Genomic DNA, 48,029 nt, shown 5'->3' with positions numbered 1-48,029 from the left:
GGGCCGCCGCCCCCCCCCCCCCCCCCGCGCCGGGCGCCCCCCCCCCCCCCCCCCCCCCCCCCCCCCGCCCCCCCCCCCCCCCCCCCCCCCCCCCCCCCCCCCCCCCCCCCCGGGGCGATCAGCCCTCGACGCCCACGTCGCAGGCGCCGATGCCCTGCAGGAAGCCGGCCCGGAAGGAGCGGACCAGCTCGAAGCCGGAGGCGTCGGTGTTCGGGAAGACGGCGTCGTCGACGCCGTAGGCGAGCAGGAAGATGACCGCCTCGTCGACGTCACCGGGGCTGATCTGCACGCCCTCCAGCCGGGCGCTGAACACCTGCGCCTCCCACCAGCCGGTCAGGCAGGTCGCGGACAGGGTGGCCGCGCCGTCGTCGGTGGACAGCCCGGCCTGGCCGCGGACGGCCAGCGAGTACGGCAGCGAGATGGCGGTGGCCACCGCGAAGTCGCCGACCTCGCCGTGCGCGGGCTCGGTGAGCTCCTGCTCGTCGAAGTACACGGTCTGCTCGTCGGCGCAGTAGCCGAGGTCGCGATCGCCGGCCACGCAGCCGGGCGCGGTGCCGTCGAAGCCGGTGATGCTGGGCTCCTGGAACTCGGTGCCGAAGGCCTGGGGGAAGACCTCGACCCAGAACGGCGGCAGGCTCACGCCGATCAGCTCCAGCGTGGTCGGGTACGCCGAGTTGCCCTGGTTGGCCTGGTCCTCCTGGGAGAACTCGGCCGCCGTGAACACCCGGCCCGGCTCGAAGTTGTCACGGCAGGCGGCCACGCCGCCGTCGTAGCCCTCGATGATCGCCGACACCCGGTCGAAGTAGGAGCCGTGGGCGCCGTCGCGGCTGGGGTCGCTGCCGACGGCGTCGGCGGTGATCAGGTAGCCGCGGATGATCTCGTCGAGCTCGGGCAGCCGGACCGACGTGTGGTCGGAGTTGCCCTCCACCGCCCACGCGGTCCAGGCGCCGGCGAAGCAGTCGGCCTGCGTCTCGATGTTGATCGACTCACCCTCGAGGCCGTTGATCCGCCACTGGATGGCGTGCCCGAACTCGTGGGCCATGACGAAGGGGACCAGGGCCCGGCCGTACTGCTCGGCCAGCTCGGTGAGGAAGTTCTTGTCGTAGGTGATCGCGTCGTCGTTCGGCGATCCCGAACCGGCGCAGAAGAACGCGCCGGTGCCGGCGACCTCCTCGGGGTCGGCGCCGCAGCCGACGCCGTCGGGGAACTGCGACGGGTCCAGGTTCTCCAGGTCGACGCTGTAGAAACCGCCCTGCAGGGGTTCGAACTCCTCGCCGAACGCCTCCGGGTAGGCCTGCTCCCAGAACGTGTACAGGTCGGCCAGGGAGTTCCGGGACTCCGTGTCGACCAGGTCGCCGTCGACGGCGGCGGTGATCGGGAACTCCTCGGCCGCCACGTCGGTGGGGACGCCGTCGGCGGGCGACGCCGCGCCGGTGACGGTGCTGGAGCAACCGGTGAGCAGCACACTGCCCACCGCGGCCGCGGTGATCGAGCGGCGCAGGCCATGCCTCATGGGGGAGCTGATCCTCTTGTCGGGGCCGGTCCGTACCGGCGTCGTTCTCGCGAGCCGGCACATGATGCACGGTCACGACCCCGAGCGGGGCGCAGGAGCGCCCGGTGTCGAAAAGCACGGTGGCGGGACCGTGCCGACGCCGGGGGCGCTCCCGCGCGCGATCAGCCCTCGTGCAGGAACCAGACGGTGCTCAGCGCCGGGGCCTCGATGACCGCCGAGTACGGCTGTCCGTGCCACGGTTCCTCGACCGCGTCGACGCCGCCCCAGTTGCCGCCACCGGCGCCGCCGTAGCCCTCGGCGTCGCTGTTGAGCACCTCGCGCCAGCGGCCGCCGCGGGGCAGGCCGATGCGGTAGCCGTGGTGCGGCGTCCCGGCGAAGTTGGTGACGCAGGCCAGCGCCTGCCCCGGTGCCGGCGCGTCGCCCTCGGCGTCCGCCTTCTCCGGCCGCCCGTACCGGAGGAACGACAGCACGTTGCCCGAGGAGTCGTTGGCGTCGATCCACTGGAACCCCGACGGGTCGACGTCCTGGCTCCACAGCGCCTCGAGCTCGCGGTAGCGGCTGTTGAGGTCGGTGACCAGCTGGAGGATCCCGCGGTGCGCCGGGTCGTCGAGGTGCCACCAGTCCAGCGACCGGCTCTCGGCCCACTCGGAGTCCTGGGCGAACTCCGAGCCCATGAACAGCAGCTGCTTGCCCGGGTGCGCCCACATGTACGACAGGTACGCGCGCAGGTTGGCCAGCTGCTGCCACCGGTCGCCGGGCATCTTCCGCAGCAGCGAGCCCTTGCCGTAGACGACCTCGTCGTGGCTGATGGGCAGCACGTAGTTCTCGGAGTAGGCGTAGATCATCGAGAACGTCAGCTGGCCGTGGTGGTAGCTGCGGTAGACCGGCGGCTTCTCGATGTAGGCCAGCGAGTCGTGCATCCAGCCCATGTTCCACTTGAAGCCGAAGCCCAGGCCGCCGAGGTGGGTGGGCCGGGTGACGCCGGGCCAGGCCGTCGACTCCTCGGCGATGGTGACCACGCCCGGCACCTCGCGGTAGACGGTCGCGTTCATCTCCTGGAGGAAGGCCACCGCCTCGAGGTTCTCCCGCCCGCCGTGGATGTTGGGCAGCCACTCGGAGCGCGAGTAGTCCAGGTAGAGCATCGAGGCGACGGCGTCGACCCGCAGGCCGTCGACGTGGAACTCCTTGCACCAGTAGAGCGCGTTGGCCACCAGGAAGTTGCGGACCTCGGTGCGGCCGAAGTCGAACACGAACGTGCCCCAGTCCAGCTGCTCGCCGCGGCGGGGGTCGGCGTGCTCGTACAGCGCGGTGCCGTCGAAGCGGCCGAGCGCCCAGGCGTCCTTGGGGAAGTGCGCGGGCACCCAGTCGACGAGGACGCCGATGCCGGCCTGGTGCGCCTTGTCGATGAGGTACCGCAGGTCGTCGGGGTCGCCCAGGCGCGCGGTCGGCGCGTAGTAGGACGTGACCTGGTAGCCCCAGGACCCGCCGAACGGGTGCTCGGCGAGCGGCATGAACTCGATGTGCGTGAACCCGGCGTCCACCACGTACTGCACCAGCTCGTCGGCGAGCTGGCGGTAGGACAGCCCCTGCCGCCAGGACCCGGCGTGCACCTCGTAGACGCTCATCGGGCGCTCGTGCCAGCCGGCGCGGGCGCGGTCGGCCAGCCACTCGTCGTCCTGCCACTCGTAGGTCGACTCGGTGACCACCGACGCGTTGGCCGGGGGGACCTCGGTGGCGAAGGCGAGGGGGTCGGACTTCTCCCGCCACTCGCCGTCGGCGCCGAGCACGTGGTAGCGGTACCGGCTGCCCACCTGGACCCCGGGGATGAAGATCTCCCAGACACCGGAGGCGCCGAGGGACCGCATCGGGTAGGCGCGGGCCTGCCAGTAGTCGAAGTCGCCGGTGACCTTGACGCCGCGGGCGTTGGGCGCCCAGACGGCGAACGAGACGCCCTCGGTCAGGCCGCCGGGGGTGTCGTAGCGGCGGACGTGCGCGCCGAGCACCTCCCAGAGGCGCTCGTGCCGGCCCTCGCCGATGAGGTACTGGTCGAGCTCGCCCACCGTCGGCATCCAGCGGTAGGGGTCGTCGACGACGTAGGTGTTGGTGCCGCCGGAGCCGTCGCCGTAGTTGACCTCGATGCGGTAGTCGCCGGGCTGCTGCGGCAGGCCGGCCTCATAGATGCCGCCGCCGTGCAGCTGCCGGGCCTCGTAGCGCGCGCCGTCCTGGTCGATGACGGCGACGCTGACCGCGTCCGGGCGCAGGGTGCGGACCACCCACCGGCCGTCGCCGGCCGGGTGGAAGCCGAGCACCGCGTGCGGGTCGTGCGACCAGCCCTCGACGATGGCGCGCAGCTGGTCACCGGTGACCTCGGCGCCGACCCCGATCGCGGGGGCGGCGGGTTCGGCCGCCCCGGGGGCGGCGCCCGCGCCCGTGGCGGTCGCGGGCCCGGAGGTCGCGGGCGTGGGGGTCTCGGGCGTGGGGGTGTCGGGCGTCGGGGCCTCCGGGGTCGTGGTCCCCGGGGCCGGCTCGCCCGGCTCGGCCGGGGCGCCGGTGCCGTCGCCCGGCTCGGCGATGGGGGCCGGCGGGACCACCGGCGGCGTGGTGGCCGCGGCGGTCTTCTTCGTCGTGCGCTTCGCCGCCGTCCCGGTCGGCGCCGTCTTCTTGGCCGGGGCAGTCTTCTTCGCCGCGGCCTTGCGGGGAGCCGGCGCGGCCGGCGCGGCCGCCTCGGCGGTGGCGGGGTCGGTGCCGCTCGCGGCGGCCGTCTTCTTCGCCGTCTTCGCGGCCGTCGTCTTCTTCGTGGCCGGGGTCTTGCGCACCGGTCGCGCCGGGGCCACGTTCTCGTCCGCCTCGGCCTGCTGCTGGACGCGGGCGGTCTTCTCCTCGACAGCGGCCTGCAGTTCTTCCTTGCCGGCCACGTGGTCCTGTGCGTCGTCCGTCGTCATCGTCGCCCTCGTTCGGTGGTGCGTCGTCGGGAGTCGGTGCCCGCCGCGCTCAGCTGCCGGACGTGAGCCGGGTCAGCGAGTGCAGCGGGATCATCAGCCAGTGCGGCCGGTTGCGCGCCTCGTAGACGCACTCGTAGACCGCCTTGTCGGCCTCGAACGCCCGGAGGAGAGGGGAGTCCCCGCAGGGGTCCAGCCCGCTCGCGGCCGAGTAGCCGGTGCAGAAGGCGGTCCGGTTGCGCTCTGCCCACTCCTGGGCCCGGTATGCGCGCTGGGGGTCGTCGGGTTGCTCGACGAGCATGTGACGTGCGGCGTAGTCGAAGCTGCGCAACATCCCGGCGACGTCGCGCAGCGGGCTGTCGAGCTGCCGGCGCTCCTCGAGGGAGCGGGCCGGTTCCCCCTCGAAGTCGAGCAGGATCCAGCCGGTCGCCGTCCGCAGCACCTGTCCCAGGTGCAGGTCGCCGTGCACCCGCTGGCGGGCGACCGGCTCGGTGGTCCCGGCCACCGCCGCGTAGAGCGCGCGCAGGCCGTCGGCGTGCTCCGCCAGCTGCGGCACGACCTCGATCGCGGCGTCCAGCCGGGCGTTCATCTGCTCGGCCAGCCCGGCGAACCACGCCTCGTCGGCCGGCTCGGTGGGCAGCACCTTCGCCATGTCCCCGTGCACCGACGCGGTCGCCGCCCCGAGCCGCTCGCTGTCGGCGGCGAAGTCGCCGCCGACCTCGTCGGCGTGCAGGTCGCCCTCGGCGTAGAGGTCGCGGACGCTCGCGGTGGCCAGCCGCCAGCCGTCGCTGGCGTTGGGGACGAACCGCTGCAGCATGCCGGCGGTCGCCGCCGGCTTCGCCGGGTCGGGGTCGTCGATCTCGAGGTAGCCGAGCAGCGGCGCGATGTGGACGTTCTCGGTGCGGCGCAGCGCGTCGTGCACCTCGACGTCGGGGTTGAGGCCGGGCTCCAGGCGCCGGAAGAGCTTGAGGATCGCCTCGGACCCGTAGATCAGCGAGGTGTTGCTCTGCTCGCCGGAGACGATGTCGCCGGGCAGCCCCTCGGGGATGTAGGCGACGCCGGCCGGGTGGAAGTGCATCGGACCCACCGTCGAGGCGGCGACCAGGTGCTTGAGCCAGGGCACCGTCGCGTCCCGGTCGCGCATGGCGTCGTAGCCGTAGAACTCCCGGCCCTCGAAGGTGACCGCGCCGATGAAGGCGGAGGTCAGCTCCTCGGTCGGGTGCTCGTGCCAGGAGACCGGGATCAGGTAGGTCTCCCGGCCGCCGTCGACGTAGGTGACGGTCATCCGGTGCACCGACACCACCGGGTGCTCCCGCTCGAGGAAGAACCCGGTCTCGTCGACGTCCGCCCACTCCCGGCCCTTGCCGCCGAACCAGCGCTGGGCCGGCATCCAGTCCTTGAGCAGGTCGCTGGCCACGGTCATCGGGCACCTCCGCCGGTGTGCTCGGGGCCGGCCGTGTCGCCGTCCCCGACGACCCCCGCGGCGAGCAGCGACTCGGCCAGGCCGGTCTCGTGCTCGGGTTCGGGCTCCGGCTCGGGCTCCAGGGGCTTGGCCAGCTCGAACCAGTAGAAGCCGTGCCCGGCCAGGGTGAGCATGTACGGCAGGACGCCGATCTGCGGGAACTCCACCCGCCCGGTGAGCTCGATCGGGGTGTAGCCCTCGAACTGCCGCAGGTCGAGCTCGACCGGCTGCGGGAACCGCGACAGGTTGTTCACGCACAGCACGATGTCGTCGCCGAACCGGCGGACGAAGGAGAGCACCGTCGGGTTGCGCGAGCCGACCTCCTCGAAGGTGCCGAGCCCGAACGTCGGGTGCTCCTTGCGGACGGCGATCATCCGGCGGATCCAGTGCAGCAGCGAGTTGGTGTTGCGCAGCTGCGCCTCGACGTTGGTGGTCTGGTAGCCGTAGACCGGGTCCATGTTCAGCGGCAGGTACATCCGCTGCGGGTCGGCGGTGGAGAAGCCGCCGTTGCGGTCCGGCGTCCACTGCATCGGGGTGCGGACGCCGTCGCGGTCACCGAGCCAGATGTTGTCGCCCATGCCGATCTCGTCGCCGTAGTAGAGGACCGGCGAGCCGGGCAGGCTGAACAGCAGCGCGTTGAACAGCTCGAGGGTGTTGATGTCGTTCTCGAGCAGCGGGGCCAGCCGGCGGCGGATGCCGATGTTGGCCTTCATGCGGGGGTCCTTGGCGTACTCGCCCCACATGTAGTCGCGCTCCTCGTCGGTGACCATCTCGAGGGTCAGCTCGTCGTGGTTGCGCAGGAAGACGCCCCACTGGCAGTTCTTCGGGATGTCCGGCGTCTGCGCCATGATCTCCGAGATCGGGAACCGCTGCTCCCGGCGCGCGGCCATGAACAGGCGCGGCATCACCGGGAAGTGGAACGCCATGTGGCACTCGTCGCCGTCGGCGCCGAAGTACTCGACGACGTCGGCCGGCCACTGGTTGGCCTCGCAGAGCAGCACCGTGTCCGGGTAGCCGGCGTCGACGACCTTGCGCACCCGCTTGAGGAACTCGTGGGTGCGGGGGAGGTTCTCGCAGTTGGTCCCCTCCTCCTCGAACAGGTAGGGGACGGCGTCCAGCCGGAACCCGTCGATGCCCAGGTCCAACCAGAACTTCAGCGCGTCGAGGATCGCGTCCTGCACCCGCGGGTTCTCGAAGTTGAGGTCCGGCTGGTGGGAGAAGAAGCGGTGCCAGAAGTACTGCTTGCGCACCGGGTCGAACGTCCAGTTCGAGCTCTCGGTGTCGACGAAGATGATCCGCGCGTCGGAGTACCCGGAGTCGTCGTCGGCCCACACGTAGAAGTCGCCGTAGGGGCCCTCGGGATCGCTGCGGCTGGCCTGGAACCACGGGTGCTGGTCCGAGGTGTGGTTCATGACGAAGTCGATGATCACGCGCATGCCCCGGGCGTGGGCCGCGTCGAGGAAGTCCTTGAAGTCGTCGATGTCGCCGAACTCGGGCAGCACCGCGGTGTAGTCGCTGACGTCGTAGCCGCCGTCGCGCAGCGGGGAGGCGAAGAACGGCGGCAGCCAGAGGCAGTCGACGCCCAGCCACTGCAGGTAGTCGAGCTTGTCGGTCATGCCCCGGAGGTCGCCGACGCCGTCGGCGTTGCTGTCGGCGAAGCCGCGGACGAGCACCTCGTAGAACACGGCGCGCTTGAACCACTCCGGGTCGGTGCCGGGGGCCGGCAGCGCCGACGGCTCGTGGTCGTCGGTGGTCGCGTCGGGGACGGGAACGGTCATCGGGAGAAGTCGTCCTCGATCTTCTGGTGGGGCGGACGGCCCGGGGGTGGGACCGGGCTCAGGCGGGCGGCGGGAACTGCACCAGGCGCGGGAACGCGATCGAGAAGATGTGCGCCGGCTCGCGGTACGGGTCCAGCTCCAGGTAGTTGAACTGCCCCCAGTCGTAGGAGGCGCCGGTCAGCTCGTCGGTCACCGAGAAGCGCTCGTGCCAGTCGAGCCCGAGGGCCGGCAGGTCGAGGGCCGTCGTCCCGATCTGCGTGTGCCGGCTGGAGAGGTTGACGACCACGAGGACGGCGTCGGTGGACCCCGGGTCGGTCTTCGAGAAGCAGATCAGGTTCGGGTTGTCGACGTCGTGGAACCGGAGGGTGCGCAGCTGCTGCAGCGACGGGTGCGCCCGGCGGATCTCGTTGAGCCGGCGCAGGTACGGCGCCAGGCTGCGCCCGGAGGCCTCGGCGCCGGCCCAGTCGCGCGGCCGCAGCTGGTACTTCTCGCTGTCCAGGTACTCCTCGCTGCCCGGCCGGACGGCGACGTGCTCGAACAGCTCGAACCCGGAGTAGACGCCCCAGGTCGGGCTCATCATCGCCGCGAGCACCGCGCGGATCTTGAACATCGGCGGGCCGCCGTACTGCAGCGACTCGTGGAGGATGTCCGGGGTGTTCACGAAGAAGTTCGGCCGCATGTAGTGCGCCGTCCCGGCCAGCGAGCGGCCGTACTCCTCGAGCTCCCAGCGCTCGGTGCGCCAGGTGAAGTACGTGTAGGACTGCGTGAACCCGAGCCGGGCCAGCTGGTGCATCATCGCCGGCTTGGTGAACGCCTCGGCGAGGAACAGCACGTCGGGGTCGGTCTTCTTGACCTCCCAGATCAGCCAGTGCCAGAAGTTCAGCGGCTTGGTGTGCGGGTTGTCGACGCGGAAGATCTTCACCCCGCAGGACACCCAGTGCCGCACCACCCGGAGCACCTCGGCGTAGATGCCCTGCGGGTCGTTGTCGAAGTTGATCGGGTAGATGTCCTGGTACTTCTTCGGCGGGTTCTCCGCGTAGGCGATCGTGCCGTCGGGCTTGGTGGTGAACCACTCCGGGTGCTCCTTGACCCAGGGGTGGTCGGGCGCGGCCTGCAGCGCCAGGTCCAGCGCCACCTCCATGCCGAGCTCGCCGGCCCGCCGGACGAAGGACCGGAAGTCCTCGAGCGTGCCCAGCTGCGGGTGGACGGCGTCGTGCCCGCCGTCGTCACTGCCGATGGCCCACGGCGAGCCGACGTCGTCGGGGTCGGGGGTGAGGGTGTTGTTGCGGCCCTTGCGGTTGACCCGGCCGATCGGGTGGATCGGCGGCAGGTAGACGACGTCGAACCCCATCTCGGCGACCGCCGGCAGCCGCTCCTGGGCGGTCGTGAACGTGCCGTGCGTCGGGCCGCCGCCGACCAGCGGGCCCTCGGAGCGCGGGAAGAACTCGTACCAGGAGCCGAAGAGCGCGCGCGGCCGGTCGACCCAGACCTCGTAGGTGGGGGAGGCGGTGACCAGCTCGCGCACCGGGTGGTCGTGGAGCACCTGCTGCAGGCCGGGCGTGAAGGAGGGGGCGACCCGGGCGGTGAGCTCCAGCGACTCGTCGCGCAGCGCGGCCGCCGCGGCCGAGACGTCGTCGCGGTGCTCGGCGGGGCAGGCGGCGGCGACCCGGTCGAGCAGCCGCGCGCCCTCCTCGAGGTCGTTGGCCAGCTCGCCGGCGCCCTGGCCGGCGGCGATCTTCACCTCGACCGCGTGGTGCCAGGTGGCCAGCGGGTCGCTCCACGCCTCGACCGTGTAGGTCCAGCGGCCCTCGCGGTCGGGGACGACGGTGGTCAGCCAGCGGTCGGGCTCCTCGCCGTAGCGGGCCATGCGGCGCAGCGGCGGCCGGTCGGTGTCGCCCGGGGGCTGCCAGACGACGTCGGCCGCGACGGCGTCGTGACCCTCGCGGAACACGGTGGCGGTGATCGGCAGGTGCTCACCGACCACGGCGCGCGCGGAGAAGGACCCGCACGACACGACGGGGGCGACATCGGTGATGCCGAGGCGGAGATCAGGTCGGCCAGTCATCACCCGGAACGCTATCGAGATCACCGAGCGGCCACACCTCGGCGGCGGGGGAGCACCCGCAGGAGTGGCCGGGCGGCTCGGCGTGCGGCTGAACCGGCCGCTGCGCCTGGTTAGGCTCGCCCGGTGCGAGCACTCCGGCGGTTCACCGTCCGCGCCACCCTCCCGGACCCCCTGCAGCCACTGGCCCAGCTGGTGATGAACCTGCGCTGGTCGTGGCACCCCGAGACGCGGGACCTGTTCGAGGCCCTCGACCCCGCGCTGTGGCAGGACTGCGGCGGCGACCCGGTCAAGATGATGGGCGAGATCTCGGCCGAGCGGCTGGCCACCCTGGCCAAGGACCGCCGCTTCCTGCGCCGCCTCCAGGACGTCGTCGACGACCTCGAGGAGTACATGGGCGCCGAGCTCTGGTACCAGTCGCTCGGCGGCGACGCCCCCGCCTCCATCGCGTACTTCTCCGCCGAGTTCGGCATCACCGAGGTGCTGCCCCAGTACTCCGGCGGCCTGGGCATCCTGGCCGGCGACCACCTGAAGGCCGCCTCCGACCTCGGCGTCCCGCTGATCGGCGTCGGCCTGCTCTACCGGGCGGGCTACTTCGACCAGGGCCTGTCCGCCGACGGCTGGCAGCTCGAGCACTACCCGGCGCTGGACCCGCACGGCCTGCCGGTCAAGCTGCTGCGCCGCCCGGACGGCTCCGCCGTCGTCATCACCGTGCCGCTGCCCGAGGGCCGCACCCTGCACGCGCACGTGTGGCGGGCCCAGGTGGGGCGGGTGCCGCTGCTGCTGCTCGACACCGACATCGAGGAGAACGCGCCCGCCGAGCGGATGGTCACCGACCGCCTCTACGGCGGCGACGAGGACCACCGGCTGCGGCAGGAGATGCTGCTCGGCATCGGCGGCGTCCGGGCGCTGCGGGCGTTCTGCTCGCACACCGGGACCCCGCAGCCCGAGGTCTTCCACGCCAACGAGGGCCACGCCGGCTTCCAGGGCATCGAGCGCATCCGCGAGCTCACCGAGTCGCACGGTCTGTCGTTCCCCGAGGCGCTGCAGGCGGTGCGCGGCGGCACCGTGTTCACCACGCACACGCCCGTGCCCGCCGGCATCGACCGCTTCCCCCGCGCCCTCATCGAGCGCTACTTCGCCGGGTTCGGCGTCCCGCTGGGCGAGCTGCTGGCACTGGGGGCCGAGGAGGACCCGGCGAAGTTCAACATGGCGCACATGGGGCTGCGCCTCGGGCAGCGGGCCAACGGCGTCAGCCGGCTGCACGGGCACGTCAGCCGGCACATGTTCAACGGCCTGTGGCCGGGCTTCGACGAGGACGACGTCCCGATCTCCTCGATCACCAACGGCGTGCACGCGGCGACCTGGACCGCCCGCGAGCTGGTCGAGCTCGGCACCCAGACGAGCTCGCAGGGCGACCCGCTCCAGGTCGAGGGCCCGGTGCACTTCGACGGCGTCGACCGGATCCCCGCCGGTGACCTGTGGCAGACCCGGCGGATCCTGCGCGGGCGGCTGGTCGACGAGGTGCGCCGCCGGCTGCGGGACACGGCGCTGGCGCGGGGGGCGGTCGAGGCCGAGGTCGGCTGGACCGACACGGCGTTCGACCCCGACGTCCTCACCATCGGCTTCGCCCGCCGGGTGCCGTCCTACAAGCGGCTGACGCTGATGCTGCGCGACCCGGAGCGGCTCAAGGCGCTGCTCCTCGACGACGAGCGGCCGATCCAGCTGGTCATCGCCGGCAAGAGCCACCCGGCCGACGACGGCGGCAAGCAGCTGATCCAGCAGATGGTGCGCTTCGCCGACGACCCCCGGATCCGGCACCGCATCGCGTTCCTGCCCGGCTACGACATCGGCATGGCCCGCTACCTCTACTGGGGCTGCGACGTCTGGCTCAACAACCCGCTGCGGCCGCTGGAGGCCTGCGGCACGTCGGGCATGAAGGCCGCCCTCAACGGCGGGCTGAACCTCTCCATCCGCGACGGCTGGTGGGACGAGTGGTTCGACGGCCAGAACGGCTGGGCCATCCCGACGGCCGACGGCGTCGCCGACGCCGACCGGCGCGACGAGGTGGAGGCCCGCGCCATCTACGACCTGATCGGCACCCAGGTGCTGCCGCGGTTCTACGAGCGCGACCGCGACGGCATCCCCGCCCGCTGGGTCGAGATGGTGCGGCACACGCTGCGCGAGACCGGCCCGAAGGTGCTGGCCGCGCGGATGGTGCACGACTACGTGCAGCAGCTGTACCGGCCGGCGGCGGTCTCGGCGCGGGCGATGTCCGACGGCGGCACCTACGCGCCGGCCCGGGAGGAGGCGGCCCGCCGGGCGCACCTGCTCGACCACTGGGGCACGGTGCGGGTCGCGCACGTCGAGGCCACCGGGGCCGGGGACACCCCGGAGATCGGGACGACCCTCGCGCTGCGCGCCGAGGTCGAGCTGCCCGGCCTGGCGCCGGCCGACGTCCAGGTGCAGGCCGCCTACGGCCGGGTGGACGACGCGGACGGGCTGCACGAGGTGACCTGCATCCCGATGGCGCACGAGCAGGCCGACGGGTCGCGGCACTGGTTCACCGCGACCGTACCGCTCGAGCGCACCGGCGCCTTCGGGTACACGGTGCGGGTGCTGCCGCACTCGGAGCACCTCGCCAACCCCGCGGAGCTGGGGGTCGTCACCAGCGCGTAGGGACGCCGCCGCCCGGTCCGTACTCTCGCTTGAGACCCTCAGGTCACGGGTATCCCACGCACCCCGGGTGACACCTCGCTCGCTCGGCGTGGCGGTGCTCCGCGGCCGCCCACACCTGTTGCGCAACACTAGGCTGGAGCCCATGCCCGACCGCTGTGAAGTCCTCCCCGGAGAGTCGGTCGTCGCCCGTCGCGGCGGCGGCCTGCTGTGGGTCGACGCGCCCGGCTCGCCCGCCCTGGTGGCGGCCCTCCACGCCTGCCTGGGGGTCTCGGGTCCCGGCGCCGACCGCGTCCTGGCCGCCGTCGCCGGCCAGGTCTCCACCCTCGCCCACGGCGGGGCCTCCTTCGCCCTCGTGCTCGCCGACACCACAGAGGGCGCCGGTACCGGTGTCGCGCTGTGGTCGGGGAAGGGCCAGCCCGCCGTCGACAGCGTGCCGGTCTCGGGCTCGTCGGTCGACGGCGGCTGCACGCTGGCGGCCGGGTTCTCGCTCGGCCAGACCCTCTACGTCGGCCCCGGCCAGGCGGCGCCCCAGATGCCGCCGGGTGTCGCCTTCGACCTGGTCGAGGGGACCGTCCCGGGCTCCGGCGCGATGCTGCAGCTGGCCGCCCCGGCGCCGGCCGCCTCCGCGCCCCAGCCGGCCGCGGCTCCCGCGCAGACGTACTCCGCCCCGTCCGACGCCGGCTTCGGCGCGGCGCCGTCCGCCCCGGTGTCCTCCGGTGCGACGCGGGCCGACTCGGGCGAGCAGACGGCGTTCTGGCGCCCCGACACCCCGTCGGCGCCGATCCTGCGGTTCGACGACGGCATGGTCGTCACCGTCGACGAGGACCTCGTGCTGGGCCGCCGTCCGGACAACCACGAGCTCGTCACCGCCGGCTCGGCCCGGCCGGTGCCGATAGCGGACACGCAGAACGTGCTGTCCTCGGCGCACGCGGCCATCCAGCGCGCCGGCCGCGAGGTCTCGCTCGTCGACCTGGGCTCGCTCAACGGCACCCACGTCGCCGGCCCCGAGGCCACCGAGTGGACCCAGCTCGAGCCCGGCGTCGCCCACCCCCTGTCCGACGGCGACCGGCTGCTGCTCGGCTGGACCGTCATCACCTTCGAACAGCCGCAGGACTGACGCCCGACTGAACGCCGGAGGGCCCCGCCGGTTCGCCGGCGGGGCCCTTCGGCGTTCCGGAGCGGCTCACCCGCGCCGCGGAGTCGCCACCCCCGCCGCCGACCGCGCGGGTCGTGGCCGCTCGTTCTCGCGAGGGTGAGGCGTCCTCCCGCACCGCAGGAGGTCCTCCCTCGTGCCGCAGCGCGGGGGAGGAGCCGCCCGGATCAGGTGAGCTGATCGTCGCTGCGGCTCGCCCGCGCCGCGGAGTCGCCGCCCCCGCCGCCGACCGCGCGGGTCGCGGCCACGCGGCGAGGGTGACGTCCGCCGGGGTCGCTCAGGGACGGCGGAGGATGCGCATCAGCCAGACGCTGCGGCCCGGCAGCTCCACCGGACCGGGGCCCACCACCGCCGGCCGCGGCGGGGCGCCGGTGGGGTACTCGGTGGAGAGCACCAGCTCGTAGCCGTCGCCCCACGGCGGCCCCGGCAGCGTCACCGTCGTCGCCTCTGCGCCGGCGTGCAGCCACACCAGGTACGACTCGTCGACCACCTTCCGGCCGAACTCGTCGCGGTGCCGCAGCGCCCGCCCGTCGAGGTACATGCCGACCGTCTTCAGGCCGGTGTCGAACCAGTCCGAGGTGGTCAGCTGCGCGCCGGCCGGGTTGAACCAGGCCAGGTCGCGGGTGCCGCCGGTCGCCGGCAGCTCGTGGCCCTCGAAGAACGCCTCCTGCCGCAGCGCCGGGGCGGTGTGCCGCAGCTGCACCAGCCGGCGGACGAAGGCCAGCAGGTCCTCGTCGACGTCCTTCCAGTCGATCCAGGAGATCTCGTTGTCCTGGCAGTAGGCGTTGTTGTTGCCCAACTGCGTGCGGCCGAGCTCGTCGCCGGCGGTCAGCATGGGCACCCCGGTCGACAGCAGCAGCGTGGCCAGGTGGTTGCGCACCTGCCGGGCCCGCAGCGACGTGATCTCCGGGTCGTCGGTCGGCCCCTCGACGCCGCAGTTCCAGTTGCGGTTGTGGCTCTCGCCGTCCCGGTTGTCCTCGCCGTTGGCCTCGTTGCGCTTGCGCTCGTAGGCGACCAGGTCGGCGAGGGTGAACCCGTCGTGGGCGGTGACGAAGTTGATGCTGGCGAACGGCCGCCGGCCGTCGGAGCGGTAGAGGTCCGACGAGCCGGTGAGCCGGTAGGCGAGGTCGCGGACGCCGACCTGGGCGCCGGACCACACGTCGCGCACCGTGTCGCGGTACTTGCCGTTCCACTCGGTCCACGGCGGCGGGAAGTTGCCCACCTGGTAGCCGCCCTCGCCGACGTCCCACGGCTCGGCGATCAGCTTCACCTGGCTGACCACCGGGTCCTGGTGGACGACGTCGAAGAACGCCGAGAGCCGGTCGACGTCGTGCATGGACCGGGCCAGCGCCGAGGCCAGGTCGAACCGGAACCCGTCGACGTGCATCTCGGTCACCCAGTAGCGCAGCGAGTCCATGAGCAGCGCCAGGACGGCGGGGCGGCGGACGTCGAGGGTGTTCCCGCAGCCGGTGTAGTCGGTGTACCGGGCCGCGTCACCGCCGCGCACGCGGTAGTACGCGCGGTTGTCGATGCCCTTGAACGACAGCGTCGGGCCGGTGTGGTCGCCCTCGGCGGTGTGGTTGTAGACGACGTCGAGCACGACCTCGATGCCCGCCGCGTGCAGCGCCTTGACCATCGCCTTGAACTCGGTGACCTGCTGCCCGGCGCTGCCCGCGGAGCTGTAGGCCGCGTGCGGGGCGAAGTAGCCCAGGGTGTTGTAGCCCCAGTAGTTGGTCAGGCCGCGGCGCAGCAGGTGCGGCTCGCTGACGAAGTGGTGCACCGGCAGCAGCTCGACGGCGGTGACGCCGAGCCCGGTCAGGTGATCGATGAACGCCGGGTGCGCCAGTCCTGCGTAGGTGCCGCGCAGCGCCGGCGGGACCTCGGGGTGGCGCATGGTGGCGCCCTTGACGTGCACCTCGTAGATCACCGTGTCCGACCACGGCGTCCCCGGGCGCCGGTCGCCCTCCCAGGGGAAGGAGTCGTGGATGACCACCCCCCGGGGGACGAACGGGGCCGAGTCGCGGTCGTCGGGGGTCTGCGAGTCGGGGTTGTCGCCGCGGTAGCCGAACAGAGCGCCGTCGAGGGCGAGCTGCCCGTCGACGGCCCGCGTGTACGGGTCGAGCAGCAGCTTGGCGGGGTTGTAGCGCTGGCCGCTGCCGGGGTCGTAGGCGCCGTGCACCCGGTAGCCGTAGCGCTGGCCCGGGCCGACGCCGGGCAGCCGGGCGTGCCAGACCTGGTGCGTGTTCTCCTGCAGCCGGTGCCGGTGCTCCCCGCCGTCGGCGTCGAACAGGCACAGGTCCACCGCCTGCGCGCCGCCGGCCCACAGCGCGAAGTTGGTGCCGGTCCCGTCCCAGTGCGCGCCCAGGGGGCTCGGCCATCCGGGCCATGCGATGGGACCGGACGGTCCGACCTCGGGGAACTCCACGCCGCGATCCTGCCCCCTCCCGACCCGTGGCGCGTCGCAGGGAGCGCTGCGGGAGTTGGTTGGATGGACGTGTGTCGAGCAGTGTGTCGGGTGGGGGCGCGTCCGGACCGGTCGTCCGGATGCGGGGGGTCGACGTCGTACGGGGGGACACCCACCTGCTGCGCGGCGTCGACTGGACGGTGGAGGCCGACCACCGGTGGGTGGTCCTCGGCCCCAACGGGGCGGGGAAGACGACGCTGCTGCAGCTGGCCGCCGCCCACATGCACCCCACGCGCGGGGAGGTCCAGCTGCTGGGGGAGACCCTGGGCGCCGTCGACGTCTTCGAGCTGCGCCCGCGGATCGGCCTGACCAGCGCCTCCCTGGCGCAGCGGATCGAGCCGGGGGAGAAGACCGGCGACGTCGTCGTCTCCGCCGGCTACGCCGTGGTCGGCCGGTGGCGCGAGCGCTACGACGTCCACGACCTGACCCGCGCCGGGATGCTGATGAACCAGTGGGGCGTGGCCCAGTTCGCGCACCGGCCGTTCGGCACGCTGTCGGAGGGCGAGCGCAAGCGCGCCCAGATCGCCCGCGCGCTCATGCCCGACCCCGAGCTGCTGCTGCTCGACGAGCCGGGCGCCGGCCTCGACCTCGGCGGTCGCGAGGACCTGGTGGCCCGGCTGGCCGACCTCGCGCGCTACCTCTACGCGCCGGCGCAGGTGCTGGTCACCCACCACGTCGAGGAGATCCCGCCCGGCTACGACCACGCCCTGCTGCTGCGCGACGGCGAGGTGGTGGCCGCCGGGGCGGCCGACGACGTCCTCACCGCCGCGCACCTCTCCGACACCTTCGGCCTGGCGCTGACCCTGTCGCGGCAGGACGGCCGGTTCACCGCTCGCCGCGCCCCGTAGCCCCGCGGCTAGGGTGCGGCCATGACGGAGCCGCAGTTCGTGACCCTGCAGGTCGAGGACGGGGTGGGCACCATCCGCCTCGACCGGCCGAAGATGAACGCGATCGACGAGCAGCTGCACCGCGAGGTGCGGGCCGCGGCGATGGAGGCCGCCGAGCGCACCGACGTCCGCGCGGTGGTGATCTACGGCGGGGAGCGGGTCTTCGCCGCCGGCGCCGACATCAAGGCGATGTCGCAGCTCGACGGCAGCTCGATGGTGGCGTGGGGCCGTGAGCTGCAGAACTCCTTCATCGAGGTGGCCCGGGTGCCGAAGCCGGTCATCGCGGCCGTCACCGGCTACGCCCTCGGCGGCGGCTACGAGCTCGCCCTGTGCGCCGACTTCCGGGTGCTCGGTACGAACGCCAAGATCGGCCAGCCGGAGATCCTGCTCGGCGTCATCCCGGGGGCCGGCGGCACCCAGCGGCTGGCCCGCCTGGTCGGCCCGGCCAAGGCCAAGGACCTGGTGTTCACCGGCCGGCACGTCGGGGCGGAGGAGGCGCTGGAGATCGGCCTGGCCGACGCCGTCGTCCCCGACGACGAGGTCTACGCCACCGCCCTCGCGATGGCACGGAAGTTCGCCGCCGGCCCGCCGCTGGCCCTGGCCGCCGCGAAGCGGGCCATCGACGAGGGCCTGGACCTCCCGCTGGCCGAAGGGCTGGCGTTGGAGAGCCGGCTGTTCGCCGAGATGTTCGACACCGAGGACCAGAAGACCGGCATGCGCTCGTTCCTCGAGAGCGGCCCCGGGAAGGCCGCGTTCTCCGGACGCTAGACGGCCGGCACGACGGGACCGGCCGCCGGCTCACCGGTCCCCGGCGTGGAGGATCCGGACCGTGCCCGTCTCGAGCTGCGTCACGTAGAGGGTCGTCCCGTCCGGGGAGACCGCCACGCTGGAGGGCTGCCCGCCCACCTCGATCGACGCCGAGACCGTCCGCGTCTCGGTGTCGACCACGGTCACCGTGCCGCCGGTCACGTCGGCGGTGTAGAAGTGCTTGCCATCCGGTGCATAGGTGATGTCCTGCGGGCGCGTCCCGATCGGGATCGTCGTGACCACCGCATGGGTGGCGGGGTCGATGATCCACACGTCGTTACTGTCGAAGCAGACGACGGAGACCTGCGATCCGTCCGGCGACACCGCGATGCTGTGCGGCGAGGTGCCCACGGGGACGGTGGTGATCACCCGCCCGCCGGCCGTGAGGTCGAGCACCGAGACCAGGTTGGACTCGTGGTTGGCGGTGTAGCCGGTCCGGCCATCGGCACTGACGGCGATCCAGTGCGGGTTGCGGGCCACCGCGTACGAAGCGATCTCCTGTGCCGTCGTCGTGTCCAGCACCTGCACGCGACCCTCGTCGTGCAGGGGCACGTAGAGCAGGCGTCCGTCCGGGGAGGTCTCCGGGGCGTACGGCCGGAGCCCGACCTCGACCGTGGCCATCACCCGGTTCACCCGGGTGTCGACGAAGACGACCCGGTTCTCGGTGTACTCGGGCGCGTTGGTCACGGTGATGTAGGCGACACGGCTGTCCGGTGAGAACGTGATGAACCACGGGGGTCCGGCGGGGATCGGGATCGTCCCGGTCGCCTTGCCCAACGTCGTGTCGAAGACGGTGACGATGCCCTCGTCGCGGTTCGCGATGTACGCGAACCGCCCGTTCGGGGCGACCGCCATGTAGCCCGGGGTCGGGTTCACCTCGATCGGGTCGCCCTCGACGTAGGGAACGGCCAGGCTGGCCGCCGGGGGTTCCGGCGTCGGGATGGGCGAGGGCGAGGGCGGCTCGCCCGTCGCGGTCCCGTCCGTGGGCGGGGCGGAGGTGCCGGGCTGCGCGGTCCCGCTCCCCGTGTCGCTGTCCCGCTGCCAGAGCAGAACGGTGAGCGTAACCGCGACGAGCGCCAGCACCAGGACACCGACGAGGACCGGCCACCGCTGCCGCCGCTTCCCTGCCGGGCCCCTCGGCGCTCCGGGCCCTCCGTGCGCTCCGTGCGCTCCGTGCGCTGGTGGCACGGGACCCCTCGGCCCCGCCGAGGAGGGTGCCAACGGTTCGGTGGACCGGTGCCCACCATCGGCCGAGCGCAGGCCCAGATCGACCGCTGGGAGCGGAGGCAGCGGACCCTGCCGCGGGACGACGGGTGCGACGCCGTCCGTGCCGGTGGCCGCGGCCGCCGCCACCGGTTCGTCCACGGACCGGACGGTCTCCGGCTCGCGGGGAACCGTCGCCGCAGCCGCCGCCGCGCCGGACGCAGTGGCCGCTGTCGGTACCGCGGCCGGGCCCGCCGGTGCGGCGGCGTCCTGGAGCGCCGCCTTGGCGGAGCCGATCAGCTCGCACGGCGTCGAGTAGCGGTCGTCCGCCCGCTTGGCCATGCCTCTGGAGATCACGGCGTCGAGCTGCCGGGGTACCCCGCTCACGAGCTCGCTCGGCCGGGGCGGATCGCTGTAGAGGTGTGCGTAGAGGAGGGCCGGGAGGTCCGAGCCGGCGAACGGCCTGGTGGCCGTCAGGCACTCGGCCAGGACGCAGGCGAGGGAGTAGACGTCGACGCGGCCGTCGATGGGCGTGTTGGTGAAGCGTTCGGGCGCCATGTAGTCCAAGGTGCCCACCGTGGCGCCGGTGATCGTCAGCGACGTCTGCGTGCTGCCGACCGAGCGGGCGATCCCGAAGTCCACGACGTAGACGAAGTCGTTGGGCGTCACGAGGATGTTGGAGGGCTTGACGTCCCGGTGGACCAACCCGTCCGCGTGCGCGGCCTCCAGCGCGTCGGCCGCCTGCGCGAGCAGCGCGACCGCCCGCTCCGGTGCCAACGGCCCGTCCCGGAGGATCTCGCCCAGATCGCGGCCGTCGACCAGCCGCATGTCGATGTAGAGCCGGCCGTCGATCTCGCCGTAGTCGTGGATGGGGACCACGTGGGGTTCCCGCAGCCGGGCGGCCACGTGGGACTCCCGGCGGAACCGGCTCAGGAACTCGTGGTCGTGCGCCAGGGACTCGGGGAGCACCTTCAGCGCGACCAGGCGTTCGCGTCGGGTGTCCCGCGCGCGCCAGACCTCCCCCATCCCGCCGACGCCGATGAGCTCCTCGAGCTCGTAGGGACCGAACTGGCGCACGGTCATGCGGCGCCCCCTCGGCGGTCACCGGCGGTCGTGCGGCCGTTTCCCGCCGCCGCCGTGTGGGGCGCACTGTAGGTCTGCTCCCGCGGGCGGTAAAGACCTCCGTGGACGCCGCTCGCCGGACCGGTTCCGCAGCCGTGGCGCCCAGGCGCGGCATGATCGCGGGCGTGACCCACCCGCCGGACGACGTCGACCGCTCCGATGCCGCCGGGCGCTCGTGGGTCGACCGCGCCGTCGCCGCCGTGGAGGCCGACGCGGTGCGCAGCGCCGACACCCACCTGCTCGTCTACCCGCTGCCGCCGGAGTGGGGCGTCGACCTCTACCTCAAGGACGAGTCGACGCACCCGACCGGCAGCCTCAAGCACCGGCTGGCCCGGTCGCTGTTCCTGTACGCCCTGTGCTCGGGGCAGATCTCCGAGGGCAGCACCGTCGTCGAGGCCTCCAGCGGGTCGACCGCGGTCAGCGAGGCCTACTTCGCCCGCATGCTCGGGCTGCCGTTCGTGGCGGTGATGCCGGCCTCGACCAGCCCGGAGAAGATCGCCCTCATCGAGTTCCACGGCGGCCGCTGCCACCTCGTCGGCGACCCGGCCGCGGTCTACGACGAGGCCCGCCGGGTCGCCGACGAGACCGGCGGGCACTACCTCGACCAGTTCACCAACGCCGAGCGGGCCACCGACTGGCGGGGCAACAACAACATCGCCGAGTCGGTGTTCGAGCAGCTGGCCCTGGAGCGGCACCCGGTGCCCGAGTGGATCGTCGTCGGGGCCGGCACGGGCGGGACCAGCGCGACGATCGGCCGCTACCTGCGCTACCGGCGGCTGGCGACCCGCCTGGCGGTGGTCGACCCGGAGGGGTCGTCCTTCTTCCCGTCCTGGCGGGACGACGACCGGGCGGTGGCCACCGGCCGGTCCTCGCGCATCGAGGGGATCGGCCGTCCCCGCGTCGAGCCGTCGTTCGTGCCGACGATCGTCGACCGGATGATCTGCGTGCCCGACGCGGCCTCGATCGCCGCGGTGCGCCACCTGGAGCGGGCCACCGGGCGGCGGGCCGGCGGCTCCACCGGCACCAACCTGTGGGGTGCGTTCGGCCTGGTCGCGGAGATGCTCGCCGCCGGCCGGACCGGCAGCGTGGTCACGCTGCTCTGCGACGGCGGCGAGCGGTACGCGCACACGTACTACTCCAATGGCTGGCTCGCCCGGCAGGGCCTGGACCTCGCTCCGCACGCCGCCGCGCTGGAGGTCTTCGCGGCGACGGGGGAGTGGTCGGCCGGCCGGTGATACAGGTCACCCGCCTACCCCGGCGCGTGTCCGTTACCGGCCAGTAACCTCCATGATCGGAGCTAGGCGGGCGTCAGGGCCCGCGCCCTGACCCCATCGCGGAGGTAGGTCTGGCGATGAACATCGTCGTTCTGGTCAAGCAGGTCCCGGACTCCGGCAGCGAGCGCAAGCTCGACCCGTCCGACAACACGGTCGCGCGGGCGACGGCGGACAACGTCATCAACGAGATGGACGAGTACGCCATCGAGGAGGCGCTGCTCGTGCGCGACCGCGAGGGCGGCGAGGTCACCGTCCTGTCCGTCGGCCCCGACTCCGCGACCGACGCGATCCGCAAGGCGCTGTCGATGGGCGCCGACAAGGCGGTGCACGTCTCCGACGAGGCGATCCACGGCTCGTGCGCCATCCAGACGTCCGCGGTGATCGCCGCGGCGCTGGGCCAGCTGGAGTACGACCTGGTGCTGTGCGGCGCCGAGGCGACCGACGCGCAGATGAGCGTCATGCCGGCGCTGCTGAGCGAGCGGCTGGGCATCCCGCAGCTCTCCGGCGCCCGCAAGCTCACCATCGAGGGCGGCGTCGCCAAGGTGGAGCGGCAGACCGACACCGGGTACTGGGCGCTCGAGGCCCCGCTGCCGGCCATCGTGTCCACCTGGGACTCGATCAACGAGCCGCGCTACCCCTCCTTCAAGGGGATCATGGCCGCCAAGAAGAAGCCGGTGGAGACCAAGTCGCTGGCCGACCTCGGCGTCGACACCGGCTCGGTCGGCCTGGCCAGCGCCACGTCGCAGGTCGTCGACTTCGCCGGTCGCCCGCCGAAGGGCGCCGGGGTGAAGGTGACCGACGAGGGCGACGGCGCCGAGAAGCTCGTCGGCTTCCTCGCCGAGCAGAAGATCGTCTGACCCGGACCTGAGAGCGAAGGAGAACACAGACATGGCTGAGGTCCTGGTCCTCGTCGAGCTCAACCCCGCCGGCGGTGGCGTCCGCAAGACGACGCTGGAGGCGCTGACCGCCGCCCGCGCGCTGGGCGAGCCGTCGGCCGTCGTGGCCGGCGCCCCCGGCTCGGCCGCCGGCGCCAAGGACGCGCTGGCCGAGTACGGCGCGCAGAAGGTCTACGTCGCCGAGTCGCCCGAGATCGACGACTACCTCGTGGCGCCCAAGGCCGAGGTGCTCGCGCAGCTGGTCGAGCGGGTCTCCCCGGCCGCCGTGGTCATCCCGTCCTCGCCCGAGGGCAAGGAGGTGGCCGCCCGGCTGGCGGTCAAGACCGGCAGCGGGCTGCTGACCGACGTCACCGAGATCGCCGCCGACGGCACCGCCACCCAGGCGGCCTTCGCCGGCTCGACGATCGTGCACTCGCGCGTCACCACCGGCACCCCGATCTACACGCTGCGCGGCAACTCGGTCGCCCCGGAGCCCGCGCCGGGTGCCGCGGCCGAGGAGACCGTCGAGGTGGCGCTGTCCGACGCCGCCAAGCAGGTCAAGGTCGTCGACCGGGTCGTGGAGCAGAAGAGCAGCCGGCCGGAGCTGACCGAGGCGGCGATCGTCGTCTCCGGCGGCCGCGGCGTGGCCAGCGCGGAGAACTTCTCGATCATCGAGAACCTGGCCGACTCGCTCGGCGCCGCGGTCGGCGCCTCGCGCGCGGCGGTCGACTCCGGCTTCTACCCGCACACCTTCCAGGTGGGGCAGACCGGCAAGACCGTGTCGCCGCAGCTCTACATCGCCGTCGGCATCTCCGGCGCGATCCAGCACCGCGCCGGCATGCAGACCAGCAAGACGATCGTCGCCATCAACAAGGACCCCGAGGCGCCGATCTTCGAGCTGGCCGACTTCGGCGTGGTGGGGGACCTGTTCCAGGTCGCCCCGCAGGCCACGGAGCTGATCAAGACCCGCAAGGGCTGAGTCCTCAGCACGGCCGCCGAGCGCCGGTCCCCGTCGGGGGGCCGGCGCTCGGCGTGTGTCCGGAAAGAGTTCGCGGGGCGGGACGGTTGAGCGGAAGGTGGACGGGGTGGCGCGACTGCTCGACCGGGAGCACCGGCTGACTACGGCCGGGCTGGTCATGCTGGTCACGTTCATCGCCTTCGAGGCGATGGCGGTGGGGACGGCGATGCCGACCGCGGTCGCCGAGCTCGACGGGCTGGCCTGGTACGCGTGGCCGTTCAGCGCCTTCCTCGTCGCCTCCGTCCTCGGCATGGTCGTCGGCGGCGACCTCGGCGACCGGCGCGGGGCCGGTGTGGCGCTGCCCTGGGGCGTCGCCGCGTTCGCGGTGGGCCTGCTGGTCGCCGGCGTCGCCGGGCACATGTCGCTGTTCGTCGCCGGCCGGGCGGTGCAGGGCTTCGGCGCCGGCACCATCGCGGTCAACCTCTACGTGATCGCCGGGCTGGCCTACGAGCCGGCGCTGCGCCCGCGGCTGTTCGGCGCGATCAGCTCCGCCTGGGTGCTGCCCGCGCTCGTCGGGCCGCTGCTGGCCGGCCTGCTCACCACGCACGCCAGCTGGCGGCTGGTCTTCCTCGGCCTCCTCCCGCTGATCGCGCTCGGCACCGGGCTGGTGCTGCCCGCCGTCCGGGCGCTGCCGCGCAGCGAGGGCCCCGGCCGGCCGGCGCGGTCCCGGTGGGGCTGGGCGCTGCTCGCCGGGGCCGGCATCGGGGTGCTGCAGTACGCCGGCCAGCGCCGCGACCTGCTCGCCCTGGGCCTCGCGGTCGCCGGTCTCGCCGCCCTGCTCGCGGGCCTGCGGCCGCTGCTGCCGGCCGGCACCGGCCGGGCGCGGCGGGGGCTGCCGGCGGTGGTCGCCTCGCGCGGGCTGCTCGCCGGCGCCTTCTTCGGCATGGACGCCCTGCTGCCGCTGGCCCTCACCGAGGTGCACGGGTTCAGCGCCACCACCGCCGGCATCCCGCTGACCGCCGGCGCGGTCGGCTGGGCCCTGGCGTCGCACCTCCAGGGGCGCTTCCCCGACGCCCCGCGCGAGCGGCTGCTGCGGCTCGGCTTCGCGCTGCTGGCCGCCGGCCTGGCCGGGACGGCGCTGACCGCGGTCCCCGCCCTCGGCGGGTGGCCGGCGTACCTCACCTGGGCCGTCGCCGGGCTCGGCATGGGCCTGGGCATGCCCAGCGTCGGCGTGCTGCTGCTCGACCAGTCGCCGGAGCACCGCCGAGGCGCCGACTCGGCGGCCCTGCAGATCTCCGACGTCACCGCCTCGGCGCTGTGCATCGGCCTGGCCGGGGTGCTGGTCGCCGCGGCCACCGCGGGGGCGCTGTCGATGCCGGCGGCGATCGGCGGCACGGTCGCCGTCCTCACCGTGCTCGCACTGGTCGGCGTCCGGGTCGCCGGGCGGGCCGCCGCCCCGGTTCCCGGGCGGGCGACCGCGGAGGGCGCGACTACATTGAGTGCGTCATGACGTACCTGGACCACGCGGCCACGACGCCGGTGCTCCCCGAGGTGCTGACCGCGATGACCGAGCAGCTCGGCCGCGTGGGCAACGCCTCCTCGCTGCACGCCAGCGGCCGGGCCGCGCGGCGCGAGGCCGAGCAGGCGCGGGAGCGGATCGCCGAGGCGCTGGGCGCGCGGCCGTCGGAGGTGCTGTTCACCGGCGGCGGCACCGAGAGCGACAACCTCGCCGTCAAGGGCCTGTTCTGGGCGCGGCGCACGGCCGACTCGCGCCGTCGCCGGCTCGTGGTCAGCCCGGCCGAGCACCACGCCGTGCTCGACAGCGTCGAGTGGCTGGTCAAGCACGACGGCGCCGACGTCACCTGGCTGCGGGTCGAACCCAGCGGCCGCGTGACGCCGGACGCCCTGGCCGACGCGCTCGGCGACGGCACCGACGTCGCGGTGGCCAGCGTCATGTGGGCCAACAACGAGATCGGCACCGTCAGCGACGTGGCGGCGCTGGCCGACGTCGCGCACGCGGTCGGCGTGCCGCTGCACACCGACGCGGTGCAGGCGGTCGGCCAGGTGCCGGTCGACTTCGCCGCCAGCGGCGCCGACGCGCTCACCATGACCGGCCACAAGCTGGGCGGCCCGATGGGCGCCGGGGTGCTGCTGCTGCGCCGCGACGCCGAGTGCACGCCGCTGCTGCACGGCGGCGGCCAGGAGCGCGACGTGCGCTCGGGCACCCTCGACGTCGCGGCCATCGTCGGCTTGCAGGTGGCGACGACGGCGGCGGTCCGGGGGCGGCCCGAACGGGCGTCGCGGCTGGCGCGGCTGCGCGACCGGCTCGTCGCCGGCGTCGTCGCCCAGGTGCCCGACGCCCAGCTCAACGGCGCGCCGCTGGACGACGTCCTCGCCGGCGGGCCCGGACGGCTGCCGGGCAACGCGCACCTGTCCTTCCCCGGTGCGGAGGGCGACGCGCTGCTCATGCTGCTCGACGCCCGCGGGGTCGAGTGCTCGACCGGGTCGGCCTGCAGCGCGGGGGTGGCACGGCCCAGCCACGTGCTGCTGGCAGTGGGCGCCGAGCCGGGGCGGGCCCGCAGCTCGCTGCGGTTCAGCCTCGGGCACACCTCGACCGACGCCGACGTCGACGCGCTGCTCGAGGTGATCGGGCCGGTGGTGGAGCGCGCGCGGCGGGCGGGTCTGGGGTCGCGGTGAGGGTGCTCGCCGCGATGAGCGGCGGCGTGGACTCCGCCGTCGCCGCCGCGCTCGCCGTCGACGCCGGGCACGACGTGACCGGCGTGCACCTGGCGCTCTCGCCCGACCGGCAGGAGCTGCGCAGCGGCGCCCGCGGCTGCTGCAGCGTGGAGGACGCGCACGACGCCCGCAGGGTGGCCGACGAGCTCGGCATCCCCTTCTACGTCTGGGACCTCGCCGAGCGGTTCGCCGAGGACGTCGTCGAGGACTTCGTGGCCGAGTACGAGGCCGGGCGCACGCCGAACCCGTGCCTGCGCTGCAACGAGAAGATCAAGTTCGCCGCGGTGCTGGACCGCGCGCGGGCGCTGGGCTTCGACGCCGTCGTCACCGGTCACCACGCCCGGCTCTCCGGCGGCGAGCTGCGCCGCTCGGTCGACGCGGGCAAGGACCAGTCGTACGTGCTGGCCGTGCTCACCGCCGAGCAGCTGGCGGGCGCGGCGTTCCCGCTCGGCTCGATGACCAAGGGCCGGGTGCGCGAGATCGCCGCCGAGCGCGGCTTCGCCGTCGCCGCCAAGCCCGACTCGCACGACATCTGCTTCATCCCCGACGGCGACACCCGGGGCTTCCTCGCCCGCCGGCTGGGCAGCCGGCCGGGTCCGCTGGTCGACGCGACCACCGGGGCCACGGTGGGCGAGCACGACGGCACCTACGGCTTCACCGTCGGCCAGCGCCGCGGCCTCGGGGTGAGCGTCGGCGACTCCCGCCCGCGGTACGTGCTCGGCATCGAGCCGGTCAGCCGCACCGTGACCATCGGGACGGCGGACCTCGCCGGCGTCCGCGAGGTGCGCACGGCGCCGCCGACGTGGACCGGCGCAGCGCCGGTGCTGCCGCTGCGGGCGGAGGTGCAGCTGCGCGCGCACGGCACGCCGGTCGCCTGCGCGGTGACCGCGGCCGACGGCGGTCTGCTGCTGCGGCTGGACGACCCGCAGCGCGGCGTGGCGCCCGGGCAGTCCGCCGTGATCTACGAGCCGGACGCCGAGCGCGGCGACCGGGTGCTCGGGCAGGGCGCCGTCCTGTCGACGGCGTGAGCTCAGAACTACGTTCCCTGACCGGTCTTCACTTCCGAGACGGTCCGGGCTAGCGTCGTCTCGAGCCACTTCCTGAGCGAAGCTTCTTAGCTCGGCTCACCACCTCGCCGCGAGGCCACCCGACCCGGTGGTCTGCTCCCGCATGCCCTGTGGAGGACGACTTGCCCCGATTCCGACCGACCCTGGTGGTCACCGCACTGGCGGCGTCCGTCGCGGTGGGCACCCCCCTGACCGCCTCCGCCGCACCGGGCAACGGCGCCGGCGGGGTGCCGGTCCAGCTGATCGCCATGAACGACTTCCACGGCCGGATCAGCCCGCAGACCGGCGGGGACGGCAGCTTGGTCACCGCGCCGGGACCGGACGGCGCCTACGGCACCGCCGACGACGTGTCGGAGCAGGTGGGCGGCGCCGCCAACGTCGCGACGACGCTCGGCGACCTCCGGCAGGGCTTCGGCGGCCCGAAGCACAACTCCTTCTTCGTGGGTGCCGGCGACCTGGTCAGCGCCTCGCCGTTCAACTCCAGCGCGTTCAAGGACGAGCCGACCATCGAGGTGCTCAACGCCCTCGGGTTGGACTTCTCCGCCGTGGGCAACCACGAGTTCGACCGCGGCCAGGAGGAGCTGTACCGCATCTCCGGCGCGACCGACGGGCAGTTCTCCGACGACGTCACCGCCTGCGAGGGCGTGACCCCGGAGGTCGACGGCTGCTACGCCGACAGCACCGGCCAGCCGTTCGCCGGCGCCGAGTTCCCGTACCTGGCGGCCAACGTGACCGACGACGCGACCGGCGAGCCGGTCCTGCCGCCGTACGAGATCGTGCAGACCACCGGCAACAGGGAGATCGGCCTCATCGGTGTCGTCACGGACGACACCCCCAACATCGTCGCCGCCGCGGGGATCGAGGGGCTGACCTTCGGCGACGAGGCGGCCGCGATCAACCACTACGCCGGGGAACTCCGGGAGCAGGGCGTCGAGGCCATCGTCGTCATGGTCCACGAGGGCGGCACCCAGGGCACCGGCGGCGGCTTCGACCGCTGCGTCGGCGACATGGCCGGGACGCCGATCGGCGCCATCAACGCCGACGTCTCCGCGGCGGTCGACGTGATCATCAGCGCGCACACCCACGTGCCCTACGACTGCACGCTGCCCGACCCGGACGGCCAGCCGCGGCTGGTGACCCAGGCCGGCTTCTACGGCAAGGCGCTGACCGACATCCAGTTCCGGCTCGGCAGCGACGGCGACGTCGTCCGGAGCACCGCGACCGCCACCAACGTCCCGGTGCGGCGGACCTCGCCGGACCCGGACGTCCAGCGGATCGTCTCGTACTGGGAGGCACGCGCCGCCGAGGCGGGGAACGTCCCGGTCGGCACCCAGACGGCGGACCTCGACCGGGCCCACCGCGCCGGTAGCCCCGTGCGCGACAGCGAGTCCAGCCTCGGCAACCTGGTCGCCGACGCCCAGCTGGCGGCCTTCCCCGACGCCGAGGTGGCCTTCATGAACCCCGGCGGCCTGCGGGCGGACATCAACTGCGCGTCGTCCGGGCCGGGTGACCCGGCCGGGACCATCACCTACGCCGAGACGTTCGCGGTGCAGCCGTTCAGCAACACGGTGAACACCGTGCAGCTGACCGGGGCGGCGATCGAGCAGGTGCTCGAGCAGCAGTGGGGAACCCGCAGCGGCTCGCCCAGCTTCCTGCAGCTGTCGGTGGCCGGGCTCACGTACGAGTTCGACCCGATCCCGGCTTCCGCGGGTGCCGCGGACCGGATCGACCCGGCGAGCATCCTGGTCGACGGTGTCCGGCTGAACCCGACCGCCACCTACACGGTGGTCGCCAACTCGTTCCTGATCGCCGGCGGGGACGCATTCCCCGCCTTCGTGAGCGGCCGCGTCCCCGGTGCCGAGGTGGTCACCGGACCGAACGACGTCGACGCCTTCAACGCCTACCTGGCCGCGCAGCCCGGACCGGTGGCGCCGCCGGCGCTCGACCGGGCCGTGTCGACCGACCCGGCGCAGGCGTGGGACGACGACCGCTCGGGCGCCGGCCCCTGCACCGTCTGACCGGGGAACCGCCGGGACCACGGCGGTGGCTGGGCTACCGTCGCCGTCGTGGTCCCGTCGTCCGAACCCGCACCGCACGACGCGCATGACGAGCCGAGGCCGGCCCCCGCACCCTGGGGGCCGGCCTCCGGCGTCGGGTCCCTCCCCGGCGCCGACCCGCACGAGGCGGTGCGGCTGGTGCTGGGGGAGCTGCCGGAGTTCCCGCACCTGCCGGAGCTGCCCGGCCGCGGACCCGGCGCCGACCTGGTCGGCCGCAGCGCCGCGCTGCTCGTCGACGTCGCCGTGGACCTGACCCCGGCCGGCTGGCGGCTGGTGCCGCGACCCGGGGTCGACCTGCGCCGGGCGCACGACCTGCTCGAGCGCGACCTCGACGCGCTCACCGAGGTCGCCGACGGCTACGCCGGGCCGCTGAAGGTGCAGGCCGCCGGACCGTGGACGCTCGCCGCCGGGCTGGAGCGCGAGCGCGGCGAGCGGGCGGTCGTCGACCGCGGCGCCCGCCGCGACCTCGCCCAGTCGCTCACCGAGGGGCTCGCCGCGCACGTCGCCGAGGTGGCCGCCCGGGTGCCCGGGGCCCGGGTCGTCGTCCAGCTGGACGAGCCGTCGGTGCCCGCCGTGATCGAGGGCGCGCTGCCGACCGCGAGCGGCTACGGGAGGCTCGCCGCGGTCGAGGCCAACGTCGTCCAGGACGAGCTCGCGGCCGTCGTCGACGCGCTGACCGGCCCGGTCGTCGTGCACTGCTGCACGGCCCGGGCACCGCTCGGCCTGTTCCGCGCCGCCGGCGCCGCCGGGGTCTCCTTCGACTCCGGCCTCGTGCAGGACCTCGACGCCGTCGGTGAAGCGGTCGAGGCGGGCACCCACCTGCTCGTCGGCGTCGTCCCCGGGACCGACGGCCCGCTCGGCGCGCCCAGGGCGACCGCCTCCCGCCTGCAGGGGCTCTGGCGCGAGCTCGGCTTCCCGGCCGAGCAGCTGCACACCGCCGTGACCCTGACCCCGTCGTGCGGCCTGGCCGGTGCGACGCCGGCCTACGCCCGCGCGGCCATGGCCCACGTCCGCGAGGCGGCGAAGTACCTCCAACCCGGATAGCTCAGCGCAGCCCGCCGACGACGGCGACCGCCGTGCCGTCCCTCGGGCACACCCACCGCGCGGCGCCGTCCCGGACGACGGCCTGCAACGGGTGGGTCGTCGGGTGGTGGGGGCACCGCGGCCAGTTCGTGGCGGTGGTGCCGTGCAGCTCGTCGAACGCCCACTCCTGCACCTGATCGGCCACGTGCGCGAGCTGCTCGTGCCGTGCGGCACCCAGCTGGACGCTGACACCCGCGCCGTGGCCGCCGTCCGGGCTCCACAGCATCGCGCTCGCCGTGCCGGGTTCACCGGCCCAGCCGTCGTCGACCACGCGCGGGACCGGCGCCCCGGTCGCGGTCAGGTCGCGGACGACGGGGACGAGGGCGCGGGCCAGCTCCACGTGCACGACCGCCATGGTGACCACCACGGCAGGGTGAATGCGGGTTCGCCGTCGTACCCGGCGGATACGGTTCGGTTCGTGAGCACCGAGGCTGAGGTCGACGTCCCGCAGGTGGTGGCCGCGGAGGACCGCGAGGACCTCACGCAGGTCCCCGACGACGCGCGCACGAGGCACCGGGACCTCTCCGAGCTGCTCGACAGGTACGCGTTCGCCTACTACGTCCGCGACGAGCCGCTGGTCAGCGACGGCCAGTACGACGAGCTCATGGGCGAGCTCAAGACCATCGAATCCGCCCACCCGGCCCTGGTCACGCCGGACTCGCCGAGCCAGAAGGTCAACGGCGGCTTCACCGCGACGTTCGCCCCGGTCCAGCACCTGGAGCGGATGCAGAGCCTGGACAACGCCTTCAGCAGCGACGAGCTCTCCGCCTGGGCCGCCCGGGTCGAGCGCGAGGTCGGCACCGGCGCCCGCTACCTGTGCGAGCTGAAGATCGACGGGCTCGCCGTCGCCCTGCTCTACGAGCGCGGCCGGCTGGTCCGCGCGGCGACCCGCGGCGACGGCACCACCGGCGAGGACGTCACCGCCAACGTCCGCACCATGCAGGACGTCCCGCAGGAGCTCACCGGCGACGACCTGCCCGAGCGGCTCGAGGTGCGCGGCGAGATCTACTTCCCGGTCGAGGCGTTCGCCGACCTCAACGCCTCGATGGTCGAGCAGGGCAAGGCGCCGTTCGCCAACCCGCGCAACGCCGCCGCCGGCTCGCTGCGGCAGAAGGACCCGCGGGTCACCGCCTCGCGGCGGCTGCGGCTGATCGTGCACGGCCTCGGCGCCCACGACGGGTGGCAGCCGGAGAACCAGTCCGACGCCTACGTCCGCCTGCGCGCGCTCGGCCTGCCCACCAGCGACCGCTACGAGGTGGTCGACGACCTCGAGGGCGTGTGGGCCTACATCGAGCGCTACCGCGAGCACCGGCACTCGGTCGAGCACGAGATCGACGGCGTCGTCGTCAAGGTCGACCAGGTAGCGCTGCAGCGCCGGCTGGGCTCCACCTCGCGCGCGCCGCGCTGGGCGATCGCGTTCAAGTACCCGCCGGAGGAGGCGACGACCAAGCTCCTCGACATCCGGGTCAACGTCGGCCGCACCGGCCGGGTGACGCCGTTCGCCTTCATGGAGCCGGTCAAGGTCGCCGGCTCCACGGTGCAGCTGGCCACCCTGCACAACGCCAGCGAGGTCAAGCGCAAGGGCGTGCTCATCGGCGACACCGTCGTCATCCGCAAGGCGGGTGACGTCATCCCGGAGGTCCTCGGCCCGGTGGTGGCGGCGCGCACCGGCGACGAGCGCGAGTTCGAGATGCCGACGCACTGCCCCGAGTGCGGCACCGAGCTGCGGCCGGAGAAGGAGGGCGACGCCGACATCCGCTGCCCCAACGCCCGCTCCTGCCCGGCCCAGCTGCGGGAGCGCGTCTTCCACGTCGCCGGCCGCGGCGCCTTCGACATCGAGAACCTGGGCTACGAGGCGGCCATCGCGCTGCTGCAGAGCGGCCTGCTCCAGGACGAGGGCGACCTGTTCTTCCTCGACGCCGGGAAGCTCGAGCAGTCGGAGTTCTTCACCAAGAAGGACGGCACCCTCTCGGCCAACGGGCAGAAGCTGCTGGCCAACCTGCAGACCCGCAAGGACGTCCCGCTCTGGCGGGTGCTGGTCGGCCTCTCCATCCGGCACGTCGGGCCGACCGCGGCCCAGGCGCTGGCCCGCGACTTCCGCTCCCTCGACCGGATCGCCGAGGCGAGCGAGGAGGAGCTGGCCGCCGCCGACGGCGTCGGCCCGACCATCGCGAGGTCGATCCGCGACTGGTTCGCCGTCGACTGGCACCGCGAGGTCGTGGACAGGTGGCGGGCGGCCGGCGTGCGCATGGCCGACGAGGGGGAGGCGGCCGGTCCGGGCCCGCTCACCGGCGTCACCGTCGTCGTCACGGGCTCGCTGCGCGACTACAGCCGCGACCAGGCCACCGCGGCGATCCAGGAGCGCGGCGGCAAGGTGACCGGCTCGGTGAGCAAGAAGACCGGCTTTGTCGTGGTGGGGGCCGACCCGGGCAGCAAGTACGACAAGGCCGTGCAGGTCAAGGTGCCGGTCCTGGACGACGACGGCTTCCGGGTGCTGCTGGAGCAGGGCCTGGACGCCGCCCGCGAGGTGGCGACCACCGGCGACGGCGGCGAGTCGGCGGAGTAGCCGGCTCAGCCCCCGGCCACCCCGGCGAGGAACGCCCGGACCTCGCGGTCGAACGCGGCGGCCGCCTCGACGTTGCACACGTGCCCCGTCCCCGGCAGGACGACCAGCCGCGATCCGCGGATCGCGGCGTGCAGGGCGTCGGCCACGGCCCGCGGCGCCCGCACGTCCGACCCGCCGTGGACGAGCAGGGTGGGGACGTCGATCCGCGGCAGGACGTCGCTCAGGTCCTCGGCCGACGCGCGGGCCATGGCCCGGAACCCGACCGGGTGGAACGCCTGCATGGCGGCCGCGAAGGCCGACACGTCCGCCTCCGGCGTCGTCGGCGAGAACATGCTGGGCAGCAGCGTCGCCACGAGCTGCTCGGCCGGGAGCTCGGAGAGCGCCAGGGCCTGCTGGAGGCGGGCCGTGGCGACGTCGTCCGGCAGGGATCCGCGCCAGCCCGCGTACGCGGAGGCGAGCACGAGCGAGCGGGGGAGGCCGGGGTGCCGCCCGGCCACCGCGATCGCGAGCGCCCCGCCGAACGACAGGCCGGCCACGTGCGGGTGGTCGAGCCCCAGCCGGTCGACGAAGCCGGCGAGGCAGTCGGCGTAGCCGGCCATCCCGAAGTGCTCCGGCGGGTCCGCGGAGGCCCCGGCGCCCGGCGCGTCCCAGGCGACGACGGTGAACCGGTCGCAGAGGTCCTCGAGCTGGTGCCGCCAGGTGGTCGGGCCGTCGCCCACGTAGCCGTGCAGCAGGACGAGCGTCGGTCCGGTCCCGGCGCGCTCGTAGGCGACCCGCACTCCGTCGACCGTGACCGTGTCCACGACGCCTCCCGGGACGCAGGCTGCGCGCTGCCTCCATGCTGCCGTCGCGCCCGTCGGCGGGCCAGCCCCGGTGGGCCGGTCAGGTGCGCGCGACCCACTCCCGCAGGGTCTTGGCCACGTAGACCACGGAGAGGACGACGAAGGTGGCGCCGATCGCCGCCTTGACCTGGTCCTCGGTGAAGGGCGTGTTGCGGGCCACCACCGGTCCGGCGGCGTCGGCGACCTTCGCCCGCCACCCCTGCAGGCCGGCCCGGCCGAGCTCCAGAGCTGTCATGACAGCGCCCTACCCGGCCGGGTGCGCACCGACGCCGTGGCGCCGCCCCGCACCCCTCCCGGCTCAGGCGCCGACGGCGGCGAGCACCTCGGCCCGGCTGGGACCCGGGAGCGGGTAGCGCGGCGCGTCCGCACCCAGCGCGCGGATCCTGGCGACGACGGCCGGATCGGCCAGGACCTGCGCCGCCGGCTCCACCAGCAGCGCCAGCCGCGCGAAGAGCCGACGCGCATCCGGGTCCACCAGGGCCGCCGCCGTCAGCGCCTTGCCCACCACCCAGCCGGGGTCGTCCGTCTCGTACGGGCGCCCGCTCATCTCGCCGGCCAGCTCGGCCAGGCGGTGCCGGTCGAACGCCAGGGTGGCGCGGTACAGCGGCTCGACGGTCGCGGCCGTCACGTCGTCCACCCGCCGCACGACCTTGTCGGCGTCGGCCAGGTCCACCTCGCGCAGCACCTGCTGCACGGCCCGCGCGTGGACGGCACCGATCGAGGTGCCCCGGCCCAGGGCGGGGTTGGTCCGCGCCCACGCGTCGCCGACCAGGACCAGGCCGGTGACGACCGGCTCGCCGTCGACCACCAGCCGCCGGTGCTGGTCCTCCAGCCCGGCCATGACGTCGACGCCGGTGAACGGCTCGCCCCGGGTCCAGTGCGCCGCCAGCGGGCACCGGGCCAGCGCCGCGGACCAGGCGCGGGGGTCGCGCAGGGCGCGCAGCGCGTGGTCGGCCGAACTGGTCACGATCCCGACGGACCACGTCCCGTTGTCGGCGGGCAGCGTGACGAGGGTGAACGGGGCGTAGTGCTGCAGCAGCGGCGCCATCGCGACCGGCAGCCCGTCGCCGGCCGACCGGAAGTGCCGGCTGTAGTAGACGAAGCCGGAGTCCTCGCGCTCCTCCGCGGGCGGCCGGGCGCCGATCGCGGCCAGCCAGTCGGCCACCCGTGCCCGGCGCCCCCGGCAGTCGATGACGAGGTCGGCCGCGATCCGCTCGCCGCCGGCAGTGCGCACCCCGGCGACGTGCGGCACGCCCGGGGCCGTCGGCGTCCCGGTGGTGAAGCCGGTGACGGCGACCCCGCGCCGCACGTCCAGCCCCGGCGTGCGCGCCGCCACGCCGGCCAGCACCGCCTCGAGCACCGGCCGCCGGGCGGTGACCGTCTCGAACCGGTCGTCGTCCGGCCGGATCGGACCCCGCACCTGCTCCGGTGCCGCGGTGATCACGTTCAGCCGCAGCCCGCCGGCCGCGACGAGGTCGTCGAGCACCTCCGGCAGGGTCTCCTGCAGCTCGACGCGCCAGCGCGACAGCATGAAGTGCAGCTGCCGGAACTGGCCGACGCCCGGCCGGTCCCACCCCTCCCAGGCCCGCTCCGGCGCCGGCGGGGCGGCCGGGTCCCGCTCCAGGACCGTCACGCGGTGCCCGTCGCGGGCCAGCAGCATCGCCGTCGTCAGGCCGTTCATCCCGGCACCGAGGACCGTGATCGTCGCCATCTCTCGCTCCCTCCTCCGATCCGTGCCGGGGAGGGTGGCGCGACCAGGTGCTCGCTTCCCAGGTCAGTCGGTGCTCACCCGGTGCTCACCCCGCCGCGGCCGTCGGGGAGCGCGGCCTCGCCGATCTCGACCGCCCAGAGCAGCGCGACGAGGTCGTCCAGCGCCGCGGCCAGGTGCCGCCGGTAGGTGCTGAACGGCAGGCCGAGGACCTCCGCGGCGGCCTCCTGGGTCCCGGCCGGCCGGAGGAAGGTGCGGTCGAGCACCCGGCACCGACCGCCGCCGCGCGGCTGCTGGGCCAGGACGGCCACCGCGCGCCGGACGGAGGACCGCAGGGCGGCCGGGTCCGGGCCGGTGGGGCCCCGGGCGACCCGGGAGCCCATGAGGGGGTTGGCGGCCAGCCGGTCGTCCCGGTGGAGGTCGCGCAGCGCCGAGCGCACCGCCGCGCCGAAGGCCTCGCGGCCCAGCGGCGCGGGCCGGAGGAGGGAGTCCGGTGGCGGGCCGGTCACGCCGGTCCGTTCCCGGTCGTTCATCAGGTCCATCCACGCGTCCGGCGGGAGCCGGCGCCAGTCGTTGCCGTAGAGGACGTGCCCGCGTCCGCCGACCGTTACCTCGCCGACGGGGAGGAAGGCGAGGTACTCGAAGAACGGCCCCCAGAACTCCGGGTCGGTGGTGCCGGTGAACGACCAGGCGAGAGGCCGGCTGAGCCAGGTCGTCAGCGCGGCCACCGAGGACACGAGGACGGCGTACGGATCGCGCTCGAACTCCTGCGCGCCCCCCATGAAGCGGGTGAGGTGCACCTGCTCGCCGGGCCGCAGCGGTGAGGTCCGGTCGACGTGCGCGAGCGCCGCCCGCACCACCGGGTCCCGCTGCTCCAGCGCCGACCCCGTGGGGAGCACCAGGCCGAGCACGAACGCGGCGACCGCGCCCTCGCGGCGCACCACCTGCAGCCCCTCGGGCGCCTCGCCCAGCCACTCGCGGGCCAGGTCGGCGTGCGCCGGGCCGAGGAACCGCTGGACCATCGCCAGCACGGCGGCGCGGTCCGCCGGGCCGGCGGGGACGACGGCCGTCGAGCCGCCGCTGCGCAGCTGCCAGAAGGTGCTGGTCAGCGGGCTGTGGCGGTGCAGGTAGAGCAGTTGCTCCGCCGCGTGCTGCCGGTCGGCGCCGGCGGCCGAGCGGATCTCGCCGACGACGCGGTCGTGGACGATCCGGTGCAGCCTCCGCTGCCGCTCGGGGGAGCGCCGTTCCAGCTCGGCGGTGAGCACGTCCCGGGCGAGGTCGTGCAGCACCAGCCCGCGGGGGCCGCACGACACGAAGGGCTGGCGGGCCAGCCAGTCCCACACCTCCGGCGCCCGCTCGCCCACCGTCTCGGCGAGCAGGTCCTCGGTGGTCGACCACGCCACCGTGCAGGTGGCCAGCCCGACGGCGTGGGCCTCCGCGGGCACCTGGCTGACCACGACCTCGAGCAGGGCCGACACCAGGTCCGGCGCGGCGGCCAGCTCGCCCGGCAGCGGTCCCTCGGCGACGGCGTCGGCGAGCATGGCCAGCGCCAGCGGGTGCCCGCGGCTGAGCGCGACGAGGCCGCCGTGCCGCTCGGCGGGCACGCCGCACCGGGTCAGGAACTCCGCGCTCTCCCGCTCCGTCAGGCAGTCCAGGCGCAGCACCGCACCCAGCTCCCGCCACCCGGGCAGCCGCCGCCAGGCCGGGTCCGGTGAGTCCCGGCCGGCGAGGACGGCCAGCCCGTCGCCGGGGAGGTCCGGCAGCAGCTCCCGGCGGATCCACCGGTCGGCCGGCGTCAGCTGCTCGTAGTGGTCGACGAACAGCGCGAGCCCGGGCAGCTCCTCCAGCCGCGGCGGACCGCTGCGCAGCGCCCGTGCCAGCGCCGCGCGCACGCCCTCGGGGGAGGGGTCCACCTCCCGGCCGTCGACCAGCACCGCCGGCCGCCCCGCGGCGAGCGCGCGGACGCGGAACTCGTCGAGCAGGGTCGACTTGCCGATCCCGCCCTCACCGTGGACCAGGAAGATCCGCTGCGGCGCGCGTCCGCTGAGCGCGTCGGTGAAGCGGGCGAGCTCCGCCTGGCGGCCGACGAAGGTGCGCCGGCCGGCCGCGTCGAGCACCTCTCCGAGACGCATCGCCGGCATCCGTCCGGTCGGGTCGGTGGACGTGTCGATGACACCGCATCGCCGACGGGATGGCTAGCCGTTCACGGCCCCCCGGAGGAGGTCCTCCGGCTACGCCGGGGGCAGGTGCGCCACCGTGCCGGCGATGCCGGTCAGGTGGGCCAGGCGCAGCAGCTCCGAGCGGCGGAACGCCGGGCCGCCGGACCGGCCGAGCACCACCGCCTGCTGGGCGCCGAGGGGGGCGGCCATCATCTCGATGGCCATCTCCCGCCACCGCTCCGGCAGCCACTCCTCCTCGCTGGGCAGCAGCCGCGGCGTCGACAGCGGCATCCACGGCAGCGGGAGCGCGTCGAAGGCGGGCGCGGCCTCCGACGCGGCGAGCACCTCGCAGGAGTCCGGCGCGCTGCCGGACACCACCACCGCCCAGCCGCTGTGGAACACCCGCGGCAGCTCGGCGGCCAGCAGCTTCTCGGCGGTTCCCTCGGCCGCCCGTCCCAGCGCGTCGAGCAGCTCCAGCTCGCGGTGCGTGTCCAGCGGTCCGGCGAACGGGCGCAGCGACTCCACCCGCACGCCCGGCACGGCCTGCGCCGCGGTGATCAGGCTGTCGGGCAGCCGCCCCTGCGGCAGCTCCACCACCACGTCGTCGACGGCGAGCCCGCCGGCCCGCTCCAGCACGTCGAGGGAGACGATGTCGGCGCCCGCCTCGCCCAGCGCCGTGGCCACGGCGCCCAGGATGCCGGGCCGGTCGGGGACCACCAGGCGCAGGAGATAGGACACGGTTCCTCCGGGGCTCGGGCGGGTGAGGCGCTGGGAACGCGGGCCATCTCCGTCGATCGCCGGTACCGAAGCTTCCCGCATCCCCGGCCCGGGGTCGAGCACACCCCCGCCACGTACAGTGGCGGGGTTGCATCCGAAGGTCTGCTGCGGCGCGCGAGGCGCCGCCGGAACGGAGTCCACACCCCGTGACCAAGCTCTCCCGGGACGAGGTCGCGCACCTGGCGCGCCTGGCCCGCCTGGCCGTCACCGACGAGGAGCTGGACGTCTTCGCCGGTCAGCTCGACGTCATCCTGGACGCCGTCGCCCGGGTCGGCGAGGCGGCGGCCGAGGACGTCGCCCCGACCACGCACGCGGTGCCGATGACCAACGTGATGCGCCCCGACGTCGTCACCCCCTGCCTGCCCCGCGACGTCGTCCTGGCCGGTGCTCCCGCCGCCGAGGACGGCCGGTTCCGGGTGCCGCGCATCCTGGGGGAGGAGGCGTGACCGCGCCCGTGGTGAGCGACCTGGTCCGGGCCGACGTCGCCGAGCTGAGCCGGCTGCTCTCCTCCGGCGAGGTGAGCGCGGTCGAGGTGACCTCGGCCTACCTCGACCGGATCGAGGCCGAGGACGGGCGCATCGGCGCCTACCTCTTCGTCGACCGCGAGGCCGCCGTGGCGCGGGCCCGCGAGATCGACGCGGCCCGGTCCGCCGGCACCGAGCTCGGCCCGCTGGCCGGCGTGCCGCTGGCCCTCAAGGACGTGTTCGTCACCGACGGCGTGCCCTCCACCAGCGGCTCCCGGATCCTCGAGGGCTGGCGCCCGCCCTACGACGCCACCGTCGCCGCCCGGCTCAAGGCCACCGGTTCGGTGCTGCTGGGCAAGACCAACATGGACGAGTTCGCCATGGGCTCGTCGACCGAGAACTCCGCCTACGGCGCGACCCGCAACCCGTGGGACCTCGAGCGGGTGCCCGGCGGCTCGTCGGGCGGCTCGTCGGCCGCGGTCGCCGGGTTCCTCGCCCCCTGGGCCCTCGGCACCGACACCGGAGGCTCGATCCGCCAGCCCGCCGCCGTCACCGGCCTGGTGGGGCACAAGCCCACCTACGGCTCGGTCTCCCGGTACGGGCTGATCGCGTTCTCCTCGAGCCTCGACCAGGCCGGGCCGATGACCCGCACCGTGCTCGACGCGGCGCTGCTGCACGAGGCGATCAGCGGGCACGACCCGCACGACTCCACCAGCATCGACGCGCCGCTGCCGCCGCTGGCCGAGTGCGCCCGGCGGGGCGCCGTCGGCGACCTGTCCGGCCTGCGCGTCGGCGTCGTCCGCGAGCTCGGCGGGGAGGGGCACACCGACGGCTACGAGCCCGGGGTGCTGGCCCGCGCGACCGAGGCGGTGGCGCTGCTCGAGAGCATGGGCGCCGAGGTCCGCGAGGTCTCCTGCCCCGCCTTCGACCTCGCGCTGCCCGCCTACTACCTGATCGCGCCGAGCGAGGCGTCGTCCAACCTGGCCCGCTTCGACGGCGTCCGGTACGGGCTGCGGGTGGGCGACGACGGCTCCAACGACCTCGACACCGTGATGGCGCTGACCCGCGAGCAGGGGTTCGGCCCCGAGGTGAAGCGGCGGATCATCCTCGGCACGTACGCGCTGTCCAGCGGGTACTACGAGGCGTACTACGGGCAGGCGCAGAAGGTCCGGACGCTGATCAGCCGCGACTTCAGCGCCGCCTTCGACCAGGTCGACGTCCTGGTCAGCCCGACCACGCCGACCGTCGCGTTCCCCCTGGGTGCGCGGGTCGACGACCCGCTGGCCATGTACGCCGCCGACCTGTGCACGCTGCCGGCCAGCCTGGCCGGGCTGCCGGCGATCTCGGTGCCGTGCGGGCTGGCCGACGGGCTGCCGGTCGGCTTCCAGGTCATGGCGCCGGCGCTGGCCGACGACCGCTGCTACAGGGTCGCCGCCGCGCTGGAGGCCGCGCAGGACGCCGCCCGCGGGCGCCGGCTGCTCGACGAGCTGGCCGACCGGGGGGCGGGCGCGTGAACGGCCCGCTCAAGGCCGCCTGGGGGCTGACCGCCTTCGTCGTCCTGGCCGGGCTGGTGCTCTGGCTGGTCACCGGCCGGGCCGTCTTCGCCGTCTTCATCGTCCTGGGCCTGCTCACCGGCGCCGGCGCCTGGGTGTCCGGCCGTTCGACCAAGAAGGAGACCCCGTGACGACGACGACCGGGGAACGGCTGGTGGACTTCGACGAGCTGCTCACCCGCTACGAGCCGGTGATCGGGCTGGAGACGCACGTCGAGCTCGGCACCGCCTCGAAGATGTTCTGCGGCTGCGCGACCACGTTCGGCGCGGAGCCGAACACCCAGACCTGCCCGATCTGCCTCGGGCTGCCCGGCTCGCTGCCGGTGGCCAACGCGGCGGCGATCGAGTCGACGATCCGCATCGGGCTGGCGCTGGGCTGCCGGATCGCCACGTGGTGCCGCTTCGCCCGGAAGAACTACTTCTACCCGGACATCCCCAAGGGCTTCCAGACCAGCCAGTACGACGAGCCGCTGTGCACCGCCGGGCACCTCGACGTCGAGGTCGACGGCGAGACCTACCGGGTCGAGATCGAGCGGGTGCACCTCGAGGAGGACACCGGCAAGAACCTGCACGTGGGCGGGGCGACCGGGCGCATCCACGGTGCCGACCACTCGCTCATCGACTACAACCGGGCCGGCATCCCCCTGGTGGAGATCGTCACCCGCCCGATCCCGGGGGCCGGGGCCAGGGCGCCGGAGGTGGCCCGCGCCTACGTCACCGAGCTGCGCAACATCCTCCTGGCGCTGGGCGTCTCCGAGGTGCGCATGGAGCAGGGCAACCTGCGTTCCGACGTCAACACCTCGCTGGCGCCGATCGGCAGCCTCGACTGGGGCACGCGCACCGAGACCAAGAACGTGAACTCGCTGCGGTCGGTGGAGCGCGCCGTCCGGTACGAGATGCGCCGCCAGGCCGGCGTCCTCGACGCCGGCGGGCGGGTGCTGCAGGAGACCCGGCACTTCCACGAGGAGACCGGCACGACGTCGCCGGGCCGGAGCAAGGAGGAGGCGACCGACTACCGGTACTTCCCCGAGCCCGACCTCGTGCCCCTCGCGCCCGATCCGGAGTGGGTCGAGAAGCTGACCGCCGAGCTGCCGGAGCTGCCCGCCGCGCGCCGCGCCCGCCTCCGCGAGGAGTGGGGTGTCTCGGCGACGGAGATGGCCTGGCTGGTCAACGCCGGCGCCGTCGACGTGGTGGCCGACACGGTCGCCGCCGGGGCCACGCCGGCCGACGCCCGCAAGTGGTGGCTGGGCGAGCTGGCCCGCCGCGCCAACGACGCCGGCGTCGAGCTCACCGAGCTGCCGATCACCCCGCAGCAGGTCGCGGAGCTCACCGGCCTGGTGGCCGCCGGCACCGTCAACGACCAGCTCGCCCGGCAGGCGCTCGACGGCGTGCTGGCCGGAGAGGGCGACCCGGGCGCGGTCGTCGAGGCCCGCGGGCTGGCCGTGCTGGGGGAGTCCGACGAGCTGGTCGCCGCGGTGGAGGCGGCCATCGCCGGGGCGCCCGACGTGGTGGAGAAGGTGCGCGGCGGCAAGGTGCAGGCGCTCGGCGCGCTGGTCGGGCAGGTCATGAAGGCCACCCGCGGCAAGGCCGACGCCCCGACGGTGAAGCGCATGCTCGAGGAGCGCGTCCTCGGCTGACGGCCCCCTGCAGGGGCCGCCGCGAGCTCGCGAGTGGCGGGGGGCAGGGGGTCCTTCGACTACAGCGGGCTGTCGCCGCCGCTCGTCGGCGGGATGATGCGCAGCACCTTGTCGTCGCCGTCGCGGGGGGTGCCGACTCCGTCGCGGTTGGACGTCGTAATCCACAGCCCGCCCTGCGAGTCCAGGACGACGGTGCGCAGCCGGCCGTAGGTGCCGGCGAGGAACTCCTCCGGGTCGTCGACGACGGCGCCGTTCTCGTCGAGGGTGGCGATGCTGACCTTCTCGCCCTCGAGCATGCCCAGGAACACCGTCGAGCCGGCGATCGAGCACCCGCCCGGCCCGGCCTCGGCGGTCGCGAACGACGTCACCGGATCGGCGGTGTCGGGCGCCTCGGTGGGCCAGCCGTAGTCGCGGCCGAAGGCGATCGCGTTCAGCTCGTCGGGCCCCGCGGCCGGGTCGTCGGTGGCGAAGACGGTGTCGTCGGCGCCGAGGCACAGCGCGGTCACGTTGGCCAGCCCGCGCGCGTGCACCGGGTCGGAGCCGATCGGCTGGCCGAAGACGTCGATGTGCAGCACCTTGCCGGCCCAGGTCTGCGGGTCCTGCGCCAGCGCCGCGTCCCCGGTGTCACCGGTGCCCACGTAGAGGGTGCCGTCGGAGCCGAACAGCAGGGCCCCGCCGTTGTGCGTCGCGCCGCGCGGGATGCCCGCCAGCACCGGGTTGGGCGTGCCGCCGATCGGGAAGCGGACGACGCGGTTGTCGGTGGGCGTCGTGACGTAGGCGTAGAGCAGGCCGTCCTCGGCGAACGTCGGGCTCAGCGCCAGGCCGAGCAGGCCGCCGTCCCCGCTGGTGTCGATGCCCGAGACGGTCATCAGCTCACGGGCCGGTGAGCGGTCGGGGAAGACCTGCAGCAGCCGGCCGGTCTCCCGCTCGCCGACGATCGCCGTGCCGTCGGGGAGCACCACCAGGCCGGTGGGCACGTCCAGGTCACTGGCGACCACGTTGGGGTCACCGGCCTGCTGGCCCGAGCCGGGGTCGGCCGGCTGGCCGGGGGCGGGCGGCGGAGCCGACTCGGTGGGCGGCCCGACCTGGGGAGGCGCCCCCTCGGGCAGCGGCCGCCAGGGCCCGTCCTGCTGGTAGCCCTCGTCGCCGCAGGCGGCCAGCGCACCGGTGAGGACGACGGTGGCGGCCAGCAGCCGGACGGCGCGGCCCGCCGAGCGTCCCCTCACACGAGTCACAGTACGTGCGGCCGGGACGGCGCGGCGGTTCCCCGAGCCGCCGGCGCCGCGCGCAGCGCCAGGCGGCGGGCGAACGGATCGGCGAGACGGGGTGCCAGCGGTCCGACCACGGCCAGGATCAGGACGTAGGCGGCGACGGTGGGGGCGAACTCGGGGTGCACCGTGCTGCCGACCAGCCCGGCGATGATGATCGAGAACTCGCCGCGGGCGACCAGCGCCGCGCCGGCGCGCAGCCGGCCGGCCGGGCCGACCCCGCCGCGGCGGCCGGCCACCCAGCCGGTGGCGACCTTGGTGGCGATGCCGACGACGGCCAGGGCGGCCGCCGGCAGCAGCACCCCCGGCAGCTGCGAGGGGTCGGTGGACAGCCCGAAGAAGACGAAGAAGACGGCGGCGAACAGGTCGCGCAGCGGGCCGACCAGCCCGCGGATCTGCTCGGCGACCTCGCCGGAGAGCGCGATGCCCAGCAGGAACGCCCCGACCGCGGCCGACACGTGCACGGCCTCGGCCGCGCCGGCCACCAGCAGCGCCAGGCCGACCACCCGCAGGATGAGCACGTCGTCGGAGCGGGCGCCGACGAAGCGGGTGACGCCCTCGCCCCAGCGCAGCGCCACCACCAGGACGACGGCCAGCGTGGTGACGGCGACCAGGATCGACACCGTCGCCGCCGTCATGGACGACGCCGCGACGATCGCGGTGAGCAGCGGCAGGTAGGCCGCCATGGCGAGGTCCTCGAGCACCAGGACGCCGAGCACCGCCGGCGTCTCGCGGTTGCTCAGCCGGCCGAGGTCGGTGAGGACCTTCGAGATGATCCCGGAGGAGCTGATGGCCGTGACCCCGGCCATGGCCAGCGCAGCCACCGGTCCCCAGCCGAGCAACAGCGCCAGCGCCGCGCCCGGCAGGCCGTTGACCAGCAGGTCGAACGCGCCCACCGGCGCCTGCGTGCGCAGGCTGTGGCGCAGCTCGTCGGGGGTGTACTCCAGGCCGAGCACGAGCAGCAGCAGGACGACGCCGATCTCGGCGCCGACGTCGAAGAAGTTCTCCGGCGCCTGCAGCGGCAGCAGCCCGCCCGTGCCGAACGCCAGCCCGGCGAGCAGGTACAGCGGGATCGGCGAGAGCCCCGTCCGCCCGGCCAGCCGGCCGATCACACCCAGCCCGAAGAGGACCGCCCCGATCTCGAGGAGGAGCTGAGCGGTCTCGTTCAAGGGGCGGAGAGCAGACCGCGGACGGCGTCGACCCCGGCCTGGGTGCCGACCACCACGAGCCGGTCGTCGGCCTGGAACCGGAAGTCGGGGGTGGGGGAGGCGACCATCTCGTCGCCGCGCAGGACGGCGACCACCGAGGCGCCGGTGCGGGTCCGGATGGCCGTGTCGCCGAGGGTGGCGCCGACGTAGCGGGAGCCTGGCTCGATGGGGATGCCCTCGGTGGCCAGCGCCTCGACCTGGTCGCGCAGCCGCGCCAGCCGCTCGGTGACCCGGGGCGCGCCCAGCAGCTCGGCCAGCACCTCGGCCTCGTCCGGGGTGAGGTCGATGGCGTCGGAGCAGGCGTCCGGGTCGAAGCGGTCGTAGACCGCGACCTGCCGGGCCCCGTTGCGCTGGGAGAGGACGCCGATCCGGCGGCCCTGGGCGGTGACGAAGTCGTGCCGCAGCCCGATCCCCGGTAGCCGCGTCTCCTCGATCTCCACGGACCCTCCTTCTCCGGGGCCCAGACTAGGTGCGCCGCGGGCGAGCACTAGCTTCGGCGGTCGTGCCCCACGCGATCACCGGCGCCGACGTCGTCGGCCCCGACGAGACCCTGCACGTGCTCGTCCCCTCCACGGCGCTGGTCCGCGCCGCCGAGGCGCTCTCCCCGCGGGTGCGCGCGCACCGGTTCGACCCGGCCGACGGCGTCCCGACCGGGGAGGCCACCCGGGCCCAGGTCGTCGTCCCGCGGGGTGGCGGCACACCGCTGTCCGCCGAGCTGCTGGCCGCGCTCCCGCACCTGCGGCTGGTCCAGCTGATGAGCGCGGGAGCGGAGCACGTGGTGGGCCGGCTGCCCGAGGGTGTCGCGCTGTGCAACGCCCGCGGGGCGCACACCCCGTCGACCGCCGAGTGGGCGGTGACCGCCACCCTCGCCGCGCAGCGCGGCATCCCGCACTTCGTCCGCGAGCAGGAGGCGGGGCGCTGGTCGCCCGGCACGCACTCCTCGCTGGTCGGCGCGCGGGTGCTCGTCGTCGGCGCCGGCGACATCGGCCGCGCGATCGGCCGCATGATGGCCGGCTTCGACGTCGAGCTCACCTACGTGGCCCGCACCGCCCGCGACGGCGTCCGGTCGACCGAGGACCTGCCGCAGCTGCTGCCCGAGGCCGATGTCGTCGTCCTCATCGTGCCGGTCACCCCCGAGACGACCGGCATGGTCGACGCGGGGTTCCTGGCCGCGATGAAGGACGGCGCCCTGCTGGTCAACGCCGCGCGCGGAGTGGTCGTCGACACCGACGCGCTCCTCGCCGAGCTGCAGGCGGGCCGGCTGCGCGCGGCCCTCGACGTCACCGACCCCGAGCCCCTGCCCGCGGGCCACCCGCTGTGGACCGCGCCCGGGCTGCTGCTCACCCCGCACGTCGCGGGGGCGGTGCCGGGCACCAACGAGCGGGCCGCGGCGGCGGTCACCGACCAGCTGCGCCGGGTCCTCGACGGCCGGCCGCTGGAGAACGTCGTCGGCGCCTACTGAGGCTGGGGGATCCGGCCGCCGGAGAGCTCGGCGATCTTCGGCAGGTCGCGGATCCGCACCACCGGCAGGCGCACCTCGGTGCCCCCGGTGGTGACCAACCACAGGCTGCCGCGCTCGCCGAGCCGGACGGCGGAGAGCTCGCTCCACGGAACGGTGCGCGAGGCGACGGCGGAGCGGGCGGTGATGCCCTCGTCGCCGATGTCCACCCCGGCCCGGAGCACGTACGCGGCCGCGGCGAGGGGGAGGAGCAGGGCGAGCCAGCCCCAGGGGCTCGCCGCCGCGGCCAGGGGGAGGACGCAGATCAGCAGGACGACGACCGGCAGGTACGCCGTCCGGCCCAACCGGAAGCGCGCGGGGACAGCCACGAGGACCCATGGTCCCAGACGTGCCGACCGGTCCCGCGCCGCGCGGGCATAGCATCGCCGTCCGTGACCAGCGTCGAGGACCGCCCCACGGCCAGCCAGACCGCCGACCTCAAGCCGCGCAGCCGCGAGGTGACCGACGGCATCACCCGGGCTCCGCAGCGGGCGATGCTCCGGGCCGTCGGCATGGGCGACGACGACTGGGACAAGCCGCAGATCGGCGTCGCCTCGTCGTGGAACGAGATCACGCCGTGCAACCTCTCCCTGGACCGGCTGGCCAAGCGGGCCAAGGAGGGCGTGCACGCCGCGGGCGGCTACCCGCTGGAGTTCGGCACGATCTCCGTCTCCGACGGCATCTCGATGGGCCACGAGGGCATGCGCGCCTCGCTGGTGTCCCGCGAGGTCATCGCCGACTCGGTGGAGACCGTCATGTTCGCCGAGCGGCTCGACGGCTCGGTGCTGCTGGCCGGCTGCGACAAGTCGCTGCCGGGGATGCTCATGGCCGCCGCCCGCCTCGACCTCGCCAGCGTCTTCCTCTACTCGGGTTCGACCCTGCCCGGGCAGCTCGGCGACCGGGACAACCTGACGATCATCGACGTCTTCGAGGGGGTCGGCGCCTGCGCCCGCGGCCTGATCAGCCGCGAGGAGCTCGACGCGATCGAGAAGGCCGCCTGTCCCGGCCAGGGCTCCTGCGGCGGCATGTACACCGCCAACACGATGGCCAGCGTCGCCGAGGCGCTCGGCATGGCGCTGCCGGGTTCGGCCGCCCCGCCCGCCCCCGACAGCCGGCGCGACGCGTTCGCCGTCGCGTCGGGCGAGGCCGTGGTCAACCTGCTGCGCAAGGGCATCACCGCGCGCCAGATCATGACCAAGAAGGCGTTCGAGAACGCGATCACCGTGGTCATGGCGCTCGGCGGCTCCACCAACGCCGTCCTGCACCTGATGGCCATCGCGCACGAGGCGCAGGTCGACCTGACCCTCGAGGACTTCAACCGGATCGGCGACCGCACGCCGCACCTGGCCGACGTCAAGCCGTTCGGCCGCTTCGTGATGACCGACATCGACCGCGTCGGCGGCGTCCCGGTCGTGCTCCGCGCGCTGCTCGACGCCGGCCTGCTGCACGGCGACACGCTCACCGTGACCAGCAGGACGATGGCCGAGAACCTCGCCGAGATCGCGCCGCCGGACCTCGACGGCACGATCGTGCACGCGATGAACGACCCGATCCACAGGACCGGCGGGCTGACGATCCTCCGCGGGTCGCTGGCGCCGGAGGGTGCGGTCGTGAAGTCGGCCGGCTTCGACGCCGACGTCTTCGAGGGCACCGCCCGGGTGTTCGACGGCGAGCAGGGGGCGATGGACGCCGTCACCGACGGCACCCTCAGGCCCGGGGACGTCGTCGTCATCCGCTACGAGGGGCCCAAGGGCGGGCCGGGCATGCGCGAGATGCTCGCCGTCACCGGCGCGATCAAGGGCGCCGGCCTGGGCAAGGACGTCCTGCTGCTCACCGACGGCCGCTTCTCCGGTGGGACGACGGGGCTGTGCATCGGCCACGTGGCGCCGGAGGCCACCGACGGCGGGCCGATCGCCTTCGTCCGCGACGGCGACCGGGTCCGGCTGGACCTCACCACCCGCACGCTCGACCTGCTGGTGGACGACGAGGAGATCGCCCGCCGCCAGGAGGGCTGGGCCCCGCCGGCGCCGCGCTACACCACCGGCGTGCTGGCCAAGTACGCCAAGCTCGTCGGCTCCGCGGCCCGGGGCGCCATCTGCGGCTGAGAGGGTGTTGGGTAACTGATCCAGCGCCGTGGGTGATGGCGCGAGTTGATCGCCGACGACGTCGGTGTGGCATCACCGGGCTGGGCTGGGGGCGGTGAGGGTCCGGGTGGCATGTGTGTGTGCACC

At 74.3% G+C, this 48,029-nt stretch carries 36 protein-coding genes; 19 read left to right on the top strand and 17 right to left on the bottom strand.

What is annotated here, in order from left to right:
• Positions 1-118: 118 nt before the first annotated feature.
• From ACI797_RS24565 to ACI797_RS24545, 5 genes are all read right to left on the bottom strand, one after another.
• A complete protein-coding gene (locus ACI797_RS24565) occupies positions 119-1,513 on the bottom strand; it encodes a neutral zinc metallopeptidase (RefSeq protein ID WP_456862334.1) in 1,395 nt (464 codons plus the stop codon).
• Between the two features lie 161 nt (positions 1,514-1,674).
• A complete protein-coding gene (gene glgB, locus ACI797_RS24560) occupies positions 1,675-4,455 on the bottom strand; it encodes a 1,4-alpha-glucan branching protein GlgB (protein WP_456862332.1) in 2,781 nt (926 codons plus the stop codon).
• Positions 4,456-4,504: 49 nt separating this feature from the next.
• The gene (locus tag ACI797_RS24555; RefSeq protein ID WP_456862331.1) at positions 4,505-5,875 is read right to left on the bottom strand and encodes a maltokinase N-terminal cap-like domain-containing protein; all 1,371 of its coding nucleotides are present in this window, start codon (positions 5,873-5,875) and stop codon (positions 4,505-4,507) included.
• The gene (gene treS / locus ACI797_RS24550) at positions 5,872-7,692 is read right to left on the bottom strand and encodes a maltose alpha-D-glucosyltransferase (protein ID WP_456862330.1); all 1,821 of its coding nucleotides are present in this window, start codon (positions 7,690-7,692) and stop codon (positions 5,872-5,874) included. The genes ACI797_RS24555 and treS overlap by 4 nt, the downstream gene beginning before the upstream one ends.
• 58 nt (positions 7,693-7,750) lie before the next feature.
• Positions 7,751-9,757 (bottom strand): alpha-1,4-glucan--maltose-1-phosphate maltosyltransferase, encoded by a 2,007-nt coding sequence (locus ACI797_RS24545; RefSeq protein WP_456862329.1) that lies wholly within the window; start codon positions 9,755-9,757, stop codon positions 7,751-7,753.
• Positions 9,758-9,880: 123 nt separating this feature from the next.
• On the opposite strand from ACI797_RS24545, the gene glgP reads away from it, so the two are divergent.
• Both glgP and ACI797_RS24535 read left to right on the top strand, forming a co-directional pair.
• Positions 9,881-12,433, top strand: a complete 2,553-nt coding sequence (gene glgP, locus ACI797_RS24540) for an alpha-glucan family phosphorylase (RefSeq protein ID WP_456862327.1) — start codon at positions 9,881-9,883, stop codon at positions 12,431-12,433.
• Between the two features lie 142 nt (positions 12,434-12,575).
• Positions 12,576-13,550 carry an FHA domain-containing protein gene (locus ACI797_RS24535; protein ID WP_456862326.1) on the top strand — a complete coding sequence of 325 codons (975 nt, stop codon included), beginning with the start codon at positions 12,576-12,578 and terminating at the stop codon, positions 13,548-13,550.
• A 313-nt stretch (positions 13,551-13,863) separates the two neighbouring features.
• Here the strand turns inward: ACI797_RS24535 and glgX are convergent, their stop codons facing one another.
• On the bottom strand, positions 13,864-16,011 hold the full coding sequence (glgX, locus tag ACI797_RS24530) for a glycogen debranching protein GlgX (protein ID WP_456862324.1): 2,148 nt from the start codon (positions 16,009-16,011) through the stop codon (positions 13,864-13,866).
• A 119-nt stretch (positions 16,012-16,130) separates the two neighbouring features.
• Between glgX and ACI797_RS24525 the strand changes: the two genes are divergently transcribed.
• A complete protein-coding gene (locus ACI797_RS24525) occupies positions 16,131-16,898 on the top strand; it encodes an ABC transporter ATP-binding protein (RefSeq protein ID WP_456862322.1) in 768 nt (255 codons plus the stop codon).
• Between the two features lie 21 nt (positions 16,899-16,919).
• On the top strand, positions 16,920-17,705 hold the full coding sequence (locus ACI797_RS24520; RefSeq protein WP_456862320.1) for an enoyl-CoA hydratase/isomerase family protein: 786 nt from the start codon (positions 16,920-16,922) through the stop codon (positions 17,703-17,705).
• 30 nt (positions 17,706-17,735) lie between these two features.
• On the opposite strand, the gene ACI797_RS24515 is transcribed toward ACI797_RS24520, so the two are convergent.
• Positions 17,736-20,030: a protein kinase domain-containing protein gene (locus tag ACI797_RS24515; RefSeq protein WP_456862318.1), complete on the bottom strand. Its 2,295-nt coding sequence runs from the start codon at positions 20,028-20,030 to the stop codon at positions 17,736-17,738.
• Between the two features lie 164 nt (positions 20,031-20,194).
• On the opposite strand from ACI797_RS24515, the gene cds1 reads away from it, so the two are divergent.
• The 8 genes from cds1 (at position 20,195) to ACI797_RS24475 (ending at position 30,080) form a co-directional block, all read left to right on the top strand.
• On the top strand, positions 20,195-21,304 hold the full coding sequence (cds1, locus tag ACI797_RS24510; protein WP_456862316.1) for an L-cysteine desulfhydrase Cds1: 1,110 nt from the start codon (positions 20,195-20,197) through the stop codon (positions 21,302-21,304).
• A gap of 116 nt (positions 21,305-21,420) precedes the next feature.
• Positions 21,421-22,200 carry an electron transfer flavoprotein subunit beta/FixA family protein gene (locus ACI797_RS24505; RefSeq protein ID WP_456539937.1) on the top strand — a complete coding sequence of 260 codons (780 nt, stop codon included), beginning with the start codon at positions 21,421-21,423 and terminating at the stop codon, positions 22,198-22,200.
• Between the two features lie 31 nt (positions 22,201-22,231).
• Positions 22,232-23,197, top strand: a complete 966-nt coding sequence (locus ACI797_RS24500) for an electron transfer flavoprotein subunit alpha/FixB family protein (protein ID WP_456862314.1) — start codon at positions 22,232-22,234, stop codon at positions 23,195-23,197.
• Positions 23,198-23,303: 106 nt separating this feature from the next.
• A complete protein-coding gene (locus ACI797_RS24495; protein ID WP_456862312.1) occupies positions 23,304-24,686 on the top strand; it encodes an MFS transporter in 1,383 nt (460 codons plus the stop codon).
• Positions 24,683-25,873 carry a cysteine desulfurase family protein gene (locus tag ACI797_RS24490; protein ID WP_456862310.1) on the top strand — a complete coding sequence of 397 codons (1,191 nt, stop codon included), beginning with the start codon at positions 24,683-24,685 and terminating at the stop codon, positions 25,871-25,873. Before ACI797_RS24495 ends, ACI797_RS24490 begins: the two co-directional genes overlap by 4 nt.
• A complete protein-coding gene (gene mnmA, locus ACI797_RS24485; RefSeq protein ID WP_456862308.1) occupies positions 25,870-26,940 on the top strand; it encodes a tRNA 2-thiouridine(34) synthase MnmA in 1,071 nt (356 codons plus the stop codon). The genes ACI797_RS24490 and mnmA overlap by 4 nt, the downstream gene beginning before the upstream one ends.
• Positions 26,941-27,101: 161 nt before the next feature.
• Entirely contained in the window at positions 27,102-28,997 is a 1,896-nt protein-coding gene (locus tag ACI797_RS24480; RefSeq protein WP_456862306.1) for a bifunctional metallophosphatase/5'-nucleotidase, read from the top strand.
• Positions 28,998-29,045: 48 nt separating this feature from the next.
• The gene (locus tag ACI797_RS24475) at positions 29,046-30,080 is read left to right on the top strand and encodes a methionine synthase (protein WP_456862305.1); all 1,035 of its coding nucleotides are present in this window, start codon (positions 29,046-29,048) and stop codon (positions 30,078-30,080) included.
• Between the two features lies 1 nt (position 30,081).
• Here the strand turns inward: ACI797_RS24475 and ACI797_RS24470 are convergent, their stop codons facing one another.
• Positions 30,082-30,483, bottom strand: coding sequence for a hypothetical protein (locus tag ACI797_RS24470; RefSeq protein ID WP_456862304.1), 402 nt, complete (start codon positions 30,481-30,483; stop codon positions 30,082-30,084).
• Between the two features lie 54 nt (positions 30,484-30,537).
• Here ACI797_RS24470 and ligA point away from each other — a divergent pair, with 54 nt between their 5' ends.
• A complete protein-coding gene (ligA, locus tag ACI797_RS24465) occupies positions 30,538-32,685 on the top strand; it encodes an NAD-dependent DNA ligase LigA (protein WP_456862302.1) in 2,148 nt (715 codons plus the stop codon).
• A 5-nt stretch (positions 32,686-32,690) separates the two neighbouring features.
• Here ligA and ACI797_RS24460 read toward each other — a convergent pair whose 3' ends face one another.
• The 5 genes from ACI797_RS24460 to ACI797_RS24440 all read right to left on the bottom strand — a co-directional run bounded on the left by ACI797_RS24460 (position 32,691) and on the right by ACI797_RS24440 (position 38,132).
• Positions 32,691-33,488, bottom strand: a complete 798-nt coding sequence (locus ACI797_RS24460) for an alpha/beta fold hydrolase (protein WP_456862301.1) — start codon at positions 33,486-33,488, stop codon at positions 32,691-32,693.
• Between the two features lie 79 nt (positions 33,489-33,567).
• Positions 33,568-33,762 (bottom strand): hypothetical protein, encoded by a 195-nt coding sequence (locus tag ACI797_RS24455; RefSeq protein ID WP_456862299.1) that lies wholly within the window; start codon positions 33,760-33,762, stop codon positions 33,568-33,570.
• A 63-nt stretch (positions 33,763-33,825) separates the two neighbouring features.
• Entirely contained in the window at positions 33,826-35,238 is a 1,413-nt protein-coding gene (locus ACI797_RS24450) for an FAD-dependent oxidoreductase (protein WP_456862297.1), read from the bottom strand.
• 74 nt (positions 35,239-35,312) lie between these two features.
• Positions 35,313-37,367 (bottom strand): AAA family ATPase, encoded by a 2,055-nt coding sequence (locus ACI797_RS24445; RefSeq protein WP_456862295.1) that lies wholly within the window; start codon positions 37,365-37,367, stop codon positions 35,313-35,315.
• Positions 37,368-37,466: 99 nt separating this feature from the next.
• Positions 37,467-38,132 (bottom strand): ACT domain-containing protein, encoded by a 666-nt coding sequence (locus ACI797_RS24440; RefSeq protein WP_456862293.1) that lies wholly within the window; start codon positions 38,130-38,132, stop codon positions 37,467-37,469.
• 185 nt (positions 38,133-38,317) lie between these two features.
• Here ACI797_RS24440 and gatC point away from each other — a divergent pair, with 185 nt between their 5' ends.
• Genes gatC through gatB form a run of 4 tightly spaced genes read left to right on the top strand, consistent with a single transcriptional unit; the run spans position 38,318 to position 41,824 of the window.
• Complete coding sequence (gene gatC / locus ACI797_RS24435) at positions 38,318-38,617, top strand: Asp-tRNA(Asn)/Glu-tRNA(Gln) amidotransferase subunit GatC (RefSeq protein WP_456539948.1); 300 nt, start codon at positions 38,318-38,320, stop codon at positions 38,615-38,617.
• Positions 38,614-40,149, top strand: a complete 1,536-nt coding sequence (gene gatA, locus ACI797_RS24430) for an Asp-tRNA(Asn)/Glu-tRNA(Gln) amidotransferase subunit GatA (protein ID WP_456862291.1) — start codon at positions 38,614-38,616, stop codon at positions 40,147-40,149. Before gatC ends, gatA begins: the two co-directional genes overlap by 4 nt.
• A complete protein-coding gene (locus tag ACI797_RS24425; RefSeq protein ID WP_456862289.1) occupies positions 40,146-40,319 on the top strand; it encodes a hypothetical protein in 174 nt (57 codons plus the stop codon). The genes gatA and ACI797_RS24425 overlap by 4 nt, the downstream gene beginning before the upstream one ends.
• Complete coding sequence (gatB, locus tag ACI797_RS24420; RefSeq protein WP_456862287.1) at positions 40,316-41,824, top strand: Asp-tRNA(Asn)/Glu-tRNA(Gln) amidotransferase subunit GatB; 1,509 nt, start codon at positions 40,316-40,318, stop codon at positions 41,822-41,824. The genes ACI797_RS24425 and gatB overlap by 4 nt, the downstream gene beginning before the upstream one ends.
• 59 nt (positions 41,825-41,883) lie before the next feature.
• On the opposite strand, the gene ACI797_RS24415 is transcribed toward gatB, so the two are convergent.
• Genes ACI797_RS24415 through ACI797_RS24405 form a run of 3 tightly spaced genes read right to left on the bottom strand, consistent with a single transcriptional unit; the run spans position 41,884 to position 44,740 of the window.
• Positions 41,884-43,050 carry a PQQ-dependent sugar dehydrogenase gene (locus tag ACI797_RS24415; protein ID WP_456862285.1) on the bottom strand — a complete coding sequence of 389 codons (1,167 nt, stop codon included), beginning with the start codon at positions 43,048-43,050 and terminating at the stop codon, positions 41,884-41,886.
• Between the two features lie 5 nt (positions 43,051-43,055).
• A complete protein-coding gene (locus ACI797_RS24410) occupies positions 43,056-44,261 on the bottom strand; it encodes a cation:proton antiporter (protein ID WP_456862283.1) in 1,206 nt (401 codons plus the stop codon).
• Positions 44,258-44,740, bottom strand: a complete 483-nt coding sequence (locus tag ACI797_RS24405) for a cation:proton antiporter regulatory subunit (RefSeq protein WP_456539954.1) — start codon at positions 44,738-44,740, stop codon at positions 44,258-44,260. Before ACI797_RS24405 ends, ACI797_RS24410 begins: the two co-directional genes overlap by 4 nt.
• Before the next feature lie 62 nt (positions 44,741-44,802).
• On the opposite strand from ACI797_RS24405, the gene ACI797_RS24400 reads away from it, so the two are divergent.
• A complete protein-coding gene (locus tag ACI797_RS24400; protein WP_456862281.1) occupies positions 44,803-45,762 on the top strand; it encodes a 2-hydroxyacid dehydrogenase in 960 nt (319 codons plus the stop codon).
• Here the strand turns inward: ACI797_RS24400 and ACI797_RS24395 are convergent.
• Positions 45,756-46,127, bottom strand: a complete 372-nt coding sequence (locus ACI797_RS24395) for a PH domain-containing protein (protein WP_456539956.1) — start codon at positions 46,125-46,127, stop codon at positions 45,756-45,758. The genes ACI797_RS24400 and ACI797_RS24395 overlap by 7 nt on opposite strands.
• Before the next feature lie 63 nt (positions 46,128-46,190).
• Between ACI797_RS24395 and ilvD the strand changes: the two genes are divergently transcribed.
• On the top strand, positions 46,191-47,903 hold the full coding sequence (gene ilvD, locus ACI797_RS24390) for a dihydroxy-acid dehydratase (protein ID WP_456862278.1): 1,713 nt from the start codon (positions 46,191-46,193) through the stop codon (positions 47,901-47,903).
• The last annotated feature ends 126 nt before the right edge of the window (positions 47,904-48,029 follow it).

This window comes from Geodermatophilus sp. SYSU D00691, from assembly GCF_054050275.1.
Note: the sequence above shows the minus strand (reverse complement) of the source record. Positions and strands in the feature narration are given on the sequence as shown.

Excerpts from the sequence above, each read along its gene's own strand:
- ACI797_RS24505 (WP_456539937.1), top strand. The coding sequence starts at position 21,421 with ATGAACATCGTCGTTCTGGTCAAGCAGGTCCCGGACTCCGGCAGCGAG.
- ACI797_RS24445 (WP_456862295.1), bottom strand. The coding sequence starts at position 37,367 with ATGCGTCTCGGAGAGGTGCTCGACGCGGCCGGCCGGCGCACCTTCGTC.
- ACI797_RS24515 (WP_456862318.1), bottom strand. The coding sequence starts at position 20,030 with ATGACCGTGCGCCAGTTCGGTCCCTACGAGCTCGAGGAGCTCATCGGC.
- ACI797_RS24490 (WP_456862310.1), top strand. The coding sequence starts at position 24,683 with ATGACGTACCTGGACCACGCGGCCACGACGCCGGTGCTCCCCGAGGTG.
- ACI797_RS24520 (WP_456862320.1), top strand. The coding sequence starts at position 16,920 with ATGACGGAGCCGCAGTTCGTGACCCTGCAGGTCGAGGACGGGGTGGGC.
- ACI797_RS24565 (WP_456862334.1), bottom strand. The coding sequence starts at position 1,513 with ATGAGGCATGGCCTGCGCCGCTCGATCACCGCGGCCGCGGTGGGCAGT.
- ACI797_RS24535 (WP_456862326.1), top strand. The coding sequence starts at position 12,576 with ATGCCCGACCGCTGTGAAGTCCTCCCCGGAGAGTCGGTCGTCGCCCGT.
- ACI797_RS24545 (WP_456862329.1), bottom strand. The coding sequence starts at position 9,757 with ATGACTGGCCGACCTGATCTCCGCCTCGGCATCACCGATGTCGCCCCC.
- ACI797_RS24555 (WP_456862331.1), bottom strand. The coding sequence starts at position 5,875 with ATGACCGTGGCCAGCGACCTGCTCAAGGACTGGATGCCGGCCCAGCGC.
- ACI797_RS24525 (WP_456862322.1), top strand. The coding sequence starts at position 16,131 with ATGCGGGGGGTCGACGTCGTACGGGGGGACACCCACCTGCTGCGCGGC.
- ACI797_RS24500 (WP_456862314.1), top strand. The coding sequence starts at position 22,232 with ATGGCTGAGGTCCTGGTCCTCGTCGAGCTCAACCCCGCCGGCGGTGGC.
- treS (WP_456862330.1), bottom strand. The coding sequence starts at position 7,692 with ATGACCGTTCCCGTCCCCGACGCGACCACCGACGACCACGAGCCGTCG.
- glgB (WP_456862332.1), bottom strand. The coding sequence starts at position 4,455 with ATGACGACGGACGACGCACAGGACCACGTGGCCGGCAAGGAAGAACTG.
- ACI797_RS24450 (WP_456862297.1), bottom strand. The coding sequence starts at position 35,238 with ATGGCGACGATCACGGTCCTCGGTGCCGGGATGAACGGCCTGACGACG.
- ACI797_RS24455 (WP_456862299.1), bottom strand. The coding sequence starts at position 33,762 with ATGACAGCTCTGGAGCTCGGCCGGGCCGGCCTGCAGGGGTGGCGGGCG.